The 57,671-nt window shown below is 63.3% G+C and carries 51 protein-coding genes and 1 riboswitch (1 of these 52 running past the window's edge); of the genes, 29 read left to right on the top strand and 22 right to left on the bottom strand.

What is annotated here, in order from left to right:
* Positions 1–437 carry the final stretch of an amino acid ABC transporter substrate-binding protein gene (locus JQ597_RS24405; RefSeq protein ID WP_212267402.1) on the top strand. The gene continues 604 nt to the left of window position 1, outside the view, so the window shows 437 of its 1,041 coding nt (coding positions 605–1,041); its start codon lies off the left edge, out of view; its stop codon occupies positions 435–437.
* A 126-nt stretch (positions 438–563) separates the two neighbouring features.
* Here JQ597_RS24405 and JQ597_RS24400 read toward each other — a convergent pair whose 3' ends face one another.
* Entirely contained in the window at positions 564–1,703 is a 1,140-nt protein-coding gene (locus JQ597_RS24400; protein ID WP_212267399.1) for an acyl-CoA dehydrogenase family protein, read from the bottom strand.
* A 154-nt stretch (positions 1,704–1,857) separates the two neighbouring features.
* A complete protein-coding gene (locus JQ597_RS24395; protein ID WP_212267396.1) occupies positions 1,858–3,042 on the bottom strand; it encodes an acyl-CoA dehydrogenase family protein in 1,185 nt (394 codons plus the stop codon).
* Positions 3,043–3,201: 159 nt separating this feature from the next.
* Here JQ597_RS24395 and JQ597_RS24390 point away from each other — a divergent pair, with 159 nt between their 5' ends.
* Both JQ597_RS24390 and JQ597_RS24385 read left to right on the top strand, forming a co-directional pair.
* Positions 3,202–3,747 (top strand): carboxymuconolactone decarboxylase family protein, encoded by a 546-nt coding sequence (locus JQ597_RS24390; RefSeq protein WP_212267394.1) that lies wholly within the window; start codon positions 3,202–3,204, stop codon positions 3,745–3,747.
* Positions 3,748–3,839: 92 nt separating this feature from the next.
* Positions 3,840–4,334: a VOC family protein gene (locus tag JQ597_RS24385; protein WP_212267391.1), complete on the top strand. Its 495-nt coding sequence runs from the start codon at positions 3,840–3,842 to the stop codon at positions 4,332–4,334.
* A gap of 73 nt (positions 4,335–4,407) precedes the next feature.
* On the opposite strand, the gene JQ597_RS24380 is transcribed toward JQ597_RS24385, so the two are convergent.
* The 5 genes from JQ597_RS24380 to JQ597_RS24360 all read right to left on the bottom strand — a co-directional run bounded on the left by JQ597_RS24380 (position 4,408) and on the right by JQ597_RS24360 (position 8,630).
* Positions 4,408–5,652 carry an MFS transporter gene (locus JQ597_RS24380; RefSeq protein WP_212267388.1) on the bottom strand — a complete coding sequence of 415 codons (1,245 nt, stop codon included), beginning with the start codon at positions 5,650–5,652 and terminating at the stop codon, positions 4,408–4,410.
* A gap of 195 nt (positions 5,653–5,847) precedes the next feature.
* A complete protein-coding gene (locus tag JQ597_RS24375; RefSeq protein ID WP_212267384.1) occupies positions 5,848–6,207 on the bottom strand; it encodes a nuclear transport factor 2 family protein in 360 nt (119 codons plus the stop codon).
* A gap of 25 nt (positions 6,208–6,232) precedes the next feature.
* On the bottom strand, positions 6,233–7,477 hold the full coding sequence (locus tag JQ597_RS24370) for an MFS transporter (RefSeq protein WP_212267381.1): 1,245 nt from the start codon (positions 7,475–7,477) through the stop codon (positions 6,233–6,235).
* A gap of 112 nt (positions 7,478–7,589) precedes the next feature.
* The gene (locus JQ597_RS24365; protein ID WP_212267378.1) at positions 7,590–8,285 is read right to left on the bottom strand and encodes a DUF938 domain-containing protein; all 696 of its coding nucleotides are present in this window, start codon (positions 8,283–8,285) and stop codon (positions 7,590–7,592) included.
* A 9-nt stretch (positions 8,286–8,294) separates the two neighbouring features.
* On the bottom strand, positions 8,295–8,630 hold the full coding sequence (locus tag JQ597_RS24360) for an ArsR/SmtB family transcription factor (protein ID WP_212267557.1): 336 nt from the start codon (positions 8,628–8,630) through the stop codon (positions 8,295–8,297).
* A gap of 208 nt (positions 8,631–8,838) precedes the next feature.
* Here JQ597_RS24360 and soxC point away from each other — a divergent pair, with 208 nt between their 5' ends.
* The 10 genes from soxC to JQ597_RS24310 all read left to right on the top strand — a co-directional run bounded on the left by soxC (position 8,839) and on the right by JQ597_RS24310 (position 16,703).
* On the top strand, positions 8,839–10,119 hold the full coding sequence (soxC, locus tag JQ597_RS24355) for a sulfite dehydrogenase (RefSeq protein ID WP_502754611.1): 1,281 nt from the start codon (positions 8,839–8,841) through the stop codon (positions 10,117–10,119).
* The gene (locus JQ597_RS24350) at positions 10,103–10,777 is read left to right on the top strand and encodes a c-type cytochrome (RefSeq protein ID WP_212267375.1); all 675 of its coding nucleotides are present in this window, start codon (positions 10,103–10,105) and stop codon (positions 10,775–10,777) included. Before soxC ends, JQ597_RS24350 begins: the two co-directional genes overlap by 17 nt.
* Before the next feature lie 97 nt (positions 10,778–10,874).
* Positions 10,875–11,198, top strand: a complete 324-nt coding sequence (gene soxX, locus JQ597_RS24345) for a sulfur oxidation c-type cytochrome SoxX (RefSeq protein WP_212267552.1) — start codon at positions 10,875–10,877, stop codon at positions 11,196–11,198.
* Between the two features lie 27 nt (positions 11,199–11,225).
* Positions 11,226–11,714, top strand: a complete 489-nt coding sequence (soxY, locus tag JQ597_RS24340; RefSeq protein ID WP_212267372.1) for a thiosulfate oxidation carrier protein SoxY — start codon at positions 11,226–11,228, stop codon at positions 11,712–11,714.
* Between the two features lie 27 nt (positions 11,715–11,741).
* Positions 11,742–12,053, top strand: a complete 312-nt coding sequence (gene soxZ / locus JQ597_RS24335) for a thiosulfate oxidation carrier complex protein SoxZ (protein ID WP_212267369.1) — start codon at positions 11,742–11,744, stop codon at positions 12,051–12,053.
* Positions 12,050–12,913 (top strand): sulfur oxidation c-type cytochrome SoxA, encoded by an 864-nt coding sequence (soxA, locus tag JQ597_RS24330; protein WP_212267366.1) that lies wholly within the window; start codon positions 12,050–12,052, stop codon positions 12,911–12,913. The genes soxZ and soxA overlap by 4 nt, the downstream gene beginning before the upstream one ends.
* Positions 12,910–13,218 carry a hypothetical protein gene (locus tag JQ597_RS24325; protein WP_212267363.1) on the top strand — a complete coding sequence of 103 codons (309 nt, stop codon included), beginning with the start codon at positions 12,910–12,912 and terminating at the stop codon, positions 13,216–13,218. Before soxA ends, JQ597_RS24325 begins: the two co-directional genes overlap by 4 nt.
* Before the next feature lie 28 nt (positions 13,219–13,246).
* Positions 13,247–14,989 (top strand): thiosulfohydrolase SoxB, encoded by a 1,743-nt coding sequence (gene soxB / locus JQ597_RS24320; protein WP_212267361.1) that lies wholly within the window; start codon positions 13,247–13,249, stop codon positions 14,987–14,989.
* Positions 14,986–15,447, top strand: a complete 462-nt coding sequence (locus tag JQ597_RS24315; protein WP_502754601.1) for a DsrE family protein — start codon at positions 14,986–14,988, stop codon at positions 15,445–15,447. The genes soxB and JQ597_RS24315 overlap by 4 nt, the downstream gene beginning before the upstream one ends.
* A 215-nt stretch (positions 15,448–15,662) precedes the next feature.
* Entirely contained in the window at positions 15,663–16,703 is a 1,041-nt protein-coding gene (locus tag JQ597_RS24310; protein ID WP_212267358.1) for an MBL fold metallo-hydrolase, read from the top strand.
* Between the two features lie 57 nt (positions 16,704–16,760).
* On the opposite strand, the gene JQ597_RS24305 is transcribed toward JQ597_RS24310, so the two are convergent.
* From JQ597_RS24305 to JQ597_RS24295, 3 genes are read right to left on the bottom strand one after another with little or no spacing between them, the layout of a single operon-like run.
* Positions 16,761–17,591 carry an ABC transporter substrate-binding protein gene (locus tag JQ597_RS24305; RefSeq protein ID WP_212267356.1) on the bottom strand — a complete coding sequence of 277 codons (831 nt, stop codon included), beginning with the start codon at positions 17,589–17,591 and terminating at the stop codon, positions 16,761–16,763.
* A complete protein-coding gene (locus JQ597_RS24300; RefSeq protein WP_212267354.1) occupies positions 17,591–18,373 on the bottom strand; it encodes an ABC transporter ATP-binding protein in 783 nt (260 codons plus the stop codon). Before JQ597_RS24300 ends, JQ597_RS24305 begins: the two co-directional genes overlap by 1 nt.
* On the bottom strand, positions 18,370–19,413 hold the full coding sequence (locus JQ597_RS24295; RefSeq protein ID WP_212267352.1) for a FecCD family ABC transporter permease: 1,044 nt from the start codon (positions 19,411–19,413) through the stop codon (positions 18,370–18,372). The genes JQ597_RS24300 and JQ597_RS24295 overlap by 4 nt, the downstream gene beginning before the upstream one ends.
* A gap of 134 nt (positions 19,414–19,547) precedes the next feature.
* Positions 19,548–19,747: riboswitch (cobalamin riboswitch) on the top strand.
* A 114-nt stretch (positions 19,748–19,861) separates the two neighbouring features.
* Between JQ597_RS24295 and JQ597_RS24290 the strand changes: the two genes are divergently transcribed.
* The 4 genes from JQ597_RS24290 (at position 19,862) to JQ597_RS24275 (ending at position 23,906) form a co-directional block, all read left to right on the top strand.
* On the top strand, positions 19,862–22,141 hold the full coding sequence (locus tag JQ597_RS24290; RefSeq protein ID WP_212267350.1) for a TonB-dependent receptor: 2,280 nt from the start codon (positions 19,862–19,864) through the stop codon (positions 22,139–22,141).
* Positions 22,142–22,238: 97 nt separating this feature from the next.
* On the top strand, positions 22,239–23,258 hold the full coding sequence (locus JQ597_RS24285; RefSeq protein WP_212267347.1) for a DUF6925 family protein: 1,020 nt from the start codon (positions 22,239–22,241) through the stop codon (positions 23,256–23,258).
* Positions 23,259–23,373: 115 nt separating this feature from the next.
* The gene (locus JQ597_RS24280) at positions 23,374–23,622 is read left to right on the top strand and encodes a transcriptional regulator (RefSeq protein WP_249132835.1); all 249 of its coding nucleotides are present in this window, start codon (positions 23,374–23,376) and stop codon (positions 23,620–23,622) included.
* Positions 23,619–23,906, top strand: coding sequence for a hypothetical protein (locus JQ597_RS24275; RefSeq protein WP_249148143.1), 288 nt, complete (start codon positions 23,619–23,621; stop codon positions 23,904–23,906). The genes JQ597_RS24280 and JQ597_RS24275 overlap by 4 nt, the downstream gene beginning before the upstream one ends.
* 84 nt (positions 23,907–23,990) lie before the next feature.
* On the opposite strand, the gene JQ597_RS24270 is transcribed toward JQ597_RS24275, so the two are convergent.
* Positions 23,991–24,230: a hypothetical protein gene (locus JQ597_RS24270; RefSeq protein WP_212267341.1), complete on the bottom strand. Its 240-nt coding sequence runs from the start codon at positions 24,228–24,230 to the stop codon at positions 23,991–23,993.
* Positions 24,231–24,693: 463 nt separating this feature from the next.
* A complete protein-coding gene (locus JQ597_RS24265) occupies positions 24,694–25,941 on the bottom strand; it encodes an ATP-grasp domain-containing protein (protein WP_212267339.1) in 1,248 nt (415 codons plus the stop codon).
* A gap of 192 nt (positions 25,942–26,133) precedes the next feature.
* Between JQ597_RS24265 and JQ597_RS24260 the strand changes: the two genes are divergently transcribed.
* Together JQ597_RS24260 and JQ597_RS24255 are read left to right on the top strand one after the other, a co-directional pair.
* On the top strand, positions 26,134–27,372 hold the full coding sequence (locus JQ597_RS24260) for an MFS transporter (protein ID WP_212267337.1): 1,239 nt from the start codon (positions 26,134–26,136) through the stop codon (positions 27,370–27,372).
* Positions 27,373–27,452: 80 nt separating this feature from the next.
* Positions 27,453–29,195, top strand: coding sequence for an N-acyl-D-amino-acid deacylase family protein (locus JQ597_RS24255; protein WP_212267335.1), 1,743 nt, complete (start codon positions 27,453–27,455; stop codon positions 29,193–29,195).
* 89 nt (positions 29,196–29,284) lie between these two features.
* Here the strand turns inward: JQ597_RS24255 and JQ597_RS24250 are convergent, their stop codons facing one another.
* Positions 29,285–29,476 (bottom strand): hypothetical protein, encoded by a 192-nt coding sequence (locus JQ597_RS24250; protein ID WP_212267333.1) that lies wholly within the window; start codon positions 29,474–29,476, stop codon positions 29,285–29,287.
* A gap of 198 nt (positions 29,477–29,674) precedes the next feature.
* Positions 29,675–30,967, bottom strand: coding sequence for an enoyl ACP reductase FabMG family protein (locus JQ597_RS24245; protein ID WP_212267331.1), 1,293 nt, complete (start codon positions 30,965–30,967; stop codon positions 29,675–29,677).
* A gap of 178 nt (positions 30,968–31,145) precedes the next feature.
* Here JQ597_RS24245 and JQ597_RS24240 point away from each other — a divergent pair, with 178 nt between their 5' ends.
* Positions 31,146–31,718, top strand: coding sequence for an outer membrane protein (locus JQ597_RS24240; RefSeq protein ID WP_212267329.1), 573 nt, complete (start codon positions 31,146–31,148; stop codon positions 31,716–31,718).
* Between the two features lie 33 nt (positions 31,719–31,751).
* Here the strand turns inward: JQ597_RS24240 and JQ597_RS38315 are convergent, their stop codons facing one another.
* The 4 genes from JQ597_RS38315 to JQ597_RS24220 all read right to left on the bottom strand — a co-directional run bounded on the left by JQ597_RS38315 (position 31,752) and on the right by JQ597_RS24220 (position 35,965).
* The gene (locus tag JQ597_RS38315; protein ID WP_349628877.1) at positions 31,752–32,789 is read right to left on the bottom strand and encodes an N-acetylmuramoyl-L-alanine amidase family protein; all 1,038 of its coding nucleotides are present in this window, start codon (positions 32,787–32,789) and stop codon (positions 31,752–31,754) included.
* A 111-nt stretch (positions 32,790–32,900) separates the two neighbouring features.
* Positions 32,901–34,010: a hypothetical protein gene (locus tag JQ597_RS24230; protein ID WP_212267327.1), complete on the bottom strand. Its 1,110-nt coding sequence runs from the start codon at positions 34,008–34,010 to the stop codon at positions 32,901–32,903.
* Positions 34,011–34,029: 19 nt separating this feature from the next.
* Positions 34,030–34,689, bottom strand: a complete 660-nt coding sequence (locus JQ597_RS24225; protein ID WP_212267325.1) for a glutathione S-transferase family protein — start codon at positions 34,687–34,689, stop codon at positions 34,030–34,032.
* A 4-nt stretch (positions 34,690–34,693) separates the two neighbouring features.
* Complete coding sequence (locus JQ597_RS24220) at positions 34,694–35,965, bottom strand: MFS transporter (protein WP_212267323.1); 1,272 nt, start codon at positions 35,963–35,965, stop codon at positions 34,694–34,696.
* A gap of 313 nt (positions 35,966–36,278) precedes the next feature.
* Here JQ597_RS24220 and JQ597_RS24215 point away from each other — a divergent pair, with 313 nt between their 5' ends.
* From JQ597_RS24215 to JQ597_RS24200, 4 genes are all read left to right on the top strand, one after another.
* Positions 36,279–36,953 carry an ABC transporter ATP-binding protein gene (locus JQ597_RS24215; RefSeq protein ID WP_212267321.1) on the top strand — a complete coding sequence of 225 codons (675 nt, stop codon included), beginning with the start codon at positions 36,279–36,281 and terminating at the stop codon, positions 36,951–36,953.
* On the top strand, positions 36,950–39,412 hold the full coding sequence (locus JQ597_RS24210; protein ID WP_212267319.1) for an ABC transporter permease: 2,463 nt from the start codon (positions 36,950–36,952) through the stop codon (positions 39,410–39,412). The genes JQ597_RS24215 and JQ597_RS24210 overlap by 4 nt, the downstream gene beginning before the upstream one ends.
* On the top strand, positions 39,402–40,487 hold the full coding sequence (locus tag JQ597_RS24205) for a lipocalin-like domain-containing protein (protein WP_212267317.1): 1,086 nt from the start codon (positions 39,402–39,404) through the stop codon (positions 40,485–40,487). Before JQ597_RS24210 ends, JQ597_RS24205 begins: the two co-directional genes overlap by 11 nt.
* A gap of 162 nt (positions 40,488–40,649) precedes the next feature.
* Positions 40,650–41,042, top strand: a complete 393-nt coding sequence (locus tag JQ597_RS24200) for an MAPEG family protein (RefSeq protein ID WP_212267315.1) — start codon at positions 40,650–40,652, stop codon at positions 41,040–41,042.
* Positions 41,043–41,109: 67 nt separating this feature from the next.
* Here JQ597_RS24200 and JQ597_RS24195 read toward each other — a convergent pair whose 3' ends face one another.
* The 3 genes from JQ597_RS24195 to JQ597_RS24185 all read right to left on the bottom strand — a co-directional run bounded on the left by JQ597_RS24195 (position 41,110) and on the right by JQ597_RS24185 (position 46,931).
* Entirely contained in the window at positions 41,110–42,300 is a 1,191-nt protein-coding gene (locus JQ597_RS24195) for an ABC transporter substrate-binding protein (RefSeq protein ID WP_212267312.1), read from the bottom strand.
* Between the two features lie 255 nt (positions 42,301–42,555).
* Positions 42,556–45,711: an efflux RND transporter permease subunit gene (locus JQ597_RS24190; RefSeq protein WP_212267309.1), complete on the bottom strand. Its 3,156-nt coding sequence runs from the start codon at positions 45,709–45,711 to the stop codon at positions 42,556–42,558.
* Complete coding sequence (locus JQ597_RS24185) at positions 45,708–46,931, bottom strand: efflux RND transporter periplasmic adaptor subunit (RefSeq protein ID WP_212267306.1); 1,224 nt, start codon at positions 46,929–46,931, stop codon at positions 45,708–45,710. The genes JQ597_RS24190 and JQ597_RS24185 overlap by 4 nt, the downstream gene beginning before the upstream one ends.
* A gap of 702 nt (positions 46,932–47,633) precedes the next feature.
* On the opposite strand from JQ597_RS24185, the gene JQ597_RS24180 reads away from it, so the two are divergent.
* The 5 genes from JQ597_RS24180 to JQ597_RS24160 all read left to right on the top strand — a co-directional run bounded on the left by JQ597_RS24180 (position 47,634) and on the right by JQ597_RS24160 (position 56,903).
* Positions 47,634–54,587, top strand: a complete 6,954-nt coding sequence (locus JQ597_RS24180) for a cadherin repeat domain-containing protein (RefSeq protein ID WP_212267303.1) — start codon at positions 47,634–47,636, stop codon at positions 54,585–54,587.
* A gap of 184 nt (positions 54,588–54,771) precedes the next feature.
* Positions 54,772–55,272, top strand: coding sequence for a phage tail protein (locus JQ597_RS24175; protein ID WP_212267302.1), 501 nt, complete (start codon positions 54,772–54,774; stop codon positions 55,270–55,272).
* A 9-nt stretch (positions 55,273–55,281) separates the two neighbouring features.
* Positions 55,282–55,803, top strand: coding sequence for a phage tail protein (locus tag JQ597_RS24170; protein ID WP_212267301.1), 522 nt, complete (start codon positions 55,282–55,284; stop codon positions 55,801–55,803).
* Positions 55,804–55,812: 9 nt separating this feature from the next.
* Complete coding sequence (locus tag JQ597_RS24165; RefSeq protein WP_212267300.1) at positions 55,813–56,337, top strand: phage tail protein; 525 nt, start codon at positions 55,813–55,815, stop codon at positions 56,335–56,337.
* Complete coding sequence (locus JQ597_RS24160; RefSeq protein WP_212267299.1) at positions 56,334–56,903, top strand: GNAT family N-acetyltransferase; 570 nt, start codon at positions 56,334–56,336, stop codon at positions 56,901–56,903. Before JQ597_RS24165 ends, JQ597_RS24160 begins: the two co-directional genes overlap by 4 nt.
* A gap of 69 nt (positions 56,904–56,972) precedes the next feature.
* Here the strand turns inward: JQ597_RS24160 and JQ597_RS24155 are convergent, their stop codons facing one another.
* Positions 56,973–57,275: a DUF6916 family protein gene (locus tag JQ597_RS24155; RefSeq protein WP_249148141.1), complete on the bottom strand. Its 303-nt coding sequence runs from the start codon at positions 57,273–57,275 to the stop codon at positions 56,973–56,975.
* Positions 57,276–57,671 lie beyond the last annotated feature (396 nt).

Here is a 57,671-nt window from a genome sequence, read left to right as displayed (position 1 = left end):
CCGCGGACGTCTCCCAGCTCTACGCGCTGCGCCTCAACCTCTCCAAGCCGGACGACCACACCATCCTGCCCGACGTCATCTCGAAGGAGCCGCTGGCGCCCGTGGTGCGGCAGCGCGACGACGATTGGATGATGATCGTGAAATGGACGCTGTACGCGATGATCAACGCCGAGGAGCTCGGCATCACCTCCAAGAACATCGACGAGGCGCTGAAGTCGAAAAAGCCCGACGTGATGCGGCTGGTCGGCACCGAAGGCGCCTATGGCGAGGACCTCGGTCTCTCCAAGGATTGGGCCGCCCGCATCATCCGCCACGTCGGCAATTACGGCGAGATCTACGACCGCAATGTCGGCGCCGAATCCAAGCTGAAGATCCCGCGCGGACTGAACTCGCTCTGGAGCAACGGCGGCATCCAGTACGCCCCGCCGATCAGGTGACGACGGTTAACGCCGTCATTCCGGGATGGTGCGTTAGCACCAGACCCGGAATCTCGAGATTCCCCGATGCGCAATTGCGCACCTGCGGTTCGCGCTACGCGCGCCCCGGAATGACTGCCTAGATTCTCAATAACTCTTCATCCGCGCCAATTGATCGGCGTGATAATTGCTGTCGCCGAACAGTTCCTGGCAGACCCGTGCGCGCTTCATGAAGAAGCCGATGTCGAACTGGTCGGTCATGCCCATGCCGCCATGCATCTGCACGCCTTCCTGGACCGCCCGCGTCGCGGTGGTCCCGGCGCGTGCCTTTGCAACCGCAACCGCGGCACTGGCGTTGGCGAAATCGCCATCGAGCGTCTGCAGCGCCTTCAGCACGGCAGCGCGCGTGATCTCGATATCGATATAGAGCTCGGCGGCGCGATGCTGCAGCGCCTGGAATTCGCCGATCAGCTTGCCGAACTGTTTGCGCTCCTTCAGATACGTCACGGTGCGGCCGAACACTTCCTCGCTAAGGCCGACCATTTCGGATGCGACCGCGCCGCGGCCGATATTGAGCACGCCTTCGAGCAATGCTCCGCCCTGATCGACATCGCCGAGCACGCTGTCCGCATTGACCTCGACATTGTCGAATTCGATGCGCGCCGCATTGTGCGAATCCACCATCGCGGTGCGCTCGACCGCGAGGCCCTTGGACTTGGGATCGACGAGGAACAGCGTCAGCCCGTTGCGCTCGCCGGCGGAGCCAGCCGTGCGCGCCGCGACGATCAGGAGATCGGCGGTGTGGCCGTCGACCACAAATGCTTTTGCACCGTTGAGCTTGAAGCCGTTGCCGGAACGCGACGCCTGCAGCTTGGTCTGCAGCGGACGATGCTTGGCGCCCTCGTCGACCGCAAGCGCTGCGAGCAGCGAGCCGTCCGAAATTCTGGGCAGATGCGCGGCCTTTTGCGCGTCACTGCCGCCACGCGTCAGTGCGGAAGCCGCCAGCACCGCGGTCGACAGGAACGGCGATGGCATCAAGGTGCGGCCGATTTCCTCCATCACCACGCCGGCCTCGACGGCGCCTAACCCGCTGCCGCCGAAATTCTCCGGCACCAGCAGGCCGGAAAAGCCCATCTCGGCAAACGCCTTCCAGAGCTCGCGGGAAAATCCCGTGGCGTCCTTCGCATCGCGCAAGGCTCGCAGATGCGACACCGGCGCCTTGTCGCTGATAAGGCCGCGCGCGCTGTCGCGCAGCATGGATTGTTCTTCGGTGAGGACGAGTGCCATGGAGAGGATTCCAGTCTAGGTGTTTCGAACGAGTATCTTTGAGATCGTCGTTCCGGGGCGGCGCGAAGCGGCGAACCCGGAACCTCGAGATTCCCCGGTGCGCGATTGCGCACCTGAGGTTCATGCTTCGCGTGCCCCGGCGTCAGTTAGCGCCTCAAGCCCCCGGCAGATCGAGGATGCGCTTGGCAACGATGCCGAGCATCACCTCCGACGTGCCGCCTTCGATCGAGTTGGCCTTGGTGCGCAGCCAGGCGCGCGGGCGGGCGCCGCCTTTGGAGCGCTCGCTTTCCCATTCCAGCGCATCGACGCCGCCGGCCGACATCAGGATTTCGTAGCGACGCTTGTTCAGCTCGGTGCCGTAATATTTCATAGCCGAGGAAAACGCCGGATGCGACTGGCCGGCCTTGGCGAGATCGACCGCGCGTTCCGCCGCCGCCGACAGCGCCGCCTCGTCGATCTCAAAGGTCGAGATCTGGCCGCGCAGCATCGGATCCTCCAGCCGGCCCTGCTCGTCGCTGCCGACCGAATCGGCCGCGACCTGCCCCAGCGGCCGGCCGACGCCGCGCTCGCCCATGCCCGAGATCATCGCGCGCTCGTGCTGCAGCAGATATTTCGCCACATCCCAGCCCCGGTTGACGGTGCCGACCACATGCGATTTCGGCACCCGCACCCCATCGAAGAAGGTTTCGCAGAACGGCGAGGCACCCGAGATCAAGAGGATCGGTTTGGTCGTGACGCCCTTCGACGTCATGTCGAACAGAATGAAACTGATGCCGTCATGCTTCTTGGCTGATGCGTCCGTACGCACCAGGCAAAAGATCCAGTCGGCGTAGTTGGCATACGACGTCCAGATCTTCTGGCCGGTGACGACGAAATCATCGCCGTCGCTCTCGGCGCGGGTCTGCAGCGAGGCAAGGTCCGATCCGGCGTTCGGTTCGGAATAACCCTGGCACCAGCGGATCAGACCCGCGGCGATGTCAGGCAGATGCTCCTTCTTCTGCGCCTCGTTGCCGTATTTCAGCAGCGCCGGCCCGAGCATCCAGATGCCGAAGCTCGACAGCGGCGAACGCGCGCCCATCGCCGCCATTTCCTCGCGCAGCACCTTGTGCTCGGCGCGATCGAGCCCTCCGCCGCCATATTCCTTTGGCCAGTCAGGCACCGTCCAGCCCTTGTCGCGCATCCGCTCGAACCAGACGCGCTGCGGTTCGGAAGAGAATTTGGCGTTGCGGCCGCCCCAGTACGTGTCGCCTTCCGAGGTCATGGGCTTGCGCATCTCCGGCGGGCAATTGGCCTCGAGCCAGGCGCGGGTTTCACGGCGGAATTGATCAGGATCGGACATGGTGCGTTTCCATATGGGGCGAGTTGAAACGACCTTAGTCGCCGCATCGCGGAATTCAACATCTCTCTGCGCCGCGCCATGCTCGGTCAGCCGTAGTCACGCACCGGGATCGGGTGTATCGCAGAGGTGGCAACGATTGAAAAACAAGAGGAAACCGACATGCGGCTGAAGTTGCTTTCGCCTGGCGAAATGAACCCCGAGCAAAAAGAAACCTACGACGAGTCGATTGCCGGCAGGCGCGGCGCCGCGCCGGCGCCGATGATGGCCTGGCTCAACAGCCCCCAGATGGCCAAGCATGCCACGCGGCTCGGCGAGCAACTTCGTTTCAACACGATCTTTCCCGCAAAGCTTTCCGAGATCGCGATCCTCGTCACCGCACGGCACTGGACCTCGCATTACGAATGGTTCGCGCACAAGCGCCTGGCGCTGAAGGGCGGCATGGACCCGAAAATCATCGACGACATCCGCGACCGCCGCACGCCCACCTTCGACGACCCCAAGGGCCAGATGATCTACGACGTCGCGAAATCGCTGCACGAGGGGCACGGCGTCTCCAAGCCGTTGTACGACGCGGCGGTGGAATTGCTTACGGTGCGCGGCGTGACAGAGGTCATCGGGCTGTGCGGATACTACACGATGGTTTCGATGACGCTGAACACGTTCGAGTTCGGGCTGCCGGATGGGGAAGTTTCGGACTTGGCATAAGATTTGGAAACGCATGGTTTCTGAATTGCCGGTATCCGTCTCCCGGATTCTCCCTACTTTAAAATCTCGGCAAGGCAAATGGAGACATCGACATGCCCGACAACACTCCCATCATCGCCGGCACACGGATCGGGCATGTCCATCTCAAGGTCGCCGACCTCGAACGCGCGCTCGGGTTCTACTGCGGTGTGCTCGGCTTTGAGATCATGCAGCGGATGGGCTCGGCCGCGGCGTTCATTTCGGCCGGCGGCTATCATCATCACATCGGCCTCAACACCTGGGAAAGCAAAGGCGGCCATCCGCCGCCGCCGGGCACCACCGGGCTGTTCCACACCGCGATCCTCTACCCCACCCGCCCGGCGCTGGCGGACGCGCTGCATCGGGTGATGCGGGCCGGCATTGCGCTCGACGGCGCCAGCGACCACGGTGTCAGCGAGGCGCTGTATTTGCGCGATCCTGATGAGAACGGCGTCGAACTTTACCGCGACCGGCCCAAGGAAGAATGGCCGCGCGCCGCCGACGGCTCGCTGTCGATGTTCACGAAGCGGCTGGATCTCGAAGATTTGCTGCGGCAACGGGAAGCGTAGTCTTTTCTCACCGTCATTGCGAGCGAAGCGAAGCAATCCATCTCTCCGCCCGCGGCGCTATGGATCTTCGTCGCTACGCCCCTCGCAATGACGCCGTCTTCCCGCGAATCATGATCAGCACGGCGGCAATCAACTCGAGACAAATGCAGCCGTAGAACGGCAGCGAATAGCTTCCCGACATGTCGCGCAGCAGTCCGACCACGCCGGGACCAAATGCATAAGTGATCTGGTTGATCGCGGTGATCAGGCTCACCAGCACGCCGAACGCGCGCGGATCGAATTCGCGCTGCACGATCAGCGCCGGAAGCGTGATCAGATTGCCGACCGAAAAGCCGAACAGCGCGCAGGCCGCCATCAGCGCGTAGTCATTGTGCACGTTGATGACGATCACCAGCGCCACCGCCTGACTGACGAACGAGAGCGCGGACGCCAGCCGCTGGTTCATCTGGTCGATCACGAACGAAAACAGCACGCGGCCGACCACCGCCATGGCGGTCAATAGCGCGACCGCGATTGCGGCGCGCTCACGCCCGATCACCGAATCCAGAAACGAGATCAGATGCACGATGAAGCCGACCTGCGCGAACAGCACCAGCGCGAAGGCCGACGATACCGTCAGAAATCCAATATCGCGAAATGCCCGCGCGCGAATCTGGATCGGCGATGGTGCATCCGCGGCGCTCACCGCGCCTCCGTTTACGCTCGCATGGCCCGGCGGCCGCCCGACGTAAATCAGGATGACCGGCACCATCAGCACGACCATCACCACCGCCGCGGCAATCATCGCGCCCGGGAAACCGAAATAGCCGATCGCCAGTACCAGCAGCGGCACGCCGGCGATACCGCCAAAGCTGGCGCCGTTCAGCGCCAGGCTGATCGCCATGCCGCGCTTCCTGTCGAACCAGAGGCCCAGCGTGTTGGTGATCATGCCGAGGCTGGTCCCGGCCCAGCCGAAGGCGAGAAAAGCGTTGGCGAGATAGAGCTGCCAGGGTTCGCGCACCTGGCCGATCGCAACAGCGGCGATCGCCATCGTGCCTATGCCGGCGATCATGCAGTTCCGGGGACCGAACGCCCTGATCGCCTCGCTGACGAAGGCAACCAGCGCCGCGCCGGACAGATAGAAGAACGTCGTGCCGAGCGAAATCAGCGACGCCGGCCAGCCGTGCAGCCGCTGCAGCTCGGCGACATAGACGCTCTGGCCGTAAAAGCCGAGCCCCCAGCCGAAGGTCGCGAGCAGGAAACAGACGAGGACAATCCGCCAGCCGTCGTAGCGTAGCGAAGTTTCGTCGATGGCGGTGTGAATGGGGCCCTTTAACATTCTTGTTCTTTGTTCTTGCACCGTCATGCCCGGACCAGTCCGGGCATCCACAATCTTCCTTACCACCAAAGGCGTGGATGGCCGGGTCATCTAGCGCGAAGACGCGCTTCGCGCTTCTGCCCGGCCATGACAACAACAAATAGCAGAATCACAAGAGCAATAATTCGGCGCAGGCCGAAATGTCAGCAGCTGTCATCAGGCCTTCTTCGGCGGCTCGTAGAAGAACCGCTCGCGGAAAATCCTGTCGCCGCGCCATTCCTGCATGGCGACTTCATCGATCCGCATCGCTGCGCCGGATGGATAGGTGAAATCGAAGATCCAGTGGATCGCGACCCGATCGCCCTCGAGGACCGAGGACACGCAGGTCGTGACGACATCAGACACCCGCTCGAGCGTCGCGCGCTCCTGCCCCACCAGCACGTCGCGGCCGACGCGCGGCGGCGCGCTGTTCTCCTGCATGGTGGCGTCTTCGGTGTAATAGCGCTCGATGGCGCCGGCATGGTCGCCGGAAACGACGACGGCGATGAATTCGTCAAGACGCGCGCGCGAGGGCATGGGGGCCTCCAGAATGTGACTGCTACTAGATAGTGGGGCCGGCAAGTTCGTCAACTTCCCGAAACTTCGCCCGCCGCCGCGCGAATGATGCGAGCGACAGCACCGCGAGCCCGAGCAGCACCGGCGGAAACACCACCATGTTGACCATCGACCAGCCGTAATGCGCCAGCAACTGGCCGGACGAGAACGAGCCGATCGCCATCACCCCGAACACCATGAAATCGTTGAAGGCCTGCACCTTGTTGCGCTCCTGCGGCCGGTGCGTCTCCAGCACCAGCGCGGACGCGCCGATGAACGCGAAATTCCAGCCCACGCCAAGCACGATGAGGCAGGCCCAGAAATGCATCGCTGTGATGCCGGATAGGCCAATCAATGCGGCGGCGGCCTCCAGCAACAGGCCGAGCGCGACAATGCGAGGCGCGCCGAAGCGTGCGATCAGCGAGCCCGTGAAGAAGCTCGGCCCATACATCGCCACGATGTGCCACTGGATGCCGAAGTTGGAATCGCTGACGGTGAGCCCGCACATCTTCATCGCGAGCGGCGCTGATGTCATCACCAGATTCATCATGGGATAGGCGATCACGCCGCACAGCGCCGCCGCAATGAAGCGCGGCTGCCGCGCGATCTCGAACAGCGGCCGGCCGCCATGCATGTCCGCCGCGGCAGGTTTTGGCGCATCGACGCCGAACAAGACCACCATCGCCACCAACGCCACCAACGCCTGCGCGACGAAACTGAAGGCAAACAGATAAGGCGGCCAGATATCCATGGTCCATTGCACGAGCTGCGGACCGAGCACGCCGGCAAACACACCGCCCGCCATCACCCACGACAGCGCCTTTGGGCGGAACGCGACGCTGGCGCCGTCGGCCGCGGCAAAGCGATAGGATTGCGCCACCGCGCCATAGAGTCCGCCGAAGAAGGTCGCGCAGCAAAACAGCCAGAACGAGCCTTGCAGGATGGCAGCCGCACCGATCAGACCGGTGAGCACGCCGCAGCCGGTGCCGATGATGAAGGCGACGCGGCGGCCATAGGCACGCGAAATTGCCCCGGTCGGCAGCGTGCCGGCGGCGAGGCCCAGCACATAGATCGAGAGCGGCACGGTCGCGAGCGAGATGTCGGGCGCCAGCGTCGCGCCGACGATCGAACCGGTGGCGAAGATCACTGCCGAGTTGGCGCCGGTCAGCGCCTGCGCCGCGGCGAGACGCAGCACATTGGCGCGCGCCCGCGCGTCATTGGTCATCTCTGCGGTGGCAGTGGTATCCAGCATCGGCATTCCCGCCCGGCAGGCCCCGGCGGGAGCTGCAATTCATTGGCCTGTTTGATTTGCGGCACTATGAAGACGTGCAGACGTGCGATCAACCGACGCAAACGGGCGCGCGCTATGCGCTGGGCTCACCCTTTATCGTTCGCTCGAACACCAGAATCAAATTATTCGCCGGCATCGGTACGGTTTCGATCAATGCAAACCCGACGCCTTCAGCCAACCGGCTGACATCTTCGATATCGCGCACGCCCCATTCGGCGTCGCGGTCGCGAAGGCTGGTGTCGAAGACGGCGTTGCTGAGCGCGGTGTGCTTGCCGTCGCGCTTGAACGGGCCATAGAGAAACAGCCGCCCGTCGCTGCGTAAGTAACGCGCCGCGCCGGCGAACAATCCTTCCGCGACGCGCCAGGGCGCGATGTGAATCACATTCGCGCAGAACACCGCCAGCAAGTCGGAAGGCCCGCTGCCGTCATGCATCTGATCGCACCATGCGGGATCGCTGAGATCGATCCGCATTTCGGGACGGATGTTCGGCAGACCCGCATGCGCGCGCCACGCCGCAATGCTGTTCAGATGCGCCTCATTGAAATCGCTCGGCCACCAGGTGATGTCGGGCGCATGGCGGGCGAAATGCACCACATGCTGGCCGGTGCCGCTGCCGGCCTCCAGCACGTCGCCGGATTTGCCGGCGAGGAATTTCTGCAGCACCGCCCAGATCGGCGCATGGTTGCGATGGAATGCGGCCGCATCCAGCCGGCCGTCGGCTTCAATCGGCCGGCCATCCTTGCCAAACTCCACCACAAACTCAGCCACCGCAAAATCTCACTTCAAGTCTTCGCAATAGATTTCCTTCAAGAGCTGCAAGACGCGCAGGGCACGCTGATCCACCACGCGGTAATGCAGCGTCTGCGAGGCCCGCCGGAATTCGACCAGACCATCGGCGCGCAATTTGGCCAGATGCTGCGACAGCGCCGACTGGCTGAGCTTGGCGACGCCGACGAGTTCACCGACAGTCATCTCGCCGCGCACCGCGAGAAAGCAGAGCACCAGCAGCCGCTTCTCGTGACCGAGCAATTTGAGCAGTTGCGCGGCCTCACCGGCCTGTTTCGCCAGCTTCTTCAGGGACGCCTCGTCCTCTGCGGCGTTGCCGATGGGCATCTTGTTGGTTGTTGCCGCTTCTGCTCTCATCGCCTGTATCCGGATCGAAATCAGCGCCGACTGGGCGCGGTGTATCAGTTTATCGCGCCCATGGTTATTTAGCATTGACTAAATTAGTAAACGACGATAAACCCGCGAAAAAGCAACAAATGATGCGGCCATGTGGCAGCAAGGGGAATGAAACGTGCGGCCTGATCTCTGGCGCAGCATATCTCTACTGTCGAGCACGGGCGCGCACACGCGGCTCGGCCGGCGTTCCCTGCTCGGCCTTGGCGCGGCGCTGACCGGTAGCCTTGCGCTCGGTCCAAAACAGGGAAATGCAGAGCCCTCGCCGGCATCCCCACCCGCGGACGCGCCATGGTCGCAATCGATCGGGCCGGGCGTGGTCGACCGGCCCTATGGCCGGCCCGCCGATACCGAGGCCGGCGTCATCAGGCGCAACGTGCCGTGGCTCACCGCCGGCACCGAATCCTCGATCAGCTTTTCGCCGCTGCAGGACCTGCACGGCATCATCACGCCGAACGGCCTGTTTTTCGAGCGCTATCACGCCGGCCGGCCGGACGTCGATCCGGAGCAGCACAAGCTCATGATCCACGGCCTGGTCGAGCGCCCGCTGCTTCTCTCGATGAAAGACATCGTCCGTTTTCCGCAGGTCACGCGCATCCATTTCATCGAATGCCCGGCCAATGGCGGCATGGAGTGGCGCGCTGCGCAGTTGAACTCGCTGCAGTTCAATCACGGCATGATCTCCTGCGCGGAATGGACCGGGGTGCGGCTGTCGACCCTGCTGGAAGAGGTCGGCATCAAGAAGGAGGCCAAGTGGGTCATGGTCGAGGGCGCCGACGGCGCGCACATGAACCGCAGCCTGCCGCTCGACAAATGCCTCGACGATTGCCTCGTGGTCTACGCGCAAAACGGCGAGGCGCTACGGCCCGAACAAGGTTATCCGCTGCGGCTGGTGGTGCCGGGCTGGGAAGGCAATGTCAGCATCAAATGGCTGCGCCGGATCAAGCTCGGCGACAAACCCTGGCATTCGCGCGAAGAGACATCGAAATATACCGACCTGATGCCGGACGGCACCTCGCGCGGCTTCACCTGGCTGATCGACGCCAAATCCGTCATCACCTTCCCCTGCCCCGAAAAGCCGCTTAATGGCCCCGGCCTCTATGAAATCAGGGGATTGGCGTGGACCGGCAACGGCAAAATCAAGCGCGTCGACGTCTCGACCGACGGCGGGGTCAATTGGCAGAGCGCGCGGCTGCATGAGCCGGTGCTGTCGAAAGCGCTGACGAAATTCACGATACCCTGGCGCTGGGACGGCGCGCCGGCACTGCTGGAATCCCGCGTGATCGACGAGACCGGCTATGTGCAGCCGACCATCGCGCAGCTGCGCAAACAGCGCGGAACCAATTCGGTCTACCACAACAATTCGATCCAGACCTGGCAGGTGAAGGGCGACGGGAGCGTGTTCGATGTCCAGCTCGCGTAAGCACCTCGCGCTGCTTTGCGCCGGCGTGATCGCCGCGGCCGGCACCTTCGCTTACGCCGCCGAGCCCGGATATTACGGCTATGGCGAGCGGCCGACGCTTGGGCAGATCGCCGGCTGGGATATCGATGCGCGCGGCGAGGATGGTGTGGGCCTGCCCGCGGGCCGCGGCGGCGTGCACCGGGGCGCGGAGGTCTATGCCGAGCAATGCGCGGCCTGCCATGGAACTTTCGGCGAAGGCGAGGGCCGGTTTCCCAAGCTCGTCGGCGGCGCCGGGACGCTCAGGGACGACCGGCCGGAGCTGACGGTTGGCAGCTACTGGCCGTTTGCGCCGACCCTGTGGGACTACATTAACCGCGCCATGCCGATGGCCGCACCGCACACATTGTCAGCCGATGACGTTTATGCTTTGACCGCCTATATTCTGAACCTGAACGACATCGTTCCCAGTGAATTTGTCGCCGACCGGGAAAGCTTGCCGAAAGTCAAAATGCCCAATCGCGACAATTTCCTCTGGACCGATCCGAGGCCCGATACGGCAGCGAAACCGTGCATGAACGCGTGCGTTGACCCCGCCGGCGTCAAAATCGTGTCCACGGCGGAAGGCAAGAACCTGACGCCACGTACCACGGGTCCGCTCGACACGATGCAAGCAAAATAGAATTGGCAAACAAAGTAGAGTTGGCAAGCTTGAATAGAAATTACGGGAAACGTCCTTGAGCAACACACCTCTAAACAAGCTTGGCCTGATCGCGGCGATGGTGCTGGCGCTATCGATCGGCGCAGCCGCGAGCCCCGCTTCTGCCCAGTCCGCGGCGGCGGAAGGCCAGAAACTGGCCTTCGACCGCAGCAAGGGCAATTGCCTGACCTGCCACGCGATCAAGGGCGGCCAGTATCCCGGCACGCTCGGGCCGGAGCTGGTCGACATCAAAAGCAAATACCCCAACCGCGACGAGCTCGTCGCCATTATCTATGACGAAACCAAGCGCAATCCGCTGACTGTGATGCCTCCGTTCGGACGAAACCGGATTTTGACCGACAAGGAAATCAGCGCGGTCGTGGATTTCCTGCAAACATTGTGACGGCGCGCCTTTCAGGAGAACTTTCGGATGACAAATACTGACAATGGATTTTCCGCCACGCGGCGCCTGATCCTGCAAGGCGCGGGCGCGGTGGCGCTGGTTGGCCTCGGCAATCTTCCGTTTGCACCGGCGTTCGCGGCCGCCAACGACAAATATCCGGAAGAGGCGTTCAAGCAGAAGACCGAAGCCGATGCGATCAAGTCGCTCTACGGCAAGACGGCAGAAGCTTCCGACAAGGTGAAGATGGACGCGCCCGAGATCGCCGAGAACGGCGCGGTGGTGCCGGTATCGGTCACGACGACGCTCGCCGACGTGACCTCGATCTCGTTCCTGGTGGCTGAAAACCCGGTCGCCCTGGTGGCCTCCTACAAGATTCCAGCCGGCACGATGCCGAACGTTGCCAACCGCATCAAGATGGCGAAGACCAGCAACGTGATCGTCGTCGTCGAAGCCGGCGGCAAGCTCTACAGCGCCACCAAGGAAGTCAAAGTCACCGTCGGCGGCTGCGGCGGTTAAGACACAGATAATCGAAGGATCGAAAAAATGGCATCGACCATTCGCGTGCGCGCCACCTCGTCAGGCGAAACCACCGAAGTGCAGGCGCTGATCCAGCATCCGATGGATTCCGGCTTCATCAAGGATTCCAAGGGCGAACTCATTCCGCCGCACTTCATCCAGCAATTGACCTTCGAATATAACGGAAAGCCGGTATTCACAGCCGATTGGGGCGGCGGCGTCTCCAAGGACCCCTATGTCAAGTTCGCCTTCAAGGGCGGCAAGAAGGGCGACGACCTGAAAGTGAGCTGGGTCGACAACAAGGGCGCCACCGACACGACAACGGCGAAGATTCAATGAAGCTGCGATCCACGATACAGTTCGCGGCGGCGGCGTTCGCGCTGGCTCTGCTGGCGTTCGCCGCGCCGCCTGCGGTCTCCGCCGACAAGGTCGACCCGGTCGCCGACGAGAAAGCGTTCAAGAAATTCTTCTACGACAAATTCCCCAAGCTGAAGCCGGAGGATTTCGTCAACGGTCCCTATTCGATGGACGCGGACCTGTACAAGCAATGGCAGGATAAGGAACAGTTCCCTCCCTACGAGTTCTCGCTCGAACTGGGCAAGGAGATGTTTTCCAAGCCGTTCAAGAACGGCAAGACCTATGGCGACTGCTTCCCGAATAACGGCATCGGCATCCGCCAGGACTATCCCACCTTCGACGAAAAAGAAGGCAAGGTCATCACGCTGGAGCTGGCGCTGAATCGCTGCCGCGAAGCCAATGGCGAGCCGCCGTTCTCCTATGTGCGCGACGAGATGGCGGCGCTGACCGCCTACATGGCCTTCACCTCGCGCGGCAAGCCGTTCAACATCAAGGTTCCGAACGACCCGCGCGCGCTGGCTGCTTATGAAAACGGCAAGGAATATTTCTACACAAGGCGCGGCCAGCTCAATTTCTCCTGCGCCACCTGCCATGTGCAGAGCCCTGGCGAGAGGGTCCGCACCGAAGTGCTGGCGCCGGCGCTCGGCATTGTCAACGCGATGCCGATCTATCGCTCCGAATGGAACGGCATGGGCACGACGAGCCGCCGCTTCACCACCTGCAACAGCCAGATCCGCGGCGTGCCGCTGACGCCGCAGGACGATGAATACCGCAACGTTGAATACTACCTGTCCTATGTCAGCAATGGATTGCCGATATCAGGCCCGGGAGCGCGGCCATGAGGATCACGACACTCACATCGATCGCAGCGTTGCTGCTGCTAGGTGCGACATCGGCGCTGGCCGCAGGCGAGGACGACTACAAGGCCGCCTACGCCGCCGCGGAAGCTGCCAACAAGCAGGCGGCTTCCTTGCGCAATCAATGGACCACGACGGCCTCGACGCTGGCGGCGGCCAAGAAGTTCGCCGACGGCGGCGATTTCGACAAGGCCACCGCATCCGCAAAAGAAGCGGAAGCGCTGGCGAAAGCTTCGATCTTCCAGGCGACCAGCGAGAAGGAACGCTGGAGAGATTTGGAAATACGCTGAGCATTCTTGCGACGCGCGGAGACTCTGTATGCCGATCCGCCGCCGGGATTTTCTGACGCTAGCAGGCGCGGCTACCCTCGCAGGCGGCCTGCCTCGCCTCGCGCGCAGTGCCGACAGCGTCTACGACCTCGAACGCTTCGGCAATGCGCGCATCCTGCACATCACGGACACCCATGCGCAGCTCAAGCCGGTGTTCTTTCGCGAGCCCAGCGTCAATCTCGGCGTCGGCGCGATGCAGGGCAATCCGCCGCATCTGGTCGGCAAAGCCTTTCTCGACCGCTTCGGCATCCGCCCCGACAGCGCCGACGCCTATGCCTTCACCTGCATCGAATTCGAAAAAGGCGCGCAGCGGTTCGGCAAGCTCGGCGGCTTCGCGCATCTGAAGACGCTGGTCGACCGCCTGCGCGGCGATGTCGGCGCCGGCCGCTCGCTGCTGCTCGACGGCGGCGATCTCTGGCAGGGCACCGGCCTAGCCAATGTCATGCAAGGCGCCGACATGGTCGCCGCCTCGAACCTGCTCGGCATCGACGCGATGACCGGCCATTGGGAATTCACCTATGGCGAGAAGGCGCTGCGTAGCAATCTCGAACGCTTCAAGGGCGAGTTCCTGGCGCAGAACGTTTTCCTGACCGAGGAAGCCGCCTTCAACGACGCCAAGGCATTCGATCCGGCATCGGGCCGCGTGTTCAAGCCATGCACGATCAAGGAGATCGGCGGCCGTCGGGTCGCCGTGATCGGACAGGCCTTTCCTTACGTGCCGATCGCGCACCCCAAGCGCTTCACGCCGGACTGGAAATTCGGCATCCGCGACGAAGAGCTGCAGAAACTGGTCGATGGCTTGCGCAACACCGACAAGGTCGATGCGGTCGTGTTGCTGTCGCATAACGGCATGGATGTCGATCTCAAGCTCGCCAACCGCGTTACCGGCATCGACGTCATTCTGGGTGGCCACACCCACGACGCCGTGCCGCAGCCGATTGCGGTGACCAATCCGGGCGGCGTCACGCTGGTGACCAATGCCGGCTCGAACGGCAAGTTTCTCGCCGTGCTCGATCTCGACATCGGCAAGGGCAAGGTCGCAAACGTGCGCTACCGGCTGCTGCCGGTGTTCTCCGAACTGCTGAAGCCGGATCCGGCGATGCAGGGGCTGATCGACAAGACCCGCGCGCCGCATGCGGGCGACTGGGTCGACAAGATCGCTTCCGCCGATCGGCTGCTCTACCGCCGCGGCAATTTCAGCGGCAGCATGGATCAGTTGATCTGCGACGCACTGCGCGGCGAACTCGATGCCGAGATCGCGCTGTCGCCGGGTTTCCGCTGGGGCACCACGGCGCTGGCAGGCCAGGCGCTGACGATGGAAGACGTGCTGGCGCAAACCGCGGTCACCTATCCCGAGACCTACGTCGTGACCATGACCGGCAGCCAGATCAAGGACGTGCTCGAAGACGTCTGCGACAACCTCTTCAACACCGATCCCTACTACCAGCAAGGCGGCGACATGGTCCGGCTCGGCGGCCTCGCCTATGCCTGCACGCCGGCGGAAAGCGTCGGCAAGCGGATTTCCGAACTGACGCTCGATAATGGCAGCCCGCTGCAAGCCGCCAAGAGCTACAAGGTGGCGGGATGGGCCTCGGTCAACGAACAGACCGGCGCGCCGGTCTGGGATGTGGTGGCGAAGCATCTGAAGTCGGGCAAGCCGCCCAACCGCTCGGCCCCGGGCGTGACGCTGAAAGGCGTCGAAGGCAATCCGGGCATTTCGAAACAGGTATGACAGGCCTTACCACCACCCTGCGCATCATGACCGCGGCGCTGTTGATCGCAGCGACTGCACCGGTCGTGCGCGCCCAGCAGGCGCCGCTGCAGGACAAGCCGTTTGCCGAGCACAAGATCGTGCTGCAGCTTTCGGACAATGACCCGCGCAAGCAGGGTCTCGTGCTCAGCGTCGCCAGCAACCTGATGAAGCACTACGACCCCGACAAGGTCGCGATCGAAATCGTGGCATTCGGCCCGGGCATCGAACTGCTGCGCCCGGAGAATCCCAACCGCAAAATGGTCGAGAGCCTGGTCGCCCAGGGCGCGCGGTTCGATATCTGCCTCAACACCGTCGACACGCTCGAACGCGAAAACGGCAAGCGACCGGAGTTCATCGCGGCGGCGACACCGGTGCAGGTTGGTGTCGCGCAGATTCTGTTCCTGACTGAGAATGGATACACGTTGGTCAGGCCGTGACTGTTTCCACCGTCATTGCGAGCGGAGCGAAGCAATCCACCTCTCCGCGCGGGGATAGATGGATTGCTTCGTCGCTTGCGCTCCTCGCAATGACTGGCCTAAGGAAGTAAGACTACCTCGAAAAAGCCGCCCACAGAGACGAAAGCCGTTTGAGAAGGCGGCCAGAATAGAATAATATCCTCCGCGAGACTTCAATAGCGAACGCGGCAGCGACCATGATTTTTCGTCAGCTCTTCGACAGCGTCTCGGGCACCTACAGTTACCTGCTGGCCAGCCGCGCCGGCGGCGAGGCGCTGATCCTCGATCCCGTGCTGGAAAAGGCCGACCGCTATTGCCAGCTGCTGCGCGAACTCGATCTGCGGCTGGTCAAGGCGGTCGACACCCATCTGCACGCCGACCACGTCACGGGCCTCGGCGAACTGCGCGATCGCACCCAGTGCATCACCATCATGGGCGAGCAGAGCAAAGCCGACGTGGTATCGATGCGCGTCTCCGACGGCGACAAGGTGATGATCGAAGGTTTGAGCCTGGATGCCCTGTACACGCCCGGCCACACCGATGATTCCTACAGCTATTTGATGGGCGATCGCGTCTTCACCGGCGACACGCTTTTGATCCGAGGCACCGGCCGCACCGATTTCCAGAACGGCAGCGCGCGGGCGCAATATGATTCGATCTTCAACCGGCTGCTGAAGCTGCCGGATGAGACCATGGTATTCCCCGCCCACGACTACAAGGGCGACACGGTCTCCACCATCGGCGAGGAGAAGCGCTACAATCCGCGCCTGCAGGTGCGTGGCATCGACGAGTATGTCGAGTTGATGAACAATCTCAATTTGCCGAATCCAAAACTGATGGACGTGGTGTTGCCGGCCAACATGCATGTCGGCCTGCACCAGGACGATCTCGCCAAACAGGGCCTCGCACTGTCGGCGCGCGCCGCGATCGACAGTATCGGTAAGCCCGACATCCTGCTGGTCGATCTGCGCGAGGCCAGCGAGCGCGCCAAGCACGGCACGCTGTCGGGCGCCCTGCATGCGCCCTACCCCGGCATCGCCGAAAGCTTAGCGCCGGGCGGCATGCTGCGCGAAGTCGCGGCCGCGACGGGACGGCGCGTGGTGTTCTTCTGCGCGTTCGGCGAGCGCTCGGCGATGGCGGTGACCGCCGCCAAGAACGCCGGCCTTGCCAACACCGCCCATATCGAGGGTGGCATCGACGCCTGGAAGAAGGCCGGCGGCCCGGTGGTGATGGGGTAGAATCTTTTGCCGTCGTCCCTGCGAACGCAGGGACGACGAAATAGTCTTGCCGGGACTTCACCGCCCCACCCGCTTCAATTCCGCAGTCAGTACATCCAGCGCTTCCGCCAGCATCACGCCGCCGCATTCGGTCAGCCGTTCCGGAATCACGATGCGTTTCTCCGGCGGATAGAACCGCGCGAGTGCCGGATGCAGCAGAAAGGCCTGGCCGTCGTCGCGGGCGAAATCGCCGGCCTGCGACACCAGCAGCAAATCCGGTTTCTGGCTCACGATCGCCTCGAGTGAAGCGAAGCCGCCGAAATTGAAACCGAGATCACCGGCCGTGTTGAACAGCCCGGTCTCCGCCAGCAGCGAGCCGACAAAGCTGTCGCTGCCCGCGACCCAGCCGCGCCGCGACAGCGGCAGCACCCGATAGTGTTTTGCGGCGACAGCCTGGCGCGCCCGCGCTAACGCCGCATCGAGCAACGCGATCTGCGCCGCCGCGCGATCGGGGTGGCCGACGATATCGCCGAACTCGCGAATCTGGTCCTTCACTTCAGGCAGCGTTCGCGGCACCGGGAGTTCGGCGAGACGCAGCCCATGCGCTTTGAGCAATTCCCGCGTCGAACGCTTGTCGTACAGATTGGCGACGACGATGTCGGGCTTCAGCACCATCACGTCTTCCGCGCCGCCCGACAGTCTTGGATAGCGAGCGACGTCACCGGCCACCCAGGCATCGCGCGAATAACGCGAAAGCCCGAGGATCTGCTCGGGATCGGCTAGCGACAGCAGCAATTGATCGCTGCAGACGTTCATCGACACGATCCGCGGCAGCTTAGCTGATAACGCGGAGCCGGCCGGCATCGCCAGCGCGGCAACCGCCAGCAGCACGCCAAGCCGGCCGCGCATCACAGATCCGCCCACGGCACGATCACGGCCTCGCGCTGGTATTCGGCGCGGTAGGCGCTGATCCGGAACACGTCGGCTATCACCTGCTCCGACAGCGCTTCCACCGGTGCGCCCTGCGACACCAGCCGGCCCTCCTTCAGAACCAGCACATGATCGGCGAATCGTGCGGCCAGGCCGAGGTCGTGCGTCACCACGATGACCAGCACGCCCTTGTCGGCGGTGGCGCGCAAATTCTTCATCACGTCGATCTGATGGCGCGGATCGAGCGAGGCGGTCGGCTCGTCGGCCAATATCACCGGCGCTTCGACCGCCAGCACGCGCGCCAGCGCGACGCGGCTGCGCTCGCCGCCGGACAGTTCGGTGACGCGGCGTTCGCTGAATTCCACCACATCGACCGCCTGCATCGCGCGCAATACGGCTTCAGTATCCTTTGGCGACAGCCGCGCCGGATCGGTCGCGCCGTGCGGATAGCGGCCGAGCGCCACGATATCGCGCGCCGGCAGTGGCCAGTGCACGATGTGGCCCTGCGGCAGATAGGCAAAGCGTTTTGCGCGTTCACGCAGCGACAGATCGGCCAGCGCATCGCCGCCGATATGGATACTGCCTGAGGACGGCAGCAGCCCCGACAGCGCGCGCAGCAGCGTGGTCTTGCCGGCGCCGTTCGGTCCGACCAGGGCGACCAGATGACCCGCGGTCAGCGACAGCGATACATCGCTGAGCACATGGCGGCCGGCCAATGTCACGTTTACGCCCTGCGCCGTGAGAAGCGTTGCTTCGCTCATGCGACACCTCCCCCGAGCGCGCGGCGTTCGCGCGCGATCAGATAGAGGAAGAACGGCACGCCAATGATCGAGGTCAGCACGCCGACCTTGATGTCGCTGGTCGAGGGAATGATCCGCACCGCGATGTCGGCGGCGAGCAGCAGCGCCGAGCCTGCCAGCGCACTCGGCACCAGCAGCCGCGCCGGATCATGACCGATCAACGGCCGCATCAGATGCGGCGCGACGAGGCCGATGAAGCCGATGGTGCCGGTGACCGCAACCGCGCCGCCGACCCCAAGCGCAACGCCGGTGATCACGATCAGCCGCAGGCGCCCGACATCGACGCCGAGGCTCTGCGCGGTTTCCTCACCGAGGCTGAGCGCGCGAAAGGAATGGCGCTGGCTGAACAGGATAATACCACCGGCAACGATGAACGGCAGCGCCAGCATCACGTGCTGAAAACTGCGATCCTCCAGCGATCCGAGCAGCCAGAACGCGATCTCCAGCACCACGAAGGGATTGCTGGAGAGGTTCATCACCAGCGCGGTGGCGGCGCCCGCCAGACTCGAAATCGCAAGGCCCGCCAGGATCAGGATCAGCAGCCCGGCATTGCGGCCGGCGATCGTCAGCAGCACGAACACCGATCCGAAAGCGGCCATGATCGCCACCACCGGCAACGCATAGGAGCGCACATCGGCCCACCCCAGCGCGATCACCAGCACCGCGCCGAACGCGGCCGATTGCGGCGCGCCGAACAGCGAGGGCGAGGCCAGCGGATTGCGCAGCAGGCCCTGCAGCGACGCGCCTGACATTCCCAGGATGGCGCCGATCGCCAGCGCCAAGATGGTCCGCGGCAGGCGGATTTCCCGCACGATCACCTGCGACACATCGCTGCCGCCGCCGAGGAGAGCTTCCATCACCGCCAGCGGCGACAGCCGCACCGGCCCGATGCCGAGCGAGATCAGCACTAACAGCCCGACGAGGCCGGCGAGCGCGGCCGTCACGCCAATCCGGCGGCGCGCGGCCTCCTCGTTTGCAGCAATGATGGTCTCAACACTCATCGATCGTCCCCGGACGGTCAGCCCGTACCGCACAACGCGTTCGAACGGTACTGCTCATGCGACATAAAAGACGCACTCGTCCAGTGAGGATCGCAGGCGAGGCCTGATGGGATTGACTCTATCTTTGACAAACTTCTACCATAATTTTCGACGGTTCCCGTTTTGGGGATCAAAAGGGAATGCGGTGCGGGGACAGTCCCCCAATTCCGCGGCTGCCCCCGCAACTGTAAGCGGTGAATCTTTCGTCCTACGCCACTGGGATTCTCGGTCCTGGGAAGGCGACGAAAGGTAACGACCCGCAAGCCAGGAGACCTGCCGTCAGCCGTGGTCACACGCGAAGATGTCGGTCGGGGAGTACAGGCATTAGTTTCACCAGAGCTGCTTACAGCACGATGGTGGGACTTGGTTCGCTGTGACGTGCCACTGACGTCATACCGAGGCCTGAACCATGTCTTCCACCACCACTGCCGCCAAGCGGTGCCGCCGTTTTTTGCTGGCGTCCAGTTTTCTGGCGCCGATCATGGCGCTCACCAATTCCGGCGCGCAGGCCCAGCAGACCGCCACAGCGGATCAACTGCCGGCGATCGAGGTCAACCCGCCCGGCGACCAGAACCGGACCCGCGCCAAACCCGCTTCCGATCAGGGCTCGGGCACGCGCCGCGTCGTCGCGCCGAACCCGAGGCCGTCAAGCAATCGGAACCCTGCGCCGGGGACCGGCTCGAACGTCGCGTCACAAGGCGATGGCCAGGGCGGTGGCGGAACGCCCGTCCGGCAATTCGCCGGCATCGTCGGCACATCGGCGACCGTCATCACGGCTGAAGAAATCGCGCATTCACCCGCGCAGACCTTGCAGGAAATCATCGCGCAAACACCGGGCGTGCAGCTCACCAGCCTGTATGGCGGCGTCAACGGCGCGAAGACCAGCGTCGATCTGCGCGGATTCGGCGCGTTTGCGACCTCCAACACCCTCGTGCTCATCAACGGCCGCAGGCTCAATGACGTCGACATGGCCGGTGTCGATTTTTCGACCATCCCGCGCGATTCGATCGAGCGTATTGAAATCACCCGCGGCAACAGCGGCGCGGTGCTGTACGGCGACAATGCCGTCGGCGGCGTCGTCAACATCGTGCTGAAAAACGGCGTCGGCGGCCCGCCGGTCGCGATCCGCGGCGAAGCCGGCGTCGGCTCCTTCAACCAGCGCATGGCCTCGGTCTCGGCCGCGACCAATTTCGGTCCGTGGTCGACGTCGTTCTACGGCAACGCCATCAAGTCAGACGGCTACCGCGTCAACAACGCGCTCGACCAGCGCAACGGGGTCGGCAACCTCAACTACACCACGCCCGGCCTCAGCGCGTTCCTGACCGTGACCGGCGACGATCAGAAGCTCGGCTTCCCCGGCGGCCGCATCGTCGATCCCTCGATCGGCGTCAACGAACTGGTCACGGCCCGCACCGGCACCAGCACGCCGTTCGACTACGGCAACCAGCAGGGCGCCAGCGCCACCGCCGGCTTCACCAAGACCCTGTGGAACGGCGTCGATCTCATCATCGATGGCGGTGTGCGGGACAAGAAACAGCAGGCCGCGTTCTTCAATCCCTTCGCCAACAGTTACGTCGACAGCCATCTTCAGACATGGTCCCTGACGCCTCGATTGAGCGTCAAGAATGTAATGTTCGGACTACCCTCTTCGATCCTGACCGGCATCGATTATTACGATGCGACGTTCCATCAGGAGCGGCCGGAATTTAAGGGCACACCGCCGATCCATACTTACGATCTGTCGCAAAGAACGATTGCCGGCTATTGGCAGCAAACCCTTGGGCTGTTGCCGACAACGGATTTCTCGTACGGCGCGCGAATCCAGAACACCAGCCTGAGTGCGCGGGACCGCCTTAACGATCCGCCGAATTGCGCCCTGTTTTTTACCTGCGGCGCTCAGAACCTTCCGCTGGATAGCAGCGAAGTCCAGCACGCGCTGCATGTCGGCCTCGAACATCGCTTCAACAATATCGTCTCGGTATTCGGCCGGGCCGCCCGCGCGTTCCGCACGCCGAATGTCGACGAGAGATTGTCCTCCGGACCCTCCTTCGATCCTGTCTTCTTCACCCCAATTCCCGGCACCTTCCAGCTGAAAACCCAGACCTCGCACGACGTCGAAGGCGGCTTCCGCATCAAGTCGGGCGGATTCCAGATGCAATCGAGCATCTACAACATGGACCTCGAGAACGAGATCCATTTCGTCCCCGCGCTGTTCTACAACGTCAACCTCGATCCGACCCGCCGTTACGGCTCCGAGACCAGCGCCTCGCTTCGCATCAGCGACAGCGTGCTGCTGCGCGGCGGTGTGGCCTACACCCGGGCGGTGTTCCGTGAAGGGCAGTTCGCCGGCAATGACGTTCCGCTGGTGTCCCGCTACACCGCCAGTGGCGGCGTGACTTGGAACATCTGGCAAAATTATCTGGTTGCGGACGCCACGGTGCGCGGCTGGAGCGAGCGCTACATGGACAACGACCAGAAAAATACCCAGCGCCGCATCCCGGCCGATGCCACCATCGACTTCAAGCTGAGCGGGGCATATCAGCACTTCTTCTGGTCGGTGAGCGTCAACAACGTGCTCAACGCGCTGTACTACGACTATGCGATCGCAAGCTCGTTCACCGACGGCCGCTTCAGCGCCTATCCGCTGCCGGGCCGGACCTACATGGTGAAGGCCGGCGCGACGTTCTGAGCCCGGACGCCGGTCCGGGGCCCGCTCCGGACCGGCTTGTCCTGACCTGACAAGCCAGTATTCTCTTTGGCCCCGAGGGTTAAGGGAATGCTGGTTGATGCCTGATGTTTCCGCCGTCGCGGCGATCGATCTGTTGTTGCAGCGGGAAATCGCCGATCCCGACACGCAATGGAGCCTCGGCACGTTCGGCGCCATCGCCGAATTCGCACGCGACCGCGACGAGTCGGTGCGGCTGACGCAATCGATCGAGGCCGTTGCAGCCGTGACGCCGCGCGGCGGCATTGCGCTGAAACCGGGCGGCAACAGCCGGCCGTTCGCCTCCGAGAGCATCACCAAATCAGGCTGGAGCCATCGGATCGCGCTGTGCCTGCCGTCAGGCGATTGTGCGATGAACGGCCGCAACGCGCTGACGGAAATCGGCGCCGATCACGAGGCGCTGCGGCCGGAGGACCGAGAGTCCTTCCTGTTCGATCTCGGTCTCGGTGCGCTGCAGGCGGATTTCTGCGTGCGCGTCAGTAACCCCAGTCTCGCCACGCGGCTGCGCGAACTCTGCGGCCGCGCCATCTTCGAACACGACAATCCCGCGATGGGGATGATCCTTGGCGCGAACCCGCATCGCGTCTTCATCAGCCGGCTCGGCCGCATCGAGGTCTATCAGCCGATCCCGCCGCCCTCGGGCAAGAGCCCGGAAGGGCCGCACACGCACGTGCTGCCAAGACTCCTGAAAAGCGGCCGGACCCATGCCGCGACCGAGCCGGTTCCCGACGGCTGGATTCCCTGCGCGCACATCTATCCGCCGCATCCGTTGCGTGACGGAATGGGCGAAGCCCGGCCGTTCGACCGGACACGTCACCAGCGTTTTCAACGGATCCTGGCGGCGTGCGGCGATCCCGAAGCGCTCGCGATCAAGCAGCGCGTCGTCGATGCGGTGCTGGCGGGGGAACCGCCGGTGGCGATCGCCGGCGACCGTCACGGCCGCGCCGGCATCCGCATCGCGCTGCGCCAGGTCAAAGCCGAAGGTCAGGCGTCAACGACATTGGCAGCCTGGCTGGCCACTTTCGACCAGAGCGGTCCTGAAGACGGCGATGACCCCACCGCCCTTCACCATGAGGGCTGAATCAACGCGATAACGGGGCGTTTTCGACCCAAATTCGCCCCCTCAGCGGCGCAATCCATGGTATTACCGCCGAAACACCGCCCGACGGCATGCGTCGCGGTTTCAGAGGTATATGATGAACGACGAACCGAAGAGTCCGGCCGAAATGAAAGAGATTCGGCTGCACCGCAAGCGTACCCAGGAGGTCGAGGGCATCAAGGCGATGGCCGAGATCGCGGCCTCCGACATCGCGATTCGCAAGCGGACTGAAAAGCTGCGCGCGCTGCGGCTGGCCAAGGAAGCTGAAGACCTTGCCAATCCGCCCGAACCGAAGGCCAAGCCTAAAGCGAAAGCCAAAGTGGCGAAGAAGGCTAACGTAAAATGACGAAAGATGATCGCGACCGCGCCCAGGCGCGTCTGGATAAAACCACCCGCGCAGCCCAGGACGCGCGGTCCGGCAAGGCCGACCGCGATGCGGCCTCGAGGGCCATGCTCGACAATATGGCGAAGCTGAAGGCGTTGCGGCTTGCCCGCGAGGCCGCCGCACCTCCGGCTCCCGTCAAGGCAAAGAAGGCAGCGACCAAATCGAAGAAGCCGGGCGAGAAGCGCCCGACCCCCGCGTTGGGCGATTGGCTGGCGAGCCAGCAAAGCGGCGGACGACGGACTTAACATCGAAGACCTTGAGCTGAGCTCCTTGAGCTCAGCTTTGAAGTCCAGTCTTGAAGTTCAGTCTAAAAATTCGGTCTTGCAGCGTTACGCCGGTGGCCAATGGATCATCGAGCGCGTCTTGGTCTCGGCGTCATAGACCTGCACTTGCAGCATCTGGAATTTGTTCTTGAGCGCCGTGCCCGCCTCTTCGGCGGCTTCGACCGTGTCGTGGTGCGATTTGAAGTGACCATCCACGACAAGCGAATATCCATTGGTCGGCGCCTTGTCGGCGCGAATGATCTTGCGCGGCTGCTGTTCTTCGGTCTCGATGCGAGGCTTCTTCATTTTGGCTCCGTGTGATTGCCCCGTTTGAAGCAATATCGGCAAAAAGGGCAAGGAAAATTCGTGTTGCTGCCGCTAGTATAATGCGCAAAGTCGGTCGTATTACGGTGAATGCGTCAATTCGTCCGGATAAAGCCGGTTGAGCCGGCAAAAAGGCGCGATATGGGCGGAAACGGCAAAAAGAGCGAGCCTCCTAGGCAGGACAACGACAAGCCCGTGAAGCCGAAAGGCCCGCCTGTCGAGGACGACGATTACGAGGATGGCGACATCGCCACGCCCAAGCACGACCGCCACGGCACTGACGACGAGCCGTTGTGAATTCCATGTCGTCCCGGCGAACGCCGGGACCCATACGCCGCGGCCGTTGTGATACGGCAAGCGGCTAGAGACTCCTAAACAACAAGCGTCGGTGGGTCCCCCGATGCGCAATTGCGCATCTGAGCTCAAGGCCGGGACGACGCGAGATCTAACCAAACCCATCGCTTTCGATCTTCCGGATACTCCCGACATCGAGCAGATGCGCGCCAAAACCCCCGCGCGCCAGTTTGATCGCTGACGACGGCGAGGCCAGCAGAAATGCAGCGGTCATCGCCAGCGGCACGGCGCTGAACCAGTCCAGCCGTACCGGCGTGAGTTCTTCGCGGCTGCCGGCATAGGGTCCGCTGGCGGTAAACACCCGGCCGCATTCCCGGATAATATCGCCCCGCGTGCCGCCGCGCGATGCGCAACCGAGCAGCGCCTGCATCGCCAGATGCGTGAGCACGCCCTCGCGGCTCTCCGGCAACGGCTCCGGCGTCTCGCCTTGCGAGACACGCAGCAGCAACCCAACGAGATCAATGCCGGCGCGGTAGGCGTTGACCGGCTCGACCAGCCGCGGGTTGCAATCGATCAGGAGCGGCGCCGTACCATCGTCGGGCATGATAAAATCGACCGACAACGCACCGTGCCAGCCGAGTTGCCCGCCGATCGTCTCGAGATAGGCGCGCACTATCGGCCGGCCCACGCTTTGCTTGATCGCCTCGCCGCCACCGACGCCGGCAGCGACTTGCCGATAGGCATGAAAGCCGACCAGCCGTCCCCGGCAAAACACCGACTGCGCCTTCTCGGTGGTGCCCGTGATGAGGTCCTGCGCCAGCACCTCGCCCGCGAACGCATCACCGGCGTCGAGATCACACAGTGCTATTTCCAGATCATCCGTATTGCGCACGAACCAGACGCCGCGGCTTGCGGTGCCGATCGAGGTCTTGACCACGGCTGGAAAACCGATGGCGTCGCGCAGCGCGCGTGCAGATTTCACGATCCGCGTCGGCGGCTGCGGCAGCTTCCACTGATCGAGCAGCCGGCTGAATCCGGCCTTGCTGTGCGCGGCGCGATAGCTCTCGAATGAAGGCAGCGCAACACCGGCACGGCCCTCCAGTCGCGCGCGCATCCGCGCAAACAGAAAACCCTGCTCATGCGTCGGCAGCAGCACATCGAAACGTTCGCGCGCCAGCAATTGCTCGACAAACGCCAGAAATCCGGCGGGGTCTGCGCGCAGGCCCGGGCAGCGGTGAAATTTGCGGACGAAGCGTGAGAACCGCGCCAGGCAATGGGCGGAGGGATCGCAAACCTCGACATGATGGCCCGACAGGCCCAGTATCGTGATGGCCTCGCGGGCTGAGGTACTGGAACCTTCTGACACCAGCACCCGGAGCGGCTTCCCCGGATCGATCATGCCGGATCATTGCCGCGCCAGCCGACTTTGTCCCTGAACTTATTGACGCATTTGGCCCCTTCCGCGCCCTGCGCCGGGGCAGCCATGCAGCGGTACTCATGGACAAATAACGGCTAACCACTATTTTCGGCGGGCATTTTCAAAAAGCCAGCCTTTGCCGGGCCGTAGATCGAGACGGGGTTTGACGCTGATATGGTCGATGTTCTGACCGCACCGCAACACGTGAAAGCGGACAGTTCTCTGCGCACGCTGGCGGGAATTTCGGTGGCCCATTGGGTCAGCCATTTCCATATCTTCGTGTTGCCGATGCTGTTTCCTTATCTGAAGGCACAGCTCGGCGTCGGCTATATCGAGCTCGGCTTCGCCCTGACCGTATTCGGATTGGTGTCCGGCCTGACCCAGGCGCCGATCGGCTATCTCGCCGACCATATCGGCGCGCGCAAGGTGCTGTTGATCGGCCTTTGTGTCGGCGGCCTGGCGCTGATCATGCTCGGCATGCATCTGAGCTACACGTCACTGATCGTCTGCGCCGCTCTGCTTGGTCTCGCCAACAGCGTCTATCACCCCTGCGATTACGCGATCCTCTCCACCCATATGGATGAAGCGCGGATGGGCCGCGCGTTTTCGATCCACACTTTTGCGGGCTTCCTCGGCGGCGCGGTGGCGCCCGCGATCATGGCGGCACTCGTCGCTTGGGTCGGAGGTCTCGGCGCGCTGATCGTGGCCGGCGCGGTCGGACCTGTCGTAGCGCTGCTGCTGATCGCCGTCGGCATTCCCGATGCGAGTTCGGCCGACCGCAAGACCGATGGCGCGGCCGCACCCCAGCAAAGCGTCATTACATCGGCGATCATCATGCTGACGTTCTTCTTCATGCTGCTTGGTCTCTCCAACGCCGGCATCAGCAATTTCGGCGTGGTCGCGCTGATGAGCGGCTATGGCGTGACATTCTCGGCCGCCAATATCGCGCTGACGGCGTTTCTCGGCGCCAGTGCGGCGGGCGTGCTGGCCGGCGGTTATCTCGCCGACCGCACCACGCGCCACGGACAGGTCGCCGCCGCCTGCTTTGGAATCAACGCCATCATCATGCTGGTGATCGCGACGACCACCTTGCCGTCGGTGGTGCTGACCGCGGCGATGGGAATTGCCGGGTTCCTCGGCGGCGTGATCGCGCCCTCCCGCGACATGCTGGTGCGCAACGCCGCCCCTCCAGGTGCGGCCGGCCGCGCTTTCGGGATCGTCTCCACCGGCTTCAACTTCAGCGGCATTCTGAGCCCGCTATTGTTCGGCTGGATCATGGACCAGCACCTGCCGCATTGGGTGTTCGGCGCCTCCGTCGCCTTCATGGTCCTGACGGTACTGCTCGCATTGATCACCGACCGCAAACCGAAAACGCGGTCGGAGGGCCCGGTCACAAGCGTGATGCATTCCTGAACCTCAATCCCGGCGGTTGACTGCATCAGGGGATATCAGATGATGCAGTCAACAAAATTTCAAACCCGGGATGAATCGCCATGACCAGTTCCCATGATCTCGTGATCCGTGGCGGCAATATTGCCGATGGCAAGGGCGGCGACCTCTATGAAGCCGATATCGCCATCTCGGGCGGCCGCATCACCGAGGTCGGCAAGGTTTCGGGGAAAGGCAAGGAAGAGATCGACGCCCGGGGCAAACTGGTCACACCCGGCTTCGTCGACGTCCACACCCATTATGACGGCCAGGTCACCTGGAGCCAGGAGATTACGCCGTCGTCGCAGAACGGCGTCACCACAGCGATCATGGGCAATTGCGGCGTCGGCTTCGCGCCGTGCCGGCCGAGCGACCATGTCCGCCTGATCCAGCTGATGGAAGGCGTCGAGGATATTCCGGAGCCGGTGTTGAGCGCCGGCATTCCCTGGGCCTGGGAAAGCTTTCCGGATTACATGGAGTGGCTGTCGAAAAGGAATTTCGACATGGATGTCGGCGCGCAGCTGCCGCACGCGGCCTTGCGCGTCTATGTGATGGGCGACCGCGGCGCGCGCCGCGATCCCTCCACGCCTGACGACAACAAGGCGATGGCGGCGCTCGCCGCCGACGCCGTGCGCGCGGGCGCACTCGGTTTCTCGACCTCGCGCACCCTCAACCACCGCACATCGACCGGCGACTACACGCCGACCTTGAAGGCCGGCGAGGACGAGCTGACCGCGATTGCCGCCGCGATGCACGGCCAGGGCCGCAGCGTGCTGCAATTCGTGCTCGATCTCTCCACCCTCAACGAAGATCTGCCGATGATGCTGCGGGTGGCCGAGAACACCAAAATCCCGGTGTCGTTCTCGATCACGCAAAACGACAAGGCGCCGCAGCGCTGGCGCCAGACGCTCGACACCATCGCGGAGGCTTCCGCGCGCGGCCTGTCGATCACCGCGCAGATCGCCGCCCGCCCGGTCGGGCTGATGCTGGGCCTCGAATTGTCGCGCAACCCGTTCCAGACCCATCCGAGCTATCAGGCGATCGCGAAACTGCCGTTGAAGGAGCGGCTGGCACGTTTGCACCAGGCGGAAGTGCGCGCCGCGATCCTGAGCGAACACGCGACCGCGACCGATGACCCGCTGTTCTTCCGTCCGAACTACGACAAGATGTATCTGCTCGGCAATCCCCCTGATTACGAACAGCCGCCGGAAAATACGTTGGGCGCGCAGGCCCGCCGCTTGGGCAAGCAGGCGGAAGAGCTGGCCTACGACGCGATGCTCACCGACGACGGCCGCGGCATGCTCTACGTGCCGTTCCTCAATTATGCCGACGGCAATCTCGATGCGACGCGCGAGATGCTGCGCGACCCGAACGCGGTGCCGGGCCTTTCCGACGGCGGCGCGCATTGCGGCATCATCTGCGATGCAAGCTTCCCGACCTACCTTCTGACGCACTGGACCCGCGACCGCAGCCGCGGCGAAAAACTCTCGATCCCGTTCGTGGTCGCGGCGCAGTCGCGCAAGACCGCGCTCTCGGTCGGTCTCTACGATCGCGGCGTGATCGCGCCGGGCTTCAAGGCCGACGTCAACGTGATCGACTACGACAAATTGCATCTGCATCCACCGAAGGTACATTACGATTTGCCGGTCGGCGGCCGCCGGCTGATGCAGCAGGTCGACGGCTATGACGCCACCATCGTCTCCGGCGTGGTGACGCAGCGTAGCGGCAAGGCCACCGGCGCACGCCCCGGCAAACTGGTGCGCGGCGCGCAGGGTATCCAGCCGAAGTTCGGCGCGGCGGCGGGCTGACGCAGGTTCGGCTTAGCCGCAATCGAGGTCGATCGCGTTACCGCGCTTCGACACCCAACGTCGCAACGCTCGTTCCAACTCGTCGCAGATCAGGCGCCGCCAAACTTGGACGGATCATTGTAGCTCGGGGTCTGGTCCTGCAGCACGGGCGGGAAGCGCGGGTCCACAGGCTGGACGGGACGGACAATGACATGTCGCGGCTTGGCGTGATGCACCTTCTTTGCGGCGCTGGCAGAAGCACTAAAGGCGATCAAAACACCTAGGGCCAACACAAAACGCATCGCAAATATCCTTTAATCAGCTACCCCGTTTGATCAGCTACCCCGCTTCCCATGTGTAGGGCGGAACGCAGCGCCGCAATCTGTGACGGCATCAGGATCGCTCAAATCGGGGTGATCGCAAGGCACAGGCGCACGCCCGGGCAAACCGCTGCGCGGGGGCGCAGGGGTGTCACAACCGAAGTTTGGCGCCTCGGCGCGTCAGGCCTTGGTCGCAGCCTCAGTCACGAACTGATGACCGACCCACCATACGGATTGGCGGGGATTCAATGCCTCATGCAGCATGGCGTATCCGCAGGCCTTGAACACGATTTCGCTCAGCGCCGCCGTGAGAAGCTTGCGGCCGTCCTTGTGCATGTCGATAATTGCTTTCGACGTGGCGTGCATCAATTCCATCTGCTCGGGACCATTGTGCTGCGGCCATTGTTCGAACTTGGTCCAGCGCTGAATAATGTCTGACCGGAAATAATTGTCGGTGAGCTCGATCAGTGCCTCAAGGCTGTGCTCGGGCTTCAGCAGGTCAGAACACTCGGCCAGAAGTTTTTTGGTAACCGGATGATCGGGCGCCTCTTTTTTGAAGGCGGCGAGAAGCGGATAGAGCGCCACTTCAACACCCAGAAATATCGAGCTTGAATTGGTCAGTATCTCCGGCGCATTGAAGACACTCGCTTTCACGCCATCCGCGGTCGCGCGCCGCGCGATATTCTCGAGTTCGATTTTCGCGAAACCCTGCAGGTAGGGTGAGTAGCTCTGCCAGTGATACTCGCCGGCAATAAGGATCTCGGTGCCATGATAGCCGTAGGCCACGTAAGAAACCTGACCGCCGTTCTTGGCGACGCTGTCGCGCAGCCCGGAACTCAGTTCGATCAGATCCGAAAGGCTATTCGCGCTCACATCCATAAAGCTCATTTCGCAGAGCCGGCCGAGGTCGCCTTCCCAAAATTCCTTGGAAGAGGTCGCGGTCCCTTTGAAGACCCGGTTCATCACGGGCATCATGATCTTCGCGCGCGGAACTCCGCCGGCCATGGTGTGAGCGATCAGGACCTTGGCGCCATCGGGAATTTGCTTTTGCAACTCGACCAGATATTGCTGCACGCGCACGCGAAAATTTTCGCGGCCGGCTTTGCGCGACTCTTCCACCTGCGCAAGATCAACCGTGGCCTTGTCCCACTCGCTGAGTTTTAAACCCTTGAGCTGGTCGCATGGGCTGAGACCCTTGCTCGATTTTGCCAGATCGAATCCGCATTCCAAGGGAACGTTGACCAGCGGCTGGTCTTTCTCGGCCAACTCTTCCGCTGTCAAAGGCCGCAGCTGCTCATTTTCATCGCGGCGTCCGACCGTGCCATAGATGACTGTCATCCCGGCCTTCTTGGCTTCATCGATCAGGCCGTTGACGTAACCTCGGGCAAAGACCTCGCCGAAAATGACCAGAACGTCGTTTTTGCCATAGCCTGAAACGGGGTTGACCTGACGAAGCGGCTCGAACTTTTGCACGCGGATATCCTTGGCTGGAGAGGTTCTTCGAATACTAACAAATTGACCGGTACCAAGTACATCGGTTCCATCCTGAACCCAAGCATGAACCCAAGTATCGATACGCTGTCGATACGCGCCGTGCTGGCATTCCCCATACCCGGAGGGTATAATTTGAGGGAATTTGGCGATGGTACGAATGTCGATTTTTACAGGCAGATTAGGTCTCGCGCTCGTCCTGGCGGCGCTCTGTCTGGGCGGGCGGACGGCCCATGCCCAGGCCGCCCCCGTGCCATATTGGAGCCCGAGTTGGCCCCTCGGCTTTGGCGGGACCCTGCCCTCCGACCAGGACTCCCCGACGCGCTACAATTTCCAGAACGGCATGTTTATCAGCGGCACCAGCATTCCTGCGGGAATGAACTGGAACGGCATCAACCAGGCTGGAGCGTTCGGCAATTTCGGCTCGCTCCGTTACGAGGGTATGCAGGCCGGCTACAATTTCGGAAGCCCGGGCGGGTTACCCGTTTCGCTCTATGCCGGGTTCGAAACCTTGAAATACGATAGCGGCATCGGCGGTCCGTTTGCGGCGTTCGACAAGAAGTCCGGCACATTGCCGGGCTATCGCGCGAATGCCGGCATCGAATTTCAGCCGGCGCCGAATCTTAGCCTGTCACTCGGATTCGGCTACACCCAGCGGTCCGGGAGCATCCCCATCGACAGCGAAATCAATTCGCTGCCCGGCGCTTCGATTATCCCCAGCGCTCCCCGCTGACGCAGGGCTTCCGGCCAACTCCGGTCGTCGCCATCAGAGCGGACCGAGGATGCCCCATCGACGATCGCAATATTCCTTGATGGCCGCGGCGACACCGCTGCTGATGATGTCCCGGCGTTCGGCTGAGTCCATCTGGAGCTCTTCGTCCCGGTTGATGATCGAGCCCGCCTCCAGCAGCACGGCAGCCATCCTGGTCTTTTTCAGCACGATGAGCTTGTCATAGCTGTAGACACCGGTTTCCTTGTTCAGCAGCGGATGCTGGTAGCGGCCCATGATGGGCTGCGAATATTGCTCGGCATATTTCAGGCCCTGGGCCTTCATTTCCTTCGCCAGCAGTTCGGCGATCGAGAGGCTCGCCTTGTATTCCGGGTTGTTGCTGGAAACGAACACGGAATAGCCGCTGAAGCGGTCGCTGAAACGGCTTTTCCTGCCGCCGAATTCCCAATCCTCGAGAAATTTTTTGGGCACGGAGTCATGGTGGATCGACAGGAACAGATTCGCGGGCAGATCGTTCGCTGCGGCGACGCGCTTGACCAGGCTGGCCCTCGCCTTGCCTTCGGTCAGCAGCAACTTCGTCTCGGTAAAGCCTTCGGCCTTCAGTTTCTCCTCGATCCGCTGCGTCAGCCGCAGATTGTAGACGAACTCGGAAACGTTGCGGGCGCTGATCGCGCCTTCCGACTGGGCGGTATGCCCCACATCCAGAACGATCCGGAACTTTGACGGTTCGCAGGTGGTTGCGACCGTCTTCGAAACCGGCGGCTTGGCCGCCGCCTTTGGGGCAACAGCCTTCGCCGTGCGGTGCTTGGGCGCGGCGGCAGGCTTCGCTACCCTGGCAGGCTTTGACGAAGCGGCCGGCTTTGGCGCGGCGGCGCGCCTTTGCGATGAACTCTGCTTTGGCGCCTGACGCTTTGGCGATTGAACTTGCTTTGACGTGCCCTTGAAGACATCAGACAGCCAGCCGGCATGGCTGGCCTCGACCGGCAGAAGCAGCAACGCAACCATCGCGGCGACGGTGGTGCGGCAGCGGGGCAAACCGCCAAAGCCTGCGAATGTTTTCCTTACCGACAGCAATCCCCACTCTCCCCCAGAGTGACCTCTATGCGCGCTTCATGACCGCATCGGACAGCATCGGCCGGGAGTATGAACCATGAGTTACCGGTTGCAAGGTTCCACCGGCCGGCTTCAAACCTTTTGCCCCGCCTTGATCTCCTTGAACCTGGCAAGCGCCTGTTCGAATTTGGCATTGAACAGCCACATCGCATCGAGGATTTCGCGCATGGTTGCAGACGTCCGCGCCCTGTCGGCCTGTCCAAAGGTGAAAACGCTGTTGTTCCGCAAGAATCCCATGATGACAGGATCGGAAATCCGGTAGTTGAGTAAATTGCCCGACTTAAGCGCGGATTTGGTCGGCGCGGGAATAATCTGGATCAGCTCGAACAGCTTCATCTGATCGATCGGATCCGGCAGCGTTTTCACGATTGCCGGCACCTGCGGAAAAACTTCCGCATGCGCGTTCATCAGGGCATCCCGCACCGAGGTCCAGTGGTTGAACCGGTGATCCATATTGCCGGCCCGCGCCTCCTCTTTGTCGTCGCGCTGGATCAGCGCAGGATCGAAAGCTGCGATCGACGGTTTTATCGCCGCCCACTTCCTGCGGCCGTTCAGATCTTCCGATGTGCCGGTTTGCAGGCTGCCCTTGTATTTGTTCGAGCGCGCATTGCCGATGGTTTGATCGCCATTGGTCTCGGCAAAGAACAGCCCAAGGCTGATCCGGCCTGCCGCCTCGGCATTGACAGCATCGAGGCCTTTGGCGCGCGCAATCGCCGTTCCCAGATCGACGACGTCCTTGAACGGGGTATCTGATTTTTGCGCGTTGGCGGGCGGCGCCTGCATCACATCGAAAAGCTTCCGGTACTCGTCGAGCAGCGGCTCGGTAGCCACGTTGAAATAGGCCGGCGGGATTTCGTATTTGTTGGGCCCACCGATTTTGGACGGCAGCACGTCGGTGAGATCCTTGTAGGCGCTCAGCATTTTGTTGCGCGCCAGATAGAGCGCCTGTCCCGGCAGGTTCGGCAGCGGCTGCTTCGCATTGATCTGCGCGCGCCGCTGTCCCAGGATCGCCTCGAAGTTCTTCACCGAATCATTGTACGCATTGAGCGCGTCCGATTGCGTCTTCGTGAGCGCACCCTGCGCCATCGCGTTGCCCGTGAAACCGATGGCCATCGGCAGCGCGCACAACAGCGCGAGCGCAAGCGCCGCCAAGGGTGCACCGGTAAAAGCTCTGATCCCCATGGCCGTCTCCCAACGCCCGCTATGCCGGCCGGTTCATCGTCAACCGCAGATCCGATCCCACCGGCATCAGCTCGTAGGGCGGCTTCCATCCCGGCAGCGCGGCAAGGCGCTTCCGCCAGGCATCAAGTGCGGGATAATCCGCTGCGATGTCGAAGCCGGTCTCTTCCGGCGGATAAAAAACATACCCGGCCAGCGAGAAATCCACGATGGTCGGCCGGTCGCCCAGCATGAAGGCGCGATCCCTGAGGTGTTTGTCGGCGATTGCAAAACTCGACTCGGTCCGCGCGCGCAGGAACGAAAGGATCGCCGGATGCACCGGCTCCGGCATGAAAGATCGCTGAAACCGGTGCATTGCATGGTTGTTGGTGAACTTGTGATTGTCGAACATGATCCAGCGCAAGGCTTCGTATCGCTCGTCGGCGGCGGGCGCGAAATGGCCGGTGGTTTCCGCAAGCCAGACCAGGATCGCACCCGATTGCGACATCAACTGCCCGTCGACTTCGAGCACGGGCACCTCGCCCATCGCATTGGTGCCGGCGCGCCAGTTCGGATCGCTGGTCGCACCGCCCGCGAAATCGACCCCGACCGGCTCCCAGTCGAGGCCGGCGCAGTTCATGTACAGCGCCAGCTTGTAGGAATTGCCCGAGGCGCCGATGCAATGCAGCTTGTAGCGGGCCATTGGCTCACGCGAACTTCGGTTGTGCGGCCTGAGCCAGCAGCCGCGCCCGCTCGCTGTTAGGCCACAGCAGCAGCAGGCCGAGCAGTCCCGACGACACCATAACGACCGCGTTGATGGTGAAGCCGGTCAGATAGCCGTCGAGCGGCGTTGCCGCGTGCTTGATGACGCTTCCCATCACCAGGGGAGCGATAATGCCCGCCAGCGTGTAGATCGCGCCGTAGATCGCGATCACGGCGCCGCGCTGCTGCACCGGCGTGAACTCGCCGAGCATCGGCGGACAGACCACATAGATCGAGCCGCTCAACCCGGTACCGACCACGAGCAGCGCAACCATCATTCCGCCCGGCGCGGAATAGGGCATCATCGCGAGAATCAGGCCGCCGATGATCAGCGGCACCGATCCCAGCACGCCGCGCGCGCCGCGGGTGGTAAAGCCCCGCGTCAGCATCACCTGCGAAATCCAGCCTGTGAGCAGCACGATCACCGCGCCGAACACCCAGGGCAGCACCGAAACCCAACCCGCATCCTTTTGCGAGAAGCCGAGCCCCTGCACGATGAAGGGCGTGAACCAGGTGAGGCCGAGCGACAGCGCCCAATACGCCCCGAAGGTCGCGGCACAGCAGCCGATGAAGGTGCGCGAGGTCAGGAGCTGAAAATAGGGAACGCGCGGATCGTTGGCGGCCATCGTTACCGTCTGCACCAGCGGGCCTTCCTTGCCCATGATCAGCCACGCCACCACCCACATCAGGCCGACCACGCCGAGCGCGCCGAACGCATAATGCCAGCTGTGATTGACGATGATCCAGTTCAGCGCGGGCACCGCGAGGATCACGCCGAAGGCGGAACCCTGCGACAGGATCGCGGTCGGCAGGGTGCGCTTCTCGTCCGGAAACCATTTGTAGATCGCATGCACCGCTACCGCGAACGCCGGGCCCTCGCCGGCGCCGAGAATGATGCGGCAGATCAAGAGCGTGGTGAAGCTGACGGTACCGACCATCGGGAATTGCGCCACCGACCAGATCACCGCCATCGCCAGCAGAACCCAGCGGGTCTGGACGCTATTGACGATGAAGCCGACGACGATCGCCGAGATCGAAAACAGCAGGAAGAACGAGGAGCCGAGTGTGCCGAACTGCTCCGCGTCGAGCTTCAACTCGGTCATGATCGGCACGCCGGCGAGGCCGACCACGATCTTGTCGGCAAAATTGACCAGCATGAACAGAAACAGCAGAAATGTGATTTTCCAGGCGCCCTTGGGCGTCACATGTTCGGTCATGGCTGCTACCCCAAGTTTATCGCTGCCGATTCAGTGACTTCGGCATGCGATGCTAGCCATGGCCTCGCCGGCAAGGCAACTACGCATTTTGACCGGAAACGTGCCCTGCAACTTTGCGCCGCCTGATGCGCACCGTTACAACCGAATCACGATCCCGTCGCCCCTGATATTGAGGCCGTGATCTGATATCGCGGTCCTGATATGTTGCAGGGCATCACGCCAGGGGAATTCATGGTCAATTCGATCCATCGCCGCATCGACATTTTGGCCACGCCGGCTTTCCCCACGCGCCGGAAGCTCGCGTGATCAGCGCATGAGCAACGGCGAATCAATCGTGCTCACCGTGAACGGCCTGACCAAGAGCTACCGCGCCGCCGGCGAGGAGGTCGCGGTGCTGCGCGGCGTCAACCTGTCCGTCGCGGCCGGCGAGAGCGTCGCGCTGACAGGTGAATCCGGCAGCGGCAAGAGCACGCTGTTGCACCTGATCGCCGGCCTCGATGCCGCCGATGGCGGCGCGATCAGGCTCGACAACGCGTTGGTCTCCGAGCTCACGGATGCCGGCCGCGCCGAACTGCGCCGTGATCGCCTCGGGCTGGTGTTCCAGCAATTCAACCTGATCCCGAGCCTCACCGTCGAGGACAATCTGGTGTTCCAGTCGCGCATCGCCGGACGCCACGATGATGCCTGGCATCACGAGTTGGTGGAGCGGCTGGGCCTGACGAATCTCCTCAAGCGCTATCCCGAGCAATTGTCCGGCGGTCAGCAGCAGCGGGTCGCGATCGGCCGCGCGCTGGCGACAAAGCCGCTGCTGTTGCTCGCGGACGAGCCGACCGGCAATCTCGATGAAGCCACCGCCGACGAAGTGCTGGCGCTGGCCCGCGACCTCGTGGCGCGCAGCGGCTGCGGCTTCCTGATGGTGACGCACAGCGCGCGGCTCGCCGCCACGCTGGACCGCCAGGTCAATCTGCACGCCGGGGTGATCGCGTGAGGCGCGCGCTCTGGACGCTCGCCGTATTGCTGAGCCATTGGCGGCGCCATCCGATGCAGCTCGCGACCTTGCTGATCGGCCTGATTTCGGCGACCGCGCTATGGAGCGGCGTGCAGGCGCTCAACCAGCAGGCGCGCACGTCCTATGACCGCGCCGCCGCCACATTCGGCGGCACGCGAACGGCGATGTTGGTCGGCCGCGATGCGCCAACCTTCCCGCAACAGCTCTTCGTCGACCTGCGCCGCGCCGGCTGGCCGGTATCGCCGGCACTCGAAGGCCGCATCCAGATCGGTGGACGCTCGTTCCGCCTGCTCGGCATCGAGCCTGTGACGTTGCCGCGCGAGGTCGGCAGCGCGCCCGGGGTCGAAACCGCCAATCTGCAAGCCTTCATGACGCCGCCCGGCCAAATGCTGGTGGCGCCGGAAACGCTTTCCGATCTCAAGCTCACCGAGGGCGCTACAGCTGTCACCAATGGCGGCTTGGCATTACCGCCGCTGCGCGTGCAGGCGCAGCTGGTCCCCGGCGTACTGGTGGTCGACATCGGCATCGCGCAAACTCTTTTGAAAACGCCGGATCAATTGTCCCGCCTGCTGATCGGCAAGGCCACGGGCAAACCTGCGCCGTTGGAAAATGTCGTCGGCGACAAATTGCGTCTGGTTGCGCCGGATGCCGAAAGCGATCTCGAACGGCTCACCGACAGTTTCCATCTCAACCTCACCGCATTCGGACTGCTGTCGTTCTTCGTCGGCCTGTTCATCGTCAATTCCGCCATCGGGCTTGCCTTCGAACAGCGCCTGCCGACCTTGCGCACGCTGCGCGCCTGCGGCGTGTCGGCGCGGATGTTGAACAGCGTGATGGTGATCGAACTGGTGTCGCTGGCGCTCTTCGCAGGCCTGATCGGGCTCGTCTGCGGCTATCTGATCGCCGCGACACTGCTGCCCGACGTCGCCGCATCCCTGCGCGGGCTATACGGCGCGCAGATTCCGGGACAGTTGACACTGAAGGGCGAATGGTGGTTCGCGGGCATCGCCATCAGTATTCTGGGCGCGCTCGCGGCCGCGGCGACCAGCCTGACCAAGGCGATTCGTTTGCCGCTGCTCGCCACCGCGCAGCCCTATGCGTGGCAACAGGCGCAGCGCCGCTGGCTGATGTTCCAGAGCGCGGTGGCGCTCAGCGTATTCGCCGCTGCCGGCGCGTTTCTGTTGTTCGGCGATTCCCTGGTGTCGGGCTTTGCCGTACTCGCGGCCCTGCTGCTCGGCGCGGCGCTGATCCTGCCGATGCTGTTGGAAATCGTGCTCGCGTTCGGCCAGCGGCATGCGCGCGGCCCGCTCAGCACCTGGTTCTGGGCCGACAGCCGCCAGCAGCTCTCGGGATTGTCGCTGGCTCTGATGGCGCTGCTGCTCGCGCTCGCGGTCAATGTCGGCGTCGGCACCATGGTCGGCAGTTTCAACCGCACGTTCCTGGTCTGGCTCGACGGAAGGCTGGCGGCGGATGTCTATGTCAACGCATCAAGCAATGCGCAGGCGACCGAGATCAGGACGTGGCTGCGCGAACGGCCCGAGGTCGAAGCGATCCTGCCAGGCGGCCGCGCCGACACGCAATTGGCAGGCGCGCCACTCGAAGTGCTGGGCCTGCCCGATCACACCACCTATCGCGACAGCTGGCCGCTGCTGGAGTCGGCGCCGAACGCCTGGACCAGACTTCGGCCCGGCACCACCTGCCTCGTCAGCGAACAATTGGCGCGGCGCCTGAAATTGTCGATTGGCGATCGCATCGACATTCCGGCATCGGGCGGCAACTGGACGCTGGAAATCGTCGGCATCTATGCCGACTACGGCAATCCGAAGAGCCAGATCGCGGTCAACTACGCCGCGCTGACGCGGCGCTTTCCGGAGGTCCCGCTGACGCGGATGGGCCTGCGCGTCGCGCCCGGCCAGATTCCAGCGCTGATCACGGCTTTGCAGGAAAAATTCGGGCTCGACGATCGCAACGTCGCCGATCAGGCGACGATGAAGGCGGAATCGAAACGCATCTTCAACCGCACCTTCTCGGTGACCGCGGCGCTCAACGCCTTCACGCTCGGCGTCGCCGGTATCGCGCTCCTCACCAGCCTGCTGACGCTGAGCAATTCGCGGCTGCCGCAACTGGCCCCGTTATGGGCGATCGGCATCACACGGCGCAGGCTGGCCGCGATCGAGCTTCTCAAGACGATGTCGGTCGCGTTGATCACCGCGCTGTTCGCACTGCCGCTGGGCCTCCTGGTGGCATGGTGCCTGCTCGCGATCGTGAACGTAAAGGCCTTTGGCTGGCGGCTGCCGTTCCACGTCTTCCCGGCGCAATTGCTGTGGCTGGTCGGCGTCGCGATGGCGGCGGCCTTTTGTGCGGCAGCGCTTCCGGTCATGCGACTGGCGCGGATGCAGCCGGCCAGCCTGATCAGGATCTTTGCCAATGAGCGCTAGCGGCCTGATATCCCGCCGCAGTTTTGCCGGCGGCTTGTTGATCGCCTCGCTCGGCAGCAAGGTGTTGGCGCAGGGCTTTGCCGGCTTAGGCGAAAGCGCCAGTGGTTATGCCGCCGTCATCCCCGGCCGGGCATTTTCATTTCCCGCCGATCATGGCCCGCATCCGGAATTTCGGATCGAGTGGTGGTACGTCACGGCGAATCTCGCCGATGCCAACGGTGTCCCTTATGGCGCGCAGTGGACCCTGTTCCGGCAGGCAACAAAGCCGGGCATGCAACAGGAAGGCTGGACCAATCAGCAGCTCTGGATGGGCCATGCCGCGGTGACGCGCGCCGACACCCATCGCACCAGCGAGACCTTTGCCCGCGGCGGCGTCGGTCAGGCTGGCGCTGACGCCGATCCATTTCTCGCCTGGATCGATTCCTGGGAAATGCGCGGGCTTGGCGCCGTCAATCCGGCAAACATGGCGCCGCTCGAACTCAAGGCCTCAGGCGCCGATTTCAACTATGCGCTGCGCCTCGATGCCGACCGGCCGCTGGTGCTGCAGGGCGAGGCCGGCTACAGTCGCAAATCGCTGCGCGAACAGGCCTCCTATTACTACAGCCAGCCGCACTTCTCGGCGAAAGGCAGCATCACCATCGACGACAAAACTGTCGATGTCACCGGACAGGCCTGGCTCGACCGCGAATGGAGCAGCCAGCCGCTGGCCTCCGACCAGAGCGGCTGGGACTGGCTGTCGCTGCATTTCAAGACCGGCGAAAAGCTGATGCTGTACCGGATGCGCCAGACCGACGGCCAGCATTACGGCTCGGGCAAATGGGTCGCCCGCGACGGCAACACTGAGCCGCTCGCTTCAGCAGATATCAGCTTCACGCCGCAGGCTTACACGGAGATAGCGAACCGCAAGATCCCGACCTCATGGCGCATCGCCATTCCCAAACTCGCCGTCACGATCGACTGCACGCCGCTCAATGCGAAGAGCTGGATGGGAACGAATTTTCCTTATTGGGAAGGCCCGATCAGCTTTGGCGGGAGTCACACCGGATTAGGCTATCTGGAAATGACGGGGTACTGAAACGTCATTCCGGGGCGATGCGAAGCATCGAACTACGATGTGCTATTGCACATCTGAGAATCTCGAGATTCCCCGGTGCGCAATTGCGCACCTGTGGTCTGGTGCTAACGCACGATCCCGGAATCACGGCCAGGACCGTTCGCAAAGAGGAATCACTCGCCAATGTACCACTTCACCGCTCTCGTCACCTGCCTTGCCATCCTGTTCTACTTCTTCACCTCGATTCAGGTCTCGAAAGCGCGCAGCGCGTTCGGCGTGAAGGTACCGGCGACGTCAGGCCATCCGGATTTCGAGCGCGTGTTTCGCGTGCAGATGAACACACTGGAATGGATGCCGATCTTCCTGCCGTCGCTATGGCTGTTTGCGGTCTATATCAGCGACCCCTTCGCGGCAGGGCTCGGCCTGGTCTGGATCGCCGGCCGCCTCCTCTACATGTTCGGCTATTCGCAGGCCGCCGCCAAGCGCGGCCGCGGCTTTGGCATCCAGGCGTTAGCTGCGATCGTGCTCTGGGTCGGCGCGTCGGGCGCGATCGTGTGGCGGATCGTACAATGGTGAGCACCGCGCAACTCCCTCCCCACGTCGTCCCGGCGTTCGCCGGGACGACGATGGTGAGAGACGTGCCTCACTTCGTCAGCGGGCAGCCCGAATCCTTGGCGCTCGGAAACGCCTTGTCGCCGGGCACCACGGCGAGCTGCTTGTAATAGTCCCACGGCTTCTTCGACTCCGACGGCTTCTTGACCTCGAACAGATAGAGGTCGTGCACCATGCGGCCGTTCTCGAGCACCTTGCCTTGCGCGAAGAGATCGTCGACCGGCAGTTCCTTCAGCTTCTTGGCGACGGCCTCGGTGTCCTTGGTGCCGGCCGCCTTGACCGCTTTCAGATATTGCAGCGTCGCGGAGTAAGTGCCGGCCTGGATCATGTTCGGCATCCGGCCGGTGCGCTTGAAGAAACGGTTGGCGAGGTCGCGGCTCCTGTCGTCGCGATCCCAGTAATAGCCTTCCGTCAGTACCAGGCCTTGCGCCGCTTCCAGTCCGAGGCCGTGGACTTCGGCGAGCGTCAGCAACAGGCCGGCCAGCTTCTGTCCGCCCCTGACGATGCCGAATTCGGCCGCCTGCTTGATCGAGTTGGTGGTGTCGAGACCGGCATTGGCGAGCCCGATGATTTTCGCCTTCGAACTTTGCGCCTGCAGCAGGAACGACGAAAAATCCGACGAGTTCAGGGGAATGCGGACCGCGCCCAGCACCTTGCCGCCCATTTCCTTGACGAGGTCGCCGGTGTCTTTTTCCAGCGCATGGCCGAACGCGTAGTCGGCGGTCAGGAAGAACCAGCTGTCGCCGCCGGATTGCACCAGCGCGCCGCCGGTGCCGACCGCCAGCGCGTGGGTGTCGTAGGCCCAGTGGAACCCGTAAGGCTGGCAGGCGTCGCCGGTGAGCCGCGAGGTGGCCGCACCGACGACGATGTCGATCTTCTTCATCTGCTTCGACAGATCATGAATCGCGAGCGCGACCGAGGAGGTCGTCAGCTCCGTGATCATGTCGACGTTCTCGACCTCATACCAGCGCCGCGCGATCGCAGTGCCGAGATCGGGCTTGTTCTGGTGGTCGGCGGAGACGATCTCGATCTTGTGGCCGAGCACCTCGCCGCCGAAATCCTCGATCGCCATCTTGGCGGCCTCGAACGACCATTTGCCGCCGTAATCGGCATAGACCCCGGACTGATCGTTCAGGATGCCGATCTTGACGCCCTGCGCCGCCGCCGGTGCGGCGAGCAAAAGGCCGCTCAATGCTACGGCTATCAACAAACCCGATTTCATATCTGTCTCCCGGCAGTTCTTGGTTTTGGAAATTTCAGGGCAGTAATATTCTATAACCCTGCGGCGGCCCAGCTATTCAAGTCAGCCAATAGTCTTGGGCTGGTCGGCGATCCGATCTCTCCCTCCGTCATTCCGGGGCGCGCGAAGCGCGAACCCGGAATCCATTAGGCGGCAAGTTTCGTAGATGAATGGATTCCGGGCCTGCGCCAAGTGGCGCATCCCGGAATGACCATGGAGCAACAAGCTCACCCGCGATCACACCGCGGCGACATCCTTCGGCTTCTTCGGATCTGCCAGCCCACGAACGATCATGTAGAAGATCGGCGTGAAGATCAGGCCGAATACCGTAACGCCGATCATGCCGAAGAACACCGCGACGCCGACCGCCTGGCGCATTTCCGATCCCGAGCCGGACGAGATCACCAGCGGCAGCACACCGAGAATGAAGGCGAACGACGTCATCAGGATCGGCCGCAGCCGCAACCGGCAGGCTTCGATCACCGCCTCCAGCCGCGGCTTGCCTTCAAGCTCGATGTCGCGCGCGAACTCGACGATCAGGATCGCGTTTTTCGCCGCCAGCCCCACCAGCACCACGAAGCCGATCTGGGTCAGGATGTTGACGTCCTGCCCCATGATCCGCACGCCGATGGTGGCGGCGAGCAGGCACATCGGCACGATCAGGATCACCGCGAACGGCAAGCTCCAGCTGCCATATTGCGCCGCCAGCACCAGGAACACGAACAGCACGCAGATCGGGAACACGTAGAGACCCGCATTGCCGCCGGTGACCTGCTGATAGGACAGGTCGGTCCATTCATAGGCGAAGCCGCTCGGCAGCGTCTCTTCCGCCAGCTTCTTCATGGTGTCGATGGCGGTCGCCGAACTGGTGCCCGGCAGCGTGTCGCCCTGCAGCTCCGACGCCGGATAGAGATTATAGCGCGCGACGCGGTCCGGCCCTGAGATGTCCTTGAAATCCACGACGCTGCCGAGCATCACCATGTCGCCGGCGGCGTTGCGGGTGCGCAGCCGCGCCAGATCGGAGGTTTCCTTCCGGAACGGCAGATCGGCCTGCGCCGTGACGTGATAGGTGCGGCCGAACAGGTTGAAGTCGTTGACGTAGATCGAACCGAAATAGGACTGGATGGCCTCGGTGACGCTCGAAATCGGCACGCCAAGTTTCTGCGCCTTGACCCGGTCGATGTCGACGAACACCTGCGGCGTGTTGGCGGTGAACGGCGAAAACACCGAGGTCAGGCCGGGCGCCTTGCGCGCCGCGCCAACCAGCTCGTCGGTCGCAGCGGCAAGCATTTCCGGTCCGCGGCCCTGGCGATCCTGAACGCGCATGGCGAAACCACCACCGGTGCCGATGCCCGGCACCGCGGGCGGCGGAATCACGATGATGAAGGCGTCTTCGATCGCAGCGAGCCGCTTGCGCAAATCGTTGGTGATGACAGCCGCGGTCAATCCCTTCTTGATCCGATGTTCCGGATCCTCGAACACCGGGAACAGGGCCGCGGCATTGCCCGCCTGCGTTCGGGTCGCCCCCGAGAAGCCGGCGAACGCAGCTACCCTGATGATGCCCGGCGTATCGAGCGCGATCTTTTCGATCTCCCGGACCACTTCGGTGGTACGCGCCAGCGACGCCGCGCCCGGCAATTGCACGGATACGATGATGTAGCCGCGATCCTGCGCCGGAATGAAGCCTTGCGGCGTGGTGTAAAGCAGCCATCCGGCGCTGCCGATCAGCGCGGCATACAGCAGCAGCATGACGGCCGAATGCCGGATCACGAAATTGGCCGCGCTGGCGTAACCATGCGCCAGCCGGTCGAAGGTGCGATTGAACACCCCGGTGAAGGCGTCCCAGCCGCGCCCGATGAAATTCCAACTGGCCGGCGGCTTCTTTTCCGCGTGCGGTACCAGGATCAACGAGGCCAGCGCGGGCGACAGTGTCAGCGAGCAGAAACAGGAGATCGCGGTTGCCACCGCGATGGTGACGGCGAATTGCTGGAAGAACTGCCCGGAAATGCCGCCGAGGAACGCGGTCGGCACGAACACCGCGCACAGCACCAGCGCGATCGAGACCAGGGCTGCACCCACCTCTTCCATCGTCTTCAGTGCCGCGTCGCGCCGGCTCATGCCGTGTTCGAGATGCCGCTCGACGTTTTCGACCACGACGATCGCGTCATCGACCACGATGCCGACCGCGAGCACAAGCCCGAACAAAGTGAGGTTGTTGATCGAGAATCCCAGCGCCGCCATCACGGCGAAGGTGCCGACCAGCGACACCGGAATCGCGATGATGGGAATGATCGCCGGACGCCAGCCCTGCAGGAACACCAGCACCACGATGACGACGAGGATCATCGCCTCGTAGATCGTCTTGATCAGCTCGCTGACGGATTGCGCGATGAACTCGGTCGGATTGTAGCCGATATTGTAGTCGAGGCCCTTGGGAAAGTCGGCCTTCAGCTTCGTCATCGTATCGGAGATGTTCTTGGCGGTAGCGAGCGCATTCGAGCCGGGTCGCTGGGTCACCAGCAGTGCGACGGCCGATTTCCGCAGCAGGAAGCTGTTGGTCGTATAGGACAAGGCCCCCAGTTCGACCCTTGCCACGTCGCGCAATCGCACCGTGCGGCCGTCGGAGCCGGATCTGACGACGATGTCCTCGAATTGCTTGATATCCTTCAGCCGGCCGGTGAAGGTGAGATTGGGCTGGAAAGCCCGGTCGGCGATCGGCGGCTCCGCGATCTGCCCGCCCGTGATCTGCAGGTTCTGCGCACGGATCGCCGCCAGCACTTCGCCGGCGGTCATGCCGAGCGTGGCGATCCGGTCCGGATCGAGCCACAGCCGCATCGAGTAGTCGCGCGCGCCGAACATCTGGATGTCGCCGATGCCGTCGACGCGAAGCAACTGATCGCGCACCTGCAGCAGCGCATAGTTGCTGATATAGAGCTGGTCGAAGCTGTCGTCGGGCGACAGCATGAACACGACCATCAGGATGTCGGGGCTGTTCTTGCGGGTGACGACGCCGTTGCGCTGCACCTCTTCCGGCAACCGCGGCTGGGCGATGGCGACGCGGTTCTGGACCAGCACCTGGGCCTTGTCCAGATCAGTACCGAGCTTGAACGTCACCGTGATCGTCAACTGCCCGCTCGAGGTGGCCTGGCTGTAGAGATACAGCATGTCCTCGACGCCGTTGATCTCCTGCTCGATGGGGGCTGCGACCGTATCGGAGACGGTCTGCGCGGTCGCGCCGGGATATTGCGTGGTGACCACCACGGTCGGCGGCACCACTTGCGGATATTCCGACACCGGCAGCGTGGTGTAGGCGATCGCGCCGATAATCAGCAGCACGATCGACAGCACCATCGCCAGGATGGGCTGATTGATGGAGAGCCGGCCGAGGTTCATTTCTTGTCACCGGCAGGCGCTGGAGTGGGAGCGGGATTCGGCGTGACTTTCGCGCCGACGCGGGCGCGCTGCAGGCCGGCGACGATCACGCGATCTTCGGCCTTGAGGCCTTCGCGGATTACGCGCAGGCCTTCGTCGAGCGGGCCGAGGGTTACCGGCTTCGCCTCGACGGTATTGTCGTCCTTGACGACGAAAACGATTTTTCGCGATTGATCGGTGGCGATCGCGGTATCCGGCAGCAGCAGCGCTTCATACGGCGCACTGCCGATCAGCCGCACGCGGCCGAACTGCCCGGGCAGGATCGACATGTCCTTGTTCGGAATCACGGCGCGGCTGCGCAACGTACCGGTCGAGACGTCGAGGCGGTTATCGATGAAATCCATCTTGCCGTCATGCGACGGCTTGGTCTCCCCGGTCAGCGTCACCTGCACCGGGTTCGGCGTATCACGCGAACTCGGCCGCCGGCCCTCAAACCACAGGCGGTTGTTCCTCAAATAGGTCGTCTCGTCCACGTCGAAATAGATGTAGATCGGATCGAGCGAGACGATCGAGGTGAGCAGGGTCGAGGCGCCATCGCTGCCCTGCACCAGATTGCCGGGGGTCACGAGATGACGGCTGACGCGGCCCGCGATCGGCGCCATCACATGGGCGAATTCGATGTTGAGCCTGGCTGCCTTGAGCGCGCCTTCGGCCTGCATCTCGGCCGCACGTGCCGCCTGCAGGGTCTGGCGGCGCTGATCGACGATGGAATCGGAGACCGCCTGGGTCAGGTTCAAGGTCAAGGCGCGATCGAGTTCGCGTTTGGCGAGTTCGCCCTTGGCGCGCGCATCGGAAAGCTGGCCGTCGGCTTGGTCTGCGACCGCTTCAAAGGGGCGGGCATCGATTACATAGAGAAGATCGCCAGCCTTGACGAAGGCGCCGTCGCGGAACTCGACGCTGTTCACGAAGCCGCCTACGCGGGCGCGAACCTGGACTTCCTGGACCGCCTCGAACCGCCCGGTGAATTCGTCCCAATCCGTGACGGTGCGCTTCACCGGCTGCGCGACCGTAACCGGCGGCGCCGCGGCCGCGGCTGGCTGCGGGGGCTTGTCACCACATCCGGACAGCGCCAGCGCGGACACCAGGATCAGCGGCGAGAGGCTGCGAAGCGAAGGGAAGAAGACGTGACGGCCTTCCGGTTGAACCGGACAATCCCGTTTTTCAGTCGCGCTCAATTCCATCTGCTCCATCTCCCCTGGCACTTCCCGACATCTCGATCGATGGAGGCGGCTGCCGCTCCCCGGCGGAGGTCACAGATGTGACTGGTTCCCAGTCTGTTCAAGAAGGCGATGGGATCAAGCACAATCGTTATGCATGGCGGACGATCACGCCTTGCGCCGGTGCGGGTACTGGGCTGGCACGAATGGGTCAAAAGTGCTGGCCTGAAGGAAAATCGCCGGATTGCGCCATCGCGGCCACCGCGCCGAACATGACGAAAACGTGACATCACACAATTGTCGTCGGCCGCGTCGCCCAAAGTTCCATCTAGGAGAAGCGGACGACCGGCAGCGCCTCCGCGTCGACGTTACGGCCCACGCCCATATGGTTAATAATCCGAGAACATTGACTCCAGGTTGTGCGCTCGGCTACGATCATGGTTGCTAAAGTCTTAATTTTTATCCAGCCGCATTTATTGAACATTGATTACCCCCTTTTCGTTGCGGCGTTAGTGAGTGAGGCATTTCGGAGTGACGAGCGAGATTTCTGTCGCTGGTAACAGGTCTCCCCGAATTGCGTTTGCAGTCCTCCGTTCATCGGGCGGACCGGGCTGCTGCAACATCGCGCACACCATCCATCAAAACATTCGACGTGTTCACGCATCGCGCTAGCCGCGCGATTGGCTGCGTGACGCGGACAAGAAACTTGCGTTGGGAGTACGAATAATGGCGAACGATTTGCCCCCCGGTTTGCTGCTGCCGCCTGGGACAGGCGTTACGCCTCCCGTCGTAAACCCACCGCCGCCCCCGCCCGGCCCCGGCACACCGCCCGGTGGCCCCGTCATTATCCCTGGTCCCGGACCAGCGCCGCCGACATCCAATACGCCGCCAGCGACCGCGACCGACGTCAACGCCGCAGCCAACAGCGTCGTCGAAGGCGCCGCCGTCAACACGCTGGTCGGCGTGACCGCCCGCTCGACGGACGCCGAAGGTCAGACCATTACCTACACGCTGGCGTCGGACAGTTCCGGCGGCGGCTTCAAGATCGACGCGGCCACCGGCGTGGTGACGGTCGCCAACCCCGCCAAGATCAACTTCGAGACCGCGGCGGGCCACGCCTACACCATCACGGTGAATTCGTTCGACGGTTTCTCCACGTCGTCGCAGAGCTTCACCATCAACGTGTCAGACATCGCGCCCTCGACCCCGGTCGACAGCAATGCCGGCGCCAACACCGTGGCGGAAGGCGCCGCCGCCAACACGCTGGTCGGCATCACCGCCTCCTCTACCGACATCAACGGCCCGGGCGTCACCTACAGCCTGAGTAATAGCGCCAACGGCGCCTTCAAGATCGATGCGGCCACAGGCGTGGTGTCGGTCGCCGATCCCACCAAGATCGATTTCGAAAGCACTGCGCCCGGGCATGTCCTCAACGTCACCGTGGTGGCGAGCGACGGTACGCTGTCGAGTTCGCAGAACTTTGCCATCAACGTGACCGACGTCGCGCTGGCGACGCCGGTCGACGGCAACGGCGCCGCCAACAGCGTCGCGGAGGGCGCCGCCAACGGTTCGACCGTCGGCCTCACCGCGTTCGCTGTTGACCCGAACGGCCCGGCGACGACCTATTCGCTGATCGGCGACACGTCCGGCGGCGGCTTCACCATCGACGCCACGACCGGAATCGTCACCGTCGCCGACGGCACCAAGATCGATTTCGAGACTGCGGCCGGTCACGCCTATTTCGTCGTCGTGCAGGCGTCTAACGGCGCACTGAATATGGCGCAAACCTTCATGATCGGCGTGACGGATGTCGCACCCGCGGCCCCGACCGACAGCGATGCAGCGGCCAACACGGTGCTGGAGGGTGTCGCGAACGGCACCGTCGTCGGCATCACCGCCGCCTCGAGCGACATCAATGGCGGAGCCGTGACCTATTCGCTGACCGGCGATACGTCCGGCGGCGGCTTCACCATCGACGCCGCGACCGGCATCGTCACCGTCGCCGATTCGAGCAGGATCGATTTTGAAACGTCCGGCGGCAGCTACACCGTCACCGCGCAAGCCAGCGACGGCACCCTCACCAGTTCGCAGACCTTCACCATCGGCGTGACCAATATCGCACCATCGATCCCGGTCGACACCAATGCCGGCGCCAACTCGGTGATCGAAGGCGCTGCCAATGGTTCAACCGTCGGCATCACCGCTTCCTCGACAGATATCAATGGACCCGGCGTAGTTTATAGCCTCGCCGACAGCGCCGGCGGCCGTTTCACCATCGATGCCGCCACCGGCGTCGTCACCGTCGCCAACTCCAGCGCCATCGACTTCGAGAGCGCGCCGGGCAACAGCTATACGATCGTGGCGCGGGCCACCGACAGCGGCGGATTATTCAGCCAGCAGTCCTACACCATCGCCGTCACCGACGCGGCGCCTTCGACGCCCGTCGACGGCGATGCCGCAGCCAACACCGTCGCCGAGGGCGCCGCCAACGGCTCGACCGTCGGCGTCACCGCGTCTTCGACCGACGTCAACGGCCCGGGCGTGACTTACACGTTGACCGGCGATACCTCCCTCGGCGGCTTCACCGTCAATGCGGCGACCGGTGTCGTCACCGTCGCCGATTTCACCAGGATCGATTTCGAAACCTCGGGCGCCAGCTATACCGTCACAGTGCAGGCCAGCGACGGCACGCTGGCCTCTTCGCAGGCCTTCGTCATCGCCGTATCCGACATCGCGCCCTCGACGCCTGTCGACAGCAACGGCGCCGCCAACCAGGTCGTCGTCGGTTCTGCAGCCGGTGCCACGGTCGGCGTCACCGCATCAGCCACCGATGTCAACGGCCCGGCCGTCACCTACTCGCTGGTCGGCGACACCTCGAATGGCGGCTTCACGGTCAATGCCGCGACCGGCGTCGTCACCGTCGCCGATCCGAGTAAGATCCTCCTCGCCGATCCCAGCTATGACATTACCGTCGATTCCAGCGACGGCACGCTGCACAGCCAGCAGACATTCACGGTCAATGTCGTCACCAACCTGGCGCCGGCCATCGACTCCGACGGCGGCGGCGCCGTCTTCGCCAAATCGGTCGCGGAGAACACCACGGCTGTAACCACCGTCCACGCCACCGACCCGGATGCCGGCCCCTCGCCGGTCACCTATTCGATCGTCCCCGGTGACGACGGCGGCAAGTTCGCGATCGATGCGAACACCGGCGTTGTCACTTTCATCACCGCGCCCGATTTCGAGAATCCGACCGATACCGCGACCAGCGGCAACAACACTTATGTTGTCACCGTCCGCGCCTTTGACGGCCTCTCGTCCGACGACCAGACCATCACCGTCACCGTCACCGACGTCAACGACGCACCGGTCATCACCTCGAGCGCTTCGATCAACGTCAACGAGAACCAGACCGCAGTCGCCACGGTCACCTCGTCAGATCAGGACAGTCCGGCGCAGACACTGACCTACTCGCTCGCCGGTGGCATCGACGCGGGCAAGTTCTCGATCGACCCCGGCACCGGTGTACTCACCTTCCAATCCGCACCGAACTTCGAGGTCCCGACCGACATCGGCACTGACAACAACTATGACGTCATCGTTCGCATCACCGACAACGGCGCGCCGAACCTGCACACCGATCAGGCCGTCACCGTTCACGTCCAGGACGTCAACGAGGCGCCCAATACCAACGCCATCATCGCGACCGGCAACGAAGACCCGGCCGGGCCGGCCTATATTCCGATCACGATCACCGGCACCGACGTGGACTCCGGCGACTCCGTTGCGTCGTTCCACATCAGCGGTTTGCCGGGCGGCGCGCAGGGCACGCTCTACAGCGACGCCGGCCTGACCACGGTCGTGACCGAGGGCGCCGACGTGGCGGCCTCAGGCAACGCCGCGACGTTGTATTTCGTCCCGGCCGCAAATTTCAACGGCGCGGTGACGTTCAACGCGGCTGCGACTGACAGCCATGGCCTCACCGACGCGACCGCGGCGGTCGAGACCATCAACGTAACGGCGGTCAATGACGCGCCGGTCAATACCGGCGTGCCGGGTCCCTTCACGGTGATGTCCGGATCCACCCATACCATCACCGGTCTGTCGGTATCTGATATCGACGCCAATGAGGCCGGCGTTGCCACCGACATCACGACGACGCTGACATCGGCCGGCGGCGGCGCGGTGACGATCGGTGCCGTCGGCGGCGGCGCGGCCATCGGCGGCAACGGCACCGGTACGGTGACGCTGACCGGCTCGATCGCAGAGATCAACGCTTCACTCGCGGGCAGCGTGGTCTACACCGCGGCGGACGGCGCCACCGGTTCATCGCTGACGACGCTGACGATTGCCACCAACGACCATGGCCACACCGGCATCCCCGGCGCCATCACCGACACCGACATCATCCAGGTCGGCGTCACGCCGCAGGTCTGGTTCATCAACGGCGACCAAAGCGCCATCGACGGGGCCGCGCCGCGCGGTTCACAGACCAATCCATTCACCGACGTCACCGAATTCAACGGGTCCAGCGGACCTGGCGTCAACGACTACATCTACGTCAAGGCCGGCACCTATACCGGCCCCGGCATCAACCTGAAGGACGGGCAGACCCTGCTCGGCGACGACCAGCCGCTCTCGCTCACCGATCCGTTCGGCGGCCCGGCCATCGTCATCGAAACCGCCAGCGGCGCGCGACCGACCATCAATGTCACCAGTGCCGGCGACCAGGGCATCGACCTCGCCCAGAACAACACCATCCACGGCATCAACATCACGACCGCAACGGGCACCACCGGCCTCGACGACGGCCAGGGCGGCGGCGGCAACGCGGTCGGCAGCCTGACCATCGACCAGATGCAGATTTCGGGCGCCGGCCAGGCGGTCGACATCGACCAGGGCGGCGCGCTCAACGTCACCATCGACACGTTGAGTTCATCCGGCGGCGCCTATGGCGTTCAGCTCGGCGGTGCGCTGACCGGTACCTTCACCGGCACCACTGGCACGCTGTCCGGCCACACCACAGCGGAATTCGACATCAACGGCGGCACCGGCAACATCAGTTATGGCGGTGCGATCGGCAATGGCACCGGCCTGTCAGCTTCGGTCGCCAGCCACACCGGCGGTACGATTGCCTTCTCCGGCGCCGTCACCGACAGCAACGATGCCGGTGGCGGCATCTCGCTCACCAGCAATACCGGCGGCACCATCAATTTCACCGGCGGCATGACGCTGGATACCGGCGCCTCGAACGCCTTCGTGGCGACCGGCGGCGGCACGGTCAACGTGACCGGCACCAACCACCTCACCAGCAGCACCGGCACCGCGCTCAACATCACCAGCACCACGATCGGCGCAAGCAACGTCACCTTCCAGGACATCTCGTCCAACGGCGCGGTCAACGGCATCGTACTCAACACCACCGGCACCAGCGGACATCTGGTCGTCACCGGCACCGGCACGACGGACGGCACCGGCGGCACCATCCAGAACACTACCGGCCACGCCATCAGCCTGACCAATACGCAGGACGTCACCCTGCGCAACATGAACATCACCGGCGCCGACGGCAACGGCATCAACGGCAACACAATCAACGGCCTGGTGTTGAGCAACCTCAACATTTCAGGCAGCGGCGACAGCACTTCCGGCAATGGCGAAGGCAATATCTATCTGTTCGAACTGACCGGCAACGCCAGCCACGTCACCACCTTCGACGACCTCAACGTCACCAATTCCTATGTCCACAACGTCTTCATCGAGAACACCGGCGGCACGCTCGCGGATCTGGTGGTGACCGATAGCACCTTCTCCAACAACGGCGCCTCGACGTTCGCCGGCAGTCAGTTCGTGGTCAACCTCGCCTCCGGCGGCGTCGCGGGAACGCCAACCGCGACGGTTCACGCCACGCACAATACGTTCAGCGGCAATCTGTCGACGCCGTCGACCTTCACCGCGACCGGCTTCCAGGGCTCGTCCAACGACGGCACGCTCAACGTCCACATCGGCGACGGCACAGCCGGCGGCCTCAACACCTTCAATACCAACAATTCCGGCATCACCCTCAGCAGTGCGCTCGCCGGCAACCTCAATTTCGACGTCAACAACAACACGGTCACGAATAACCGCGCGGTCGGCATTGCCATCAACCATTTTGGCACCGGCACCGTCACCGGCTTCCTGCAAAACACCACGATCGGCACCCAGGGCGTGGCAGGTTCCGGCGCGCAGATCGGCAACGGCCTCGACCTCCACGACGAGGCCGCCAGCGGCACCATGACGCTGAGCGTCACCAACAACATCATTCAGAGCGTCGGCGGCGGCGGCCTGGGGTTCGAGGGCATCGTCGCCCAGGTCGGCGTCGGTGCCCAGAACTCGGCGAGCACCTTCAATCTCACCCTGACCGGCAACACCATCCGCGACATCATCGATGACCGTGGCCTCTTCGTGAATAATTTCAATAACGCCGGCCTCAGCGTGATTAACGCGAATATCAGCGGCAACACGTTCTCCAACGCCAACGCAAGCGGCGCCAACACCACCGCGCGCGTCGGCGGCGCGCCCGGAGGGTCCGATCACGTCAACGTCACCCAGGCCAGCGCCGCGGCGCTGGCTGCGGCCAACGGCCTGACCGCAAGCGGCGCACCCGGCAACACGATGCGGGTCGACACCAACGTGTTCTTCAGCCAGCCCGCCCCGCCGTCGCCGCCGCCGACGCCGCAGATGGCGCTGAACGGCCAGGGTCCGGGCAGTTCGGACGTCCTCACGATGGACGCGCTGGCGCCGCTGCTCGCGGTTGCGATTGCCCATTGGGCCGCTGCCGGCGCGTCAGCCGCGCAGATCGAGCAAATGCAGAATGCCCAGATCCGCATCGCGGACCTGCCCAATTCCGGCTTCCTAGCCAACAGCGACGAGCATGGAATCACGATCGACAGCAACGGCGCAGGCTGGGGTTGGTTCGTCGATCCGACGCCGGCCAATAACAGCGAATTCGATACCGCGACTGCGCCGAACCAGCTGACGGCAACCAGCGGGAGCGCCGCCGGTCGTATCGATCTGCTGACGGTGATCGAGCACGAACTCGGTCACGTGATCGGCCTGGAGCATTCGGACATCGCCGGCCTCATGAATGTCGTTCTCGATACCGGCGAACGCAGGTTGCCCGACACGATCGACGTCGCGCTGGCCCCGACCACGACCTTGACGCCGACGATCTCGCTCGGACCGGTGACACCCACCGCGTCAACGGGAGCTGCCGCAAATCCCGGCAACGACACCATCGACGCCGGCACGGGTGGCGGCTTCCTGTTCGGCGGCGGCGGCGCGGACAATTTCGTGTTTGCGCATGTCGACGTCCATGCGGCGACGGCGCCGCCGGTCACGCATGTCGTGGATTACAGCTACGCCGAGGGCGACCGGTTCGACTTCTCCGCGCTGACCTCGCAATTCCACGCGACCGGTTTCAGCGACGGCATGATCGTGCGCGCGGTCGAGGATGGCAGCGGCCAGTTCGCGACGCTGCAGGTGAACGCGAACGACCCCTTCGGCCCGCCGGCCGCGGCCAACTGGGTGAGCGTCGCGCAAATCGACGGCGCGCATTCGGGCGATGCCCTGAACGTGCTGATCGACGGTCATTCGGGCGTTCATCTCGCCCAAATCCACGTCGGTTTGCTGGTTTAGAGCCAGCAAACGGCGTGTGCCCGTTGACGCCGCAATGGCGTGCTCCGGATCGCGCTGATGCGGCGCCATCCATTACGGATGAATGGCCGCGCCCCTCCCGCGCGTCGTCGCAGATTCATCTCGACGGCGAAGATCGGATCGGTTAATACCTTAGGTAGATTGACTGGAAGCAAGGGGAGAGAGCGTGGGTCAACCTTACCTGGGTGAAATCAAGCTTATTTCCTGGAATTTTGCGCCGAAGAACTGGGCGTTCTGCAACGGACAGCTTCTGCCGATCAATCAGAATCAGGCGTTGTTTTCGATACTCCAGACATTCTATGGCGGCGATGGACGGACCACCTTCGCGCTCCCCGATCTGCGCGGGCGAACCGGGCTTCATCAGGCCCCGGGCTTCGTCATCGGTCAGAAAAGCGGCGAGGAGTTTCACACGCTGGTTACCGGCGAAATGGCCGCACATAATCATGGACTGCTCGCATCGGACACGCAGGGCAACGTGAACACGGTGCAGGGCAACATCCTCGCACGTGAGGTCGGCATCCCCTATGGAGGTCTCGCCTCTCCAACGACATTGCATCCCGCGACCGTATCGAACGTCGGCGGTGGCCAGCCTCACGAGAACCGGCAGCCATTTCTCGTGGTCAATTTCATCATTTCCCTGACGGGCATCTACCCGTCGCGAAACTAGAGATTTCCCATGAGCAATCCCTATATCGGCGAAATTCGAATGTTCGGCGGCAACTTTGCACCAGCCGGCTGGGCGTTCTGCGACGGATCCCTGATTGCGATCTCGGAGAACGACGCGCTCTTCACCCTGATCGGCACCACCTATGGCGGAGACGGCCAGTCTACTTTCGCCCTGCCCGATTTGCGGGGCCGCCTGCCGATCCATCAGGGACAGGGACCCGGTATCGTGCAATCCTACGCCGTCGGCGAAACTGGCGGCGTCGAAACCGTGACGCTCACTACCCAACAGATTCCGATCCACAATCATGCGTTCATGGCCTCGACTGCGATCGCGACGAACCCAAGCCCGAGCGGCAATGTGCTGGCGACCTCGCCAACCATCAGCCCCTTCGTGATCGATGTGGCGGGCCCTCAATTGGTCGCCACCGCCGTCCAAGGCACCGGCTCCAACCATCCACACGACAACATGATGCCCTTCCTGACCGTCAGCTACATCATTTCGCTGTACGGCATTTTTCCGACGCAAAGTTAGAGGCCATCCATGTCAGACCCGTTCGTTGCGGAGATCAGGATATTCGGCGGCGACTTTGCGCCGACAGGATGGGCGTTGTGCAACGGCCAGCTCATGCCGATCTCGCAGAACACGGCCTTGTTTTCGATACTCGGGACCTATTACGGCGGCGACGGCAAATCGACCTTTGCGCTCCCCAACCTGATGGGCTCAGGCGCCATCAGCCAGGGACAAGGGACCGGACTGAGCGATCGCTATCTAGGCGAACCCGGCGGCGTCCAGACGGTAACCCTGTTGCAGGGGAACTTGCCGCTCCACAACCATTTTATCCAGGGATCGACCGAGAACGCCACGCTCAAGGAGCCCACACCTACCGAATTCCTCTCGCGATCCAAGGCGGGCACCATCTATCAGTCCAACATCGCCAATCTCGTCCAGATGAATGCGCAGACACTGGCTCTTACCGGCAGCTCGCATCCTCATAACAACATGCAGCCGTATCTGACGCTGACCTACATCATCGCCTTACAGGGCGTTTTCCCGCCGCGCGGATGAACCTGCGGGCCGCCGACATCTCGCCAGTTTCGTTCGGCTGGTTGCGCGCAGCCGGCGCAGGTCTCGGCTTTCGCCGCATCGCCGACACCGATCTGGCGTTCCTCGCCCGGCTGTATGCCTCGACCCGCACCAGCGAACTCGCGGCTTTTCCGTGGAGCGAGGCGGAAAAGGCGGCGTTCCTCGACATGCAGTTCCATGCGCAGCACACGCATTACCAGAGTCAGCATCCCCAAGCCGACCGGCTGGTGGCGATGCGAGCCGGAGAAGACATCGGCCGTCTCTACATCGAGCGCTGGCCGAGCCAGCATTGCATCATCGACATTGCGTTCCTCCCCGAACATCGCGGCAAAGGGCTAGGCGAAGCCCTGCTGCGCGACCTGCTGGACGAGGCCGCCGCCGCCGGCAAGGACGTGTCGATCCATGTCGAGAAGTTCAATCCGGCGATGCGGCTTTACCGGCGTCTCGGCTTTGTGACCGAGGAGGACAAGGGCGTCTACGACTTGATGCGGTGGCGGGCGGAGACTGCGGCGGTGCGTACTGCGTACGGGTGGGTTAGCGAAGCGTAACCCACCATCTTCGTTCTCACGTCCGCGGTGGGTTACGCCTTCGGCTAACCCACCCTACGAATCCCCGCCTCACGCAAATATCGCCTGATAACCGCTGCCGCCTTGCAGCGGACCGATCGGCACCAGAAATATTTCCATCACCCCGAGCGCAGGATGCGTCACCGGGTAGATCGCCTGCGACAGCGACGTGCCGGCAGGAGCTGTGAACAGCAGCGAGAACGCCGCGCCTTCCCTTCCGCCCGCGCCAGTCGGATCGGCCTTCACCAGCTTCAGCGGCAACACGCCGCCGGTCGTCTGCATCTCGAAGTCAGCATCGAGATGGGATGCGAAGTCGTCGAGCTTGAGCGTCGCAAGGTCCGGCGATGAAGCCATCAAAATATCCCCTTCGGTTGTGCCAAGCCTCTAACATATCGCAGCACGACGCGCCCGGATTTTTTGCGCGTGGGTAAAGCGTCATTCCGGGGCGCGCGCAGCGCGAACCCGGAATCTCGAGATTCCCCGGTGCGCAATCGCGCACCAGAGGTCTGGTCCTTCGGACCATCCCGGAATGACGGCTTGATTTAGACGCCGTCCTCTCCCCGTCATTGCGAGCGCAGCGAGGCAATCCATACTGCGCCAGACCGAGGCGTGGATTGCTTCGCGGAACCTGTCATCGGGCGCGCATTCGCGCGACCCGGTGGCACATTCTCACCCATCCCGTCCCACTCAGAGGGGCGTCGGCCGTCGTCATGACGAGGGGCGGGGATGCGGTGGACGTTGACGTTGCGA

It is taken from the genome of Bradyrhizobium sp. AUGA SZCCT0177, assembly GCF_018130125.1.
Classification (GTDB): domain Bacteria; phylum Pseudomonadota; class Alphaproteobacteria; order Rhizobiales; family Xanthobacteraceae; genus Bradyrhizobium.
This window is presented reverse-complemented; position numbering and strand designations above follow the sequence as displayed.

Excerpts from the sequence above, each read along its gene's own strand:
- JQ597_RS24400 (WP_212267399.1), bottom strand. The coding sequence starts at position 1,703 with ATGGCACTCGTCCTCACCGAAGAACAATCCATGCTGCGCGACAGCGCG.
- JQ597_RS24395 (WP_212267396.1), bottom strand. The coding sequence starts at position 3,042 with ATGTCCGATCCTGATCAATTCCGCCGTGAAACCCGCGCCTGGCTCGAG.
- JQ597_RS24390 (WP_212267394.1), top strand. The coding sequence starts at position 3,202 with ATGCGGCTGAAGTTGCTTTCGCCTGGCGAAATGAACCCCGAGCAAAAA.
- JQ597_RS24385 (WP_212267391.1), top strand. The coding sequence starts at position 3,840 with ATGCCCGACAACACTCCCATCATCGCCGGCACACGGATCGGGCATGTC.
- JQ597_RS24380 (WP_212267388.1), bottom strand. The coding sequence starts at position 5,652 with ATGTTAAAGGGCCCCATTCACACCGCCATCGACGAAACTTCGCTACGC.
- JQ597_RS24375 (WP_212267384.1), bottom strand. The coding sequence starts at position 6,207 with ATGCCCTCGCGCGCGCGTCTTGACGAATTCATCGCCGTCGTCGTTTCC.
- JQ597_RS24370 (WP_212267381.1), bottom strand. The coding sequence starts at position 7,477 with ATGCTGGATACCACTGCCACCGCAGAGATGACCAATGACGCGCGGGCG.
- JQ597_RS24360 (WP_212267557.1), bottom strand. The coding sequence starts at position 8,630 with ATGCCCATCGGCAACGCCGCAGAGGACGAGGCGTCCCTGAAGAAGCTG.
- JQ597_RS24350 (WP_212267375.1), top strand. The coding sequence starts at position 10,103 with ATGTCCAGCTCGCGTAAGCACCTCGCGCTGCTTTGCGCCGGCGTGATC.
- soxX (WP_212267552.1), top strand. The coding sequence starts at position 10,875 with ATGGTGCTGGCGCTATCGATCGGCGCAGCCGCGAGCCCCGCTTCTGCC.
- soxY (WP_212267372.1), top strand. The coding sequence starts at position 11,226 with ATGACAAATACTGACAATGGATTTTCCGCCACGCGGCGCCTGATCCTG.
- soxZ (WP_212267369.1), top strand. The coding sequence starts at position 11,742 with ATGGCATCGACCATTCGCGTGCGCGCCACCTCGTCAGGCGAAACCACC.
- soxA (WP_212267366.1), top strand. The coding sequence starts at position 12,050 with ATGAAGCTGCGATCCACGATACAGTTCGCGGCGGCGGCGTTCGCGCTG.
- JQ597_RS24325 (WP_212267363.1), top strand. The coding sequence starts at position 12,910 with ATGAGGATCACGACACTCACATCGATCGCAGCGTTGCTGCTGCTAGGT.
- soxB (WP_212267361.1), top strand. The coding sequence starts at position 13,247 with ATGCCGATCCGCCGCCGGGATTTTCTGACGCTAGCAGGCGCGGCTACC.
- JQ597_RS24315 (WP_502754601.1), top strand. The coding sequence starts at position 14,986 with ATGACAGGCCTTACCACCACCCTGCGCATCATGACCGCGGCGCTGTTG.
- JQ597_RS24310 (WP_212267358.1), top strand. The coding sequence starts at position 15,663 with ATGATTTTTCGTCAGCTCTTCGACAGCGTCTCGGGCACCTACAGTTAC.
- JQ597_RS24305 (WP_212267356.1), bottom strand. The coding sequence starts at position 17,591 with ATGCGCGGCCGGCTTGGCGTGCTGCTGGCGGTTGCCGCGCTGGCGATG.
- JQ597_RS24300 (WP_212267354.1), bottom strand. The coding sequence starts at position 18,373 with ATGAGCGAAGCAACGCTTCTCACGGCGCAGGGCGTAAACGTGACATTG.
- JQ597_RS24295 (WP_212267352.1), bottom strand. The coding sequence starts at position 19,413 with ATGAGTGTTGAGACCATCATTGCTGCAAACGAGGAGGCCGCGCGCCGC.
- JQ597_RS24290 (WP_212267350.1), top strand. The coding sequence starts at position 19,862 with ATGTCTTCCACCACCACTGCCGCCAAGCGGTGCCGCCGTTTTTTGCTG.
- JQ597_RS24285 (WP_212267347.1), top strand. The coding sequence starts at position 22,239 with ATGCCTGATGTTTCCGCCGTCGCGGCGATCGATCTGTTGTTGCAGCGG.
- JQ597_RS24280 (WP_249132835.1), top strand. The coding sequence starts at position 23,374 with ATGAACGACGAACCGAAGAGTCCGGCCGAAATGAAAGAGATTCGGCTG.
- JQ597_RS24275 (WP_249148143.1), top strand. The coding sequence starts at position 23,619 with ATGACGAAAGATGATCGCGACCGCGCCCAGGCGCGTCTGGATAAAACC.
- JQ597_RS24270 (WP_212267341.1), bottom strand. The coding sequence starts at position 24,230 with ATGAAGAAGCCTCGCATCGAGACCGAAGAACAGCAGCCGCGCAAGATC.
- JQ597_RS24265 (WP_212267339.1), bottom strand. The coding sequence starts at position 25,941 with ATGATCGATCCGGGGAAGCCGCTCCGGGTGCTGGTGTCAGAAGGTTCC.
- JQ597_RS24260 (WP_212267337.1), top strand. The coding sequence starts at position 26,134 with ATGGTCGATGTTCTGACCGCACCGCAACACGTGAAAGCGGACAGTTCT.
- JQ597_RS24255 (WP_212267335.1), top strand. The coding sequence starts at position 27,453 with ATGACCAGTTCCCATGATCTCGTGATCCGTGGCGGCAATATTGCCGAT.
- JQ597_RS24250 (WP_212267333.1), bottom strand. The coding sequence starts at position 29,476 with ATGCGTTTTGTGTTGGCCCTAGGTGTTTTGATCGCCTTTAGTGCTTCT.
- JQ597_RS24240 (WP_212267329.1), top strand. The coding sequence starts at position 31,146 with ATGTCGATTTTTACAGGCAGATTAGGTCTCGCGCTCGTCCTGGCGGCG.
- JQ597_RS24230 (WP_212267327.1), bottom strand. The coding sequence starts at position 34,010 with ATGGGGATCAGAGCTTTTACCGGTGCACCCTTGGCGGCGCTTGCGCTC.
- JQ597_RS24225 (WP_212267325.1), bottom strand. The coding sequence starts at position 34,689 with ATGGCCCGCTACAAGCTGCATTGCATCGGCGCCTCGGGCAATTCCTAC.
- JQ597_RS24220 (WP_212267323.1), bottom strand. The coding sequence starts at position 35,965 with ATGACCGAACATGTGACGCCCAAGGGCGCCTGGAAAATCACATTTCTG.
- JQ597_RS24215 (WP_212267321.1), top strand. The coding sequence starts at position 36,279 with ATGAGCAACGGCGAATCAATCGTGCTCACCGTGAACGGCCTGACCAAG.
- JQ597_RS24205 (WP_212267317.1), top strand. The coding sequence starts at position 39,402 with ATGAGCGCTAGCGGCCTGATATCCCGCCGCAGTTTTGCCGGCGGCTTG.
- JQ597_RS24200 (WP_212267315.1), top strand. The coding sequence starts at position 40,650 with ATGTACCACTTCACCGCTCTCGTCACCTGCCTTGCCATCCTGTTCTAC.
- JQ597_RS24195 (WP_212267312.1), bottom strand. The coding sequence starts at position 42,300 with ATGAAATCGGGTTTGTTGATAGCCGTAGCATTGAGCGGCCTTTTGCTC.
- JQ597_RS24190 (WP_212267309.1), bottom strand. The coding sequence starts at position 45,711 with ATGAACCTCGGCCGGCTCTCCATCAATCAGCCCATCCTGGCGATGGTG.
- JQ597_RS24185 (WP_212267306.1), bottom strand. The coding sequence starts at position 46,931 with ATGGAATTGAGCGCGACTGAAAAACGGGATTGTCCGGTTCAACCGGAA.
- JQ597_RS24180 (WP_212267303.1), top strand. The coding sequence starts at position 47,634 with ATGGCGAACGATTTGCCCCCCGGTTTGCTGCTGCCGCCTGGGACAGGC.
- JQ597_RS24170 (WP_212267301.1), top strand. The coding sequence starts at position 55,282 with ATGAGCAATCCCTATATCGGCGAAATTCGAATGTTCGGCGGCAACTTT.
- JQ597_RS24165 (WP_212267300.1), top strand. The coding sequence starts at position 55,813 with ATGTCAGACCCGTTCGTTGCGGAGATCAGGATATTCGGCGGCGACTTT.
- JQ597_RS24160 (WP_212267299.1), top strand. The coding sequence starts at position 56,334 with ATGAACCTGCGGGCCGCCGACATCTCGCCAGTTTCGTTCGGCTGGTTG.
- JQ597_RS24155 (WP_249148141.1), bottom strand. The coding sequence starts at position 57,275 with ATGGCTTCATCGCCGGACCTTGCGACGCTCAAGCTCGACGACTTCGCA.